Genomic DNA, 57,671 nt, shown 5'->3' on the forward strand with positions numbered 1-57,671 from the left:
ATACCGCGCAGAAGAGCTACCGCAGGAAGTAACGCGTTCCGCGTGGATAAATGAGAAGGGCCGGTGCGAACCGGCCCTTTTTCTATGGCTTGATCATATAGCCGAAGATGCGCTTCCAGCCGTGATCTTTTTTCTCGATGTAGACCCCCTGCAGCTCCGGCGAGAAGCCCGGCAGGCGGTTGATGCCCTCTTCCAGCGCCAGGAAGTAGCGCTGCACCGCGCCGCCCCACACTTCGCCCGGCACCACGCACAGCACGCCCGGCGGGTACGGCAAGGCGCCTTCCGCCGCGATGCGCCCTTCCGCCTGGCCGATCGGCACCAGCTCGACGTTATCGCGGATAAACTCCACGTTGGCGTCCTGCGGGTTCATCACCACCGGCGGGAAATGATCCTGGCGGAACATCTCCTTTTGCAGCTGTTTGACGTCGAAGCTGACGTACAGATCGTGCATCTCCTGGCACAGCCGGCGAATGCTGTAACCGCGGTAGCGCTGCTCGTTCTTGCGGTACACCGTCGGCAGCACCACGCTCAGCGGCGCGTCCTCTGCAACATAGCGTTCGAACTGTGCCAGCATCTCCACCAGCTGTTCCATCTTGGCCGGGTTCTCCGCCGGGGTCAGCAGGAACAGGATCGAGTTGAGATCGCACTTCTCCGGCACGATGCCGTTCTCGCGCAGGAAGTTGGCCAGAATGGTGGCCGGCACGCCGAACTCGGTGTATTGGCCGGTCGCGGCGTCGATGCCCGGCGTGGTCAGCAGCAGCTTGCACGGATCGACCAAATACTGATCCTGGGCATAGCCTTCGAAGCCGTGCCACGTCTCCCCCGGCACGAAGGTGAAGAAGCGCGCGTCGTTGGCGATAAGGTCAGTATCGTGATCCTGCCAGTCTTTGCCCGCCACCTGCTGCGGAATAAACGGCTTCAGCTGCGAGCAGCGCTTGAGCAGCTGTTTGCGCGTCTCGATGCCCAGCTTGACGCAGTCCATCCACATGCGGCGCCCGGCGGGGCCGGCGTGCATCTTGGCGTTGACGTCCAGCGCGGCGAACAGCGGATAGAACGGGCTGGTCGACGCATGCAGCATGAACGCGTTGTTCAGGTGCTTGTGGTTGCAGTGGCGCTTTTGCCCTTTGATATGATCGTCTTTCTTGTGGATCTGCGAGGTCTGCGAGAACCCCGCCTGCTGTTTATGCACCGACTGGGTGACGAAAATGCCCGGGTCGTGTTCGTCCAGCTCCAGCAGCAGCGGCGAGCACTCTTTCAGCATCGGAATAAAGCCTTCGTAACCCACCCAGGCGGAGTCGAACAGGATGTAGTCGCACAGATGGCCGATGGTGTCGATCACCTGGCGAGCGTTGTAAATCGTGCCGTCGTAGGTGCCGAGCTGAATGATCGCCAGCCGGAACGGCCGCGCCGCCGCCGCCTTCTCCGGCGCCACTTCGCGGATCTGCTCACGCAGGTAGCGTTCGTCGAAGCAGCGCGCGTCGATGCCGCCGATAAAGCCGAACGGGTTGCGGGCGGTTTCCAGATAGACCGGCGTGGCGCCGGCCTGGATCAGCGCGCCGTGGTGGTTGGATTTGTGGTTGTTGCGATCGAACAGCACCAGATCGCCACGGGTTAGCAGCGCGTTGGTCACCACCTTGTTGGCCGCCGAGGTGCCGTTGAGCACGAAGTAGGTTTTATCGGCGTTGAACACCCGCGCCGCGTGCTTTTGCGCATCCTTAGCCGACCCCTCGTGGATCAGCAGATCGCCCAGCTTGACGTCGGCGTTGCACATATCGGAACGGAACAGGGTTTCACCGTAGAAATCGAAGAACTGCCGGCCGGCCGGGTGCTTGCGGAAGAACTCGCCGCCCTGATGCCCCGGGCAGGCGAAGGTCGAGTTTTCCATCTCGACGTAGGTCTTCAGCGTTTTGAAGAACGGCGGCAGCAGCGCCTGCTCATAGGCGTCGGCGGCGGCCTCCAGCTGTGCCATGTAGAACGGCTTGCTGGCGCCGGCCAGCAGCGCGAAAACCCCACTGACGAACGGCAGATAGTCCGGCGAGAGATGCTCGTCCCCTTCCACCGCCACGAAGGTCGGGATGTTGAACCCCGTCGCCTGCAAGCGCGCCAGAATGCCGGCGTTCACGTCGGCGACCGACACCACCACCGCCGCCACGTCGGTGTAGTCCGTCTGCTCTACGCGCACGATCTGACGCAGCGTCTCAATGGTAGCGACCAGGCTGGCGCTGGTCGCGATTTTCAATTCTTTCATCATGCTGACTCTCAAACGGTGAAGGATGAGGGTGTGCCACCGGCACGGTAATGAGATAACGCGGTTATCCCGGTAAAAGCGATACCCGGGCACGGCAGCATAAGCGGCGTGCGTGACCGGCTCATGATCGGCGATCATCAGGCGGCTATCGGGAAAACTGGTCTTGGCAGCGTCCGACAGGCATCAGTAAAATCAGGGCCGCAGCGCTGGCTTTACGCATGCCTAACAGCGAGCATCAGGCGGCCTTACCGCATGGCCGGCAGGCGTATTCGGGCGGATGGCGTACGGAGGAAACAACGGCGGAACGGTGGCGGCGTAAGATGTCTGGTGCGCAGCAGCGCTTGAGCAACAAAACCAGTCATGCCAATAACCCTCTGGCTTATAAGAAGCGGGAACACCGTCAGGGAACGGAGAGTGCTAAAATTTGCGCAATGATTGCATGATTCGTTGCGGGGTTCAAGCAAGAATCACCTTGATTGAACGCTCGTTGATTAAATCATAATGCATTGTTATTTAATTAAAAAATAAGAATCCGCGCTCGTGTTAGCGGTATAAATACACGTTTTATATGCATATTTATTGAAAGGCGATATCCCCCCGCCCCCCATCCCGCCGGGTTCGCTGCCTGAAAATAGAGCAACCGATCGGCTTTGTGACAGAAAGCGATTGACGCCATCCGGCCAATACGGTTTAATGCGCCCCGTTGCCCGGATAGCTCAGTCGGTAGAGCAGGGGATTGAAAATCCCCGTGTCCTTGGTTCGATTCCGAGTCCGGGCACCATATTCAGAAGAACCCGCCTATGGCGGGTTTTTCGCTTTCTGGGGTACGGACTCTCCATCGAACTGCGTTCGATTATTCGGCCTGAAGGCCTCACCCTGCGGGCCAGCGCTAAAGCGCTGTTCAACGCGGCGCCAGCGCCGGTTGTCCGAGTCCGGTCGCCCTATTCAGAAGAACCCGCCTATGGCGGGTTCTTCGCTTTCTGGGGTACGGACTCTCCATCGAACTGCGTTCGATTATTCGGCCAAAGGCCTCACCCTGCGGGCCAGCGCTAAAGCGCTGTTCAACGCGGCGCCAGCGCCGGTTGTCCGAGTCCGGTCGCCCTATTCAGAAGAACCCGCCTATGGCGGGTTTTTCGCTTTCTGGGGTACGGACTCTCCATCGAACTGCGTTCGATTATTTGTCAGGTACGCCATGCGTTAAGCGATAGTGATCGGGGTCGGTTACAGCCAGGCAATCATCAATGGCAGAAAGGTTGTTGTGCAGCATACCAGCCTGGGCTCGTATCAGGCGGAAAACACTCTGGTTAGCCTATTCTGTTGGTTAATCAGCAAGTGGCCGCCGGCGAGGAAATGCCTTTCCAGGTGTGAATGAGCAATACCCCGGCGCTTCTTACCGGTGCCCAAGATGAATAAGCCGGCTTCGCCGTTTATTAAAATTTAACGCGTTGTCTCCTACCATGGAATTTTATGACGGCTAATAATCAGCCGTTTTTTCCTGACTAATTTAATATGCATATAAAAAGACAACAGGCTAAATAAAAAGAGTATTGCTGCAGAAAGCAAAAAAAACACTTAAGTTCCTTTTGTTAGAAAAAGAAAGCTCTAAAACTGCTAAAATAGTAAGCCATCATTTTCAAAAAAAGATTAGTCATCTTGCGATATTAACCAATACATAAATTCTCGATGGCGATTCAGCATCAGTTTTTTCATCACCGACCGTTTATGGCTATGTACCGTTTTTACGTTTATCCCTAGGAGTTTGGCTGTTTGTGATTGATCAAAACCTCTTTTTAGAAAACCGATTACCTGTTTTTCCCTACTCGTCAGAACATAACCGAGAAGCTGTTTTTCAGCAGAGTTTTTAACCAAGCTTTTCGCCAACAACTCAAATAGTCTGCTCCGGTTATCGGTTCGATAAAGGACACTCTCACTCTCATTAACGCGCCCTACTCTTTTTTCTTTAATGGTCATGATAGCCGATACAGCTTCGCAAGGATTCATTTTACGCCATCGTTGTGCGCGCCACATCGATGCTGCAATCACCATATCAGCCTGTACGCCATCATCAGGCGACAAAAAACTTACCGTCTTATGATTTTTTTCCGCATATTCCGTAATGCTGAAACGTAATCCCGCCACGAAATAAGCATTGTCATCATCAATAACGATATTGATTCGTTCCATTATTCACCTCTTAAACAATGCGGATAGACTGGCGGCAACCGAATTTATTGGCCCAGGCAGAGGAAAAGCATAAGGAATGGATTACACCGTAAAATAACCGCGATGGCAGAATACAACTCCTTAACCTAACCTCCCATACCTATCTATTCATATTCCAGGTTAAAGGTGACAGCAGCACTAAAATCCCCACGAACAATGGTTCTGCTTTGTAGAGCAAGCGGCTCACCTCGAATATAGGCCTGAAGACGGATCTGATTATTACCGCTTACCAGTGAGATCTTTTCGCCCCGTTTATTCAGCGGCAGCGATTTACCTTCCATACTCTCTAAGCCGATTGCAACGCCTCTGGCCTGGCTGCCGGTATCCAACGCTAAATAGCCTGGTAAGCTACCGTTTTCGCTACCGACAAAAGTTACCGTCAGGGATTGCCCCAGACTCAGATCGCACTCCGCCAGCTGAATGGCCAATGGAACGGCTAACGTACGTTGATAGCTATAAAGGTATTTATCTATCACGGTACCAAAATCGAGCGGGATAATTTCACTGCCAGGCGGGATCACGCAGGGTTCCGCCACCAGCTCGCCATGAAAATACAGGTTATACTCTGCCCGGGCGTGTGGAGTGAAAACAATCAATAACGCCATTGCTGCAGAAAAAAACGGAAAAACTTTCATATCAAGCTCCTAGAAAAATTCAGCCAGCAAAGTCGCGGTCGCGAAAAAAGCGCCTTCCGTCAACGTGGCCCCCGGTCTGCTCACCGGCACCGCCTCCAGCCGCGGCGGGCTACTGGGATCGATAGAAATGGAGCTGTAGATCACAAAAGGCTCGTCATTTTGATAAACGCGAATCCCCAGATCTGCTTTATTGCTCTGTAGCGCGGCCCCATCAAACGCGGTGCCATTCCCCTTCAGGGTTAACCTTAGCTCCCAAGGGCGCGCCCCCGGTTCACAATCAAGGTGGTAATCGATCGCCTGGCGGTAGTTAACGCCATCCACTTTTTTGATCCCAACGCGCGAGCCAAAATCGACATCTATTTTCGCCCCGGCGTTAATCGTGCAAGGAGGCGGGGCAATCAAGCCGCCACGAAATTGCATCGCAACCTCCTCTGCAGCCAGCGCAGCCCCCTGGAAACATAGAGCCAAACACACTACAGGAAAGACAAAACACGGCTTCATGCATTCACTCCAGGGGTTATTGATAGTCGACTCGCAACGTTGCGGATGCGGTGAATTCTCCCGTCGCCAGATTGACGCCGCTCCGCTTTACCGGCACGGCATCCAATTTAACCGGATTGGGATAGGAAAAATTGTGCCAGGAATTCAGCGGCAGTTGATCCCCACCTTGCCTTTGCAAGATGAGGATAGCCAAACCATCCCGACTGGTGCCGAGCAGCCCCTGGCCGAAATTGGCGGTGCCGCCCTGCACCTGCAACCGCATGGCGTTTTTATAGGGATTATTACAGGTGAACGAAAAATCTATCGGCATACGGTAAAAGTTACCGTTAATGCGTGTTGTCATCACCTCATCGCCAAAATCCACCTCAATCGGCCGTCCGCCGTTGATGGTGCAGGGCAAAGGCTGCATCACCGTCACACTGACTTTCACTGTCGCCGCCTGTGCGAAGGCCATTACGCTACTGCCGCACAGAAGCAACGCCGCAGCGGTTTGTCGTACTCTGGTTATCATTTTCACCCGTTACCCCTCAGTCATAGCTCAGATGAAAATCCACCACGGCACGATAGCTGCCCGCCACCAGAGGCTGCGCGGTACGCTCAGCCATAATCCAGTAAGCCAGCGCATTGCTCCCCGGCGTCAGCCACAGCGGCTCACCTCGGCTGCCCAAGCGCACGTTGCGGCCGTGCTCATCCAGCATTCGCAATCCCATGCCGCTCACCCCCTGCGCTTTTATCAGCTGCGGGTTATCCCGATCGGCCCGCGCGCTGAAGCTCACTCTGACCGCCGGTTGATCCGGTGCCCAGCTTAAAGCACCCGTACGCTCATCCCGGCTGGCCGACCGAATACGCAAGCAATCGCGCAGGCGCAACTCAACCGCCACCGGCGTACCGCGAGCCCCCACCTGTTCAAGCCTTCCGGTCGCCATTTCTCCCAGCCAAATATCCTGGCGAGCAGAAGCCATCTCCAACCGGCAAGCACTCTCGGCCAGCGCCCCCTTGATATGCAGCACGCCATTGGAACCCTCCACCTGCCAGTTATCCGCCGCCCGTGTTGCAGGCAGCAGCCACAGCATCATCGCCACGCTGAGCGGCGCCATCAGCGCCAGCCCCGCCAACGTCAATCCGTAACGCCATCCGTTCACCCCATAGCGCCAGATTTCCGGTATTGCATGCCTACGTGCCATTCGTTTTCTCCTTTAACTGCGGCCGCCGGTTATCTCACGAGCTTTTCTTCTCCGGTACTACGCTGCATTTACCCGCCTGACAATTGAACGCCAGCTGCGGCCGGCCGCCATAGTCATTGATATAGGTCAGCACTGGATTACCGCCCAAGGTCGCGGCGCTCACCGACAATGGCGCGCTGCCCTTCGGCGGCACCATAAACGGTTCGAAGTTTTGCGCGCCCGCAGCGCCTTTACGGCTGGCCGCATCGATAAGGGTGACGTAATACGGCGTCGGGTTATTGACTATGTATTTATCGCCTTGCCTGGTCAGCGTTAATTGCTCCTGCCACGGCGCAGCGTTGCGTTCCGGCGCTATCGCCGCCGGGCGATAAAACAGCTTGATACGCGTCTGCAGCGCGATCTGCAGCGAGTTCGGCTTGTTGCTCTTCGGCGGGATCTCACGCAGGTTAAAGTAGTACAGCGTTTCCCTGTCCTGCGGCAGCTGTTTGGCCGCCGGCAACGCCTGGATCTTCACCTGGCTTGGCTTGCCCGGCTCAATACGCTGCACCGGCGGCAGCACCGTCAACGGGCTTTGAATCTTGTTGCCCTGCTCGTCTTCCAGCCAGCCCTGCGCTAAATAAGGCAGCTGCTTATTCTGGTTGCTAACGCTCAGGCTCACCGACTGCAGGCCGCCATCGAAAATAACGCGGGTGCGATCCAAGGCAATGGCCGCCTGTGACGACATCGACAAAAAGACACTGCCAATTAATGCTATTGCCGGTACGGCTCGCGAGACATTATATTGCATAGATATATTCATAAATAACCTTCCTCCCGGCAGCTCAATAAATACCTCAGCCACCGAATTAAATAACGGCATAAAATTTAAAACTGCTAAATGACTTCAAACACAATCAGCGCATTGCCTGAAAAAGTGCCGCCGTCAATACCGCTCAGCTGCGCGCCGTCCAATTTGGCTACGAAGGCATAGGTCGCATTAAAACCTGGCGAGACGTCAATCACCTGCTCATTAGACGAATTTGGATCGCCAATCGACAGCTTCGCTTTTATTTGATCACTCGTGCCGCTCTTACGCAGCGTTACCGTATTTGCCCCCACCTGATTGACATCGGTAAATCTGAGGCGGGCTTTTCCCGAAGTCCCGCCCTGGCAGGCCAGTTTGGCGGCAATGCCCTTCACTTTGTTTTCACCCGGCGTCATCACGCCAAAATCAATCTCGCCGCTGCTTTGCCATGTCACCGCGCAAGAAAGCGGCTCCGGTGGGCGCGGCGTAATTGGCGGCAGAGGCGGCAATAAACCAGTGCAGTCGGAACCTAATAGGTAAGAGGTCCACCCCGTTGATAGTCGTAATTCTAAACAGTACGGATGACGCTCTTCCCTGCGTCTAAATTGAACTGTTTCCGCTAAGGGCAAAATATTTCTCATCACTGCATTTGCCTCGTCAACACTAAATTTGACGCTTCCATATGCAAAGGTAAGACCTTTAGACTGTACACTATTCCCAAATGCATCGATGGTGCGAAACTGCAGTTTACAAAAACCGAAACAGTCTAACTTACCTTCCTTATTAATATCACCAAATGCCTCGTCGCCAGCCTGAAAAACAACCGTAGTAAAATTAAAATCTAATTCACCTAACCTCGGATAGCTATTATTGCTAGGCGGATCAATCCAGCGCCAATCGGAGTACCACCCCTCTACGTACGTTGCCTGTACCATTGCACTATAAAAACAGATGGGCAAAGCAAATATAAGGGAAATTAGCTTTTTCAATTTACGCTCCACTTTTCAATTCATCCGCTCCCGCTAATACCCGGCAAGGAAGCAGTAAATTATTCACCAGCATTTCTGGCGGCAATAACATCGGCATTTGCACTTCGCACTGTGCTGTGCCCCCCCAGTGCACGGTCATATTTTCTCCGGCTTTGATACCGCTCAGATACACGCTGCCGCCGTCGTTGACGATGCCGGTTTCCTGTTTCCGCGCGTTCCGCACCGTGGCGCCGAACGGCGGCTCGCTGCCATCCGCCAACTTGATCACCGCCATCGCTTTCTCCCCGGCAATCACTTCAAACTTGCGGTAGCCGATGGCGCCTTCGGTCAGCGTCGCCTGCACCACCGATTTGATCGCCTCGGCGCCATCGCCCAGCTCGTCCAGATCGATGCTGGCCTTGTTGCGGTAGTAGCTGTTGACATCCGCCACCACCGCTTTCCCCCAGCGGTTGGTCTCTGCAACGCTGCCATAGCCGCGCACCGGCACCCCGCCCACTCCTTCGGTATCCAGCAGCAAGCGGGTGCCGCCCGGCAGGTTGCTGCGGTGCAACGCTCCGCCTTCTGCGGTCAGCGTTATGCCCCCCTGTGCCGACAGGCCGAAAGCGCTGTATCTGTCCTGCTGATAGCCGGCGTTAGCGGTTACCCGCGCCATATCGCCGTCGCGGTTGAAATAACCGCTTAGGTTGGCGCCGCTGCGCGAAGCGCCGGCGCTGAGCTGATAGTTGCTGCGGCCGTCGAGGCGATCGTAATAGCTTGCCCGATGAGTGTTGTCATTGCGGCTGAGCGTCGCGTTGTAGCTTAACGTGGCGCCGTTGCCCCACGGCAGCGACAGCGACAGATACATGCCGTCGTCGTTGCGCTCGTTGTAACGGTTACGATACGCCGACAGCGACAGCGCCAGATTTTTGAAGCGGCCGACGTCGAAATAGCGCGACAGCGTCAAGTTATAACGATCGTTGGCCGGTTTATCCCAATAAGTCTGATGGCTGTAGTTGAGATAAGCGCTCACCCCCAGGTCCCGCAGTTGTTGGTTATAGGTAATGGTGTACATCTCCTTGCTGTTGCCGAAACGCCGGCCGTACTCGCGCGCATCCAGATATTCACTCATGCTCATAAAATTCTGTTCCGAGAAACGGTAGCCGGCAAAAGTCACCTGGCTGTCCAGCTCATCGAAACTCTTCGAATAGCTGAGGCGGTATGAACCGCCGCCCAGCGTTTCGTCGTTATACGGCAACTTGGCGCGCGACTGAGTGACGTCAAACGACAGCGCCCCCAGCATCATCAGATCGCGGCCGATGCCCAGCGCCGCAGCGTTATAATCTCCCCCCAACAGCCCGCCGCCGTACAACGACCAGCCGTTGCTCACCCCCCAGGAAAACTCACCGGTGCCGAACAGCGGCCCGCGATAGCGGTGATCGAGATCGGAGGGTTTACCCAAAGCCAGCTTGTAGCGCAGCGATCCCGGCCGCGTCAGATACGGAATGCTGGCGGTGCTCATCGTGAACGCCTGCACGCTGCCGTCTTGCTCTTCCACCCGTACGTCCAAATCGCCGGACACCGCATCATTCAGATCCTGGATGCGGAACGGCCCCGCCGCGACCATGGTCTCGTATAACACCCGCCCCTGTTGGCTGATAATCACTTTGGCATTGCTCTTCGCGACTCCCGTCACCTCCGGCGCATAACCACGCAGGTTAGGCGGCAACATGTTGTCGTCAGAGCGCAGGCTCAGGCCGCCGAAGCGGAAGCTGTCGAACAGCCCGGAATCAAGATACCCTTCACCAAGCGTCAGTTTTGATCGCAACGCCGGCACGGCCCGATAAGCATAGTAACGGCTCCAATCCAAACGCTTGTCAGTCGGTTGCCCCGACCCGGTCTGGTGATTTAGCTGCGCCTGCCAATCTGCCCGCAACCGCCAGGCCCCCAGGTTAGCCCCCGCCGTGCCGTTACCGCTCATGCTATAACCACGCGTACCCGCCTGTATCTGATGCTGAGTTTGCGCACTGAGGTTGTAATCAAGCAACAGCCCCGGAATGCCTTCATCCCAGCGCGACGGCGGATCCCAATCCTCCGAAACATAGTCCAGATAGGCCTGCGGAATGCTGAGATAAAGTGACGAAGTGGCCAGGTCACCGCGCACTTCCATGCCTTTCAAGCTGGCCTCATCCAGGCACTCCCCCTGATGCCACCAACTCAAGTCTCGGTACAGCGCCGTTTTCAGCCCCAACTGCTCCACTAAAGAACGCGAAACGCAGGCGCGGCTGCCGTTAGGATCATCATCCGGCGCATAGAAAGCGATTTGCTGTTCCGGCAAATCACTTTTATTGACGTGCACCGCCATACCGTAAGTGCCCGGCATAATGTAGCCGCTGCGAGCGAACTGGCTCAGATCGATGTTTTTGCGATCGTTCACGTCCAGTACATCAATATTGAACTGGATTTCTTCCTGAGCGCCGGCAGCAGAGGTGAAACCAAAGCAGCACAACGCCACCCAGGCACTCAGAATAGATAAACGAAATGACTTTCCGGCAGGCAAAAACATCATGTTCCAAACCTTCTATCTGTTAACTTCCCTGAAATAGTCGATCGACTCAGTAATAATCCATTTTGAATCTAACCGATGAAAAATAACTTCCCGCCGTTAATGGTTGACGATTCGCCATGAGGTTTATGACGTAATTCAACCGATAACTCCCCAGAGGAATATTCATTAACGGCAACGGCATGCCCGGCCTGGCGATATTGCCGTCATCATCGCTTATTTTTAACGCCACTCCGGAGGCTTCTCCGCGAATGCCAAACATTTCGCCATCGGCATGGCCATCAAAAGCCACCTGAAATTGCTTCCAACCCGGTAACTTTTTATCTGCTCTCTCCAAGATGCAATTCACTAACTTGATACTGAAAGAGACGTTTTTCCCCTGCCCATCGCGAGCAATATCGGAGACAGGAATAACCTCCATATCGATAATCTGTTCACGGCTTTCCATAGCGATCGCACAAGCTGCATCATTAATGGCTCCTTGCATATTGACGCGCCCCTCGCCCTGTGAAGCAGCAATAGCCTGCGACACAAAGAACAACGGCACCGACAATAGGCAAAACGCCCCTAACTTTGTTATCTGATGCTTCATTATCTCTTCCCGTGAAATAACGATTCCCTATAAATGGCATGCGGGTTGCCCCACATGCCAATAATCATGCGTATTTCGTTAGGCTAACGAATTACTGGTAAGCCAGGGTAAAGTCGGCAACAGACTGGAATTCACCCGGAACGATCGTCGCATTGGACGCGCTGCTGCCCTGCAGGTAAGCGGAGAAACTCAGGGTGTTGGCGCCGTTCTGCAGATCACGTGCTTTAGAAGCCTTGCCCAGTTCGATGTTAGTGCCGGCGCCGTCGGTGATGGCGATGCCAGCCCCTTTAGCGGTACCGGTGATGCCCAGCAGCTTGCTGTCCGCTTCCGACGCTGAACCTGAGAAAGTCAGCGAAACAGTGTTGTTTTTGCCTGGCTCGACGGTGGTCAGCTCGCAGTTTTCCAGCTTGATCTGGAAGTTACGCGGCGTGGATTTACCGCCGTTTTTCAGCGCCACGTTGGAGATGGCGCCCAGCTCAACGGTCTGATCGATTGACTCAGGCGCGATAGAGCAAGGCGCATCGATAATAGAGCCGCTGAAGGTCACTTTACCGTGCCCTTGATCTTTAACCGCAGCATGAGCCACAGAAGAAACACCAAACGCCATGACGGCAGCCAGCATGATTTTATTCAGTTTCATATAACCAATTATCCTTAATCGTATTAATACATAAGGTATTTTCTTAACAATGAGTAATGTGTATCAACGGCCTGGCCTGATGCTTTAAAAAACCAAGCCGCCTTTTCACGCGGCTATTACTGATGTAGTGGATAACCATGGTTAATAGGTCAGCCACATACTATTCAAGAAATAAACCAATTACCCATTCTGTTTTCCCAACCGATGAAATCCTCCATCGCCGGGGTGAAGCCACTTTAGCGCCCCTGCCGCAATCTTGAAATATTATTTCATCAAACACGATAAATACGAGATTAAAACCCAATAAATACCATTAAATTACACATATAGTCTAAAAATGACATCTTTTAGTTCAATAGTTAGATCTCCATAAAAAATTCATTATGGATAAATTATCACTTAGTGACAGATATCAATATTATTGGAAAACACAGAGAATCAGGGTTATTGAAAAATATAACCTCTCAGCGCAAAATCCCTTCCCGAAACAAAAAATGAGAGGATTCCTATGATTTTCATTATAAACGGAAGGGTTAAGTTCAATGAATACGAAGGAACCCTGGAGAGCGTCAATGCCCCGCACAATATGCAGCCGCTAGCGGCCGCGGCTTGCCGTTTGCTTTCTATTTTCGTCAGGAACAATGAAATGTTGATTAAGCGTCAACAATTACTTGAAGAGGTCTGGGAAGAACGAGGACTAAAAGGAACAAACAGCAACTTGAATAACTATATCTCACTATTGCGTCGCCATCTGGCGCAACTTGGCGAGACGGAGTTGATAATCACTTACCCTCGGCAAGGCTTTAAGTTCGTTGCAAAAAAAATTAGCCGACATGCCACTGCCGAACCTGAAAAAGAACAAAACATAATGGAGGAAACCGCTGTTCCCACGCAACCGCCGGGGCAAGCCGCCCCCAGAGGGCGTGGTAGCGGAAAACTATTATCGGCCTGGCGGCAGTTTCAGAGTTGGAATAAATGGGTTAATCTCATCCTATTCATCAGCATCGCTGCATTGATCATGGCCAGCCATCAGTACTCCGTGCGTAACAACCTATTCAGCGGCACTCAGTTCGCGGGTTGCCAAATATACAACATGGGGTGGGATTACTCAGAGAAGGAAACGGTAACCGACATGGTAAAGGCCTATGTCAATTGCCAGAAAAAGACTAAAGTTTATTACTATAACAAAATCACGCAGGATAACAGGCAGTTTGAAGAGAAAATGCTCGTATCCTGCCGAGAAAATGCAGGCCGCCAACCTTGCGAAGTGGTTTATATTCCATAATTGAGTAACGTTTTTCACTACCAGTGATACAAAAACAGCAAGATGTCCGTTCACGGACACGTTCAACCTGCCGTTATTTGCTATACACGCCATCACCAACCACATCCCATAATCGTCTCATTATGGGATGTTTCCATCATTTTCTGGTTACGGAACACAGCAACTCAGGCTGCCTGCCGTAGTACATAATAAAATTGTCATCATTCAATTTGGCAATTTTTAAAACATAGTAATGTTTTTCCTCACCCAACAGAAAGGTCTGCGCATCCGAGTAGGTGAAGTTATCCATGGATTGAAGGATTTTCTTTTCAATGGCGACATAGTAGTACCCACGATGATAGTGATACTTCGTTTCGAGCACGCGGGCTATCACCTGCTTCTTTCCATCCCGATAGGCTAAACCGTTAAGCGTAATGGTCGCGCGGCGCCATCCTGAACGCACGATGTTCACGTACAAACCGCTGGTTACCGTCCCATTCGGCGTCATGCGCGTCGTCGATAAAGACGCATTGCACTCAGGGAAATCTCGCGAGGCGGTCAATAAATAAATCAATATAACAATAACAAGGGCAATAGCAGCAGATAATGCCAGGTAGAAAGCACGGCGCGAGCTAACCTTCATTGATCACCTCAAACTCATCTTCACAGTGCGCATCCATATTCTTAACGCGGTGTTTCGGGCAATACGAGATGAAATCAATCAGCTTTTTGTAGTTCGTATAATGGTATGTCAATCGAGAGTAATAAACCGTTGCCGGTACATCACAATCAAAACCACGGCTTTTGAGCCTTTCCAGGGCGTCGGCAATATACCGCTCGTCGATCCGCTCGCTGGCGTTCAGCGTCTCCACGCGGCAAGATTTGTAGCTGGCGATCTGGGTCTGATAAGCGGTGTCGTAACGTTCGGTAAAAAAGTAAACGCCCGCCAATACCAACGCAATCCCGATAAACAGCAGCGTTACCTTAGGTAAAATGGCATCGCAACGGCGCCGGACGGGTAAAGGCGCGGCTGGAACAGTTTCGTCCTGCGTCATATTGTCCGCCACGGAATGAATGCTGGCGGCGGTAAACATAAATCCCTGCCTCGGCACGGTAACCAGAATTTCGCTCTCTCCCAAGCCGGCAAATGTACGGCGCAGGCTGGCGATATAGTTGTTCAGGTTACTGTTCGAGGCCGTTTTGCCATGATCGTCCCAGACGGTGGAAAAAATAAAGTCCCGGCTAATCAAGATGCCGTTATTTTTTACCAACAGCGCGAGCAGACGATTGGCTATCGTGGTGAGCGTCACCGGTTCGAGGTTCTCCTCCGCCAACGCCAGCGTCGAGTTATCCTCATCGAAGATAATTCGGTTATTGATTAAGAACCTCATAATCGCTCTCTTAGACCTACTCCTGGCGCGGATTATAGCTGAAACATAAGAATCTTCCTATCACACGAACAATTAACCGCCGCGCGGTTAGACAAGTCTTCCTCACAACGTAACCACGTCGAGCGTGACGGCCAGCCTCTCTGACCTTCCGCCGGCATTGAGCCGGTGTCCACTAAACGAACAGCGCATTTTGCATGCAGCATGAGCAATCTTTGCTCAGCCGATGAGTGCCCGCAGGGAGGGAATGCTTAGGATTCAGGAGGGATACAGCGAAGGAAGAGGCTCACTGCAGCAGGAAAAACCCCTGCTCACTGGCTCGCCACACCATTACAAGTAACACTTTAACACGTTGAATCATATGACAAAAAACAAATCACAACAGGCTAATTTCATAATTTCACTTTTAATTTCATATTTTCAAAACGCCCTCTGCTTCTAATATCATGTTATTTCACCTTCCCAGGACGCATTTTAGGGCTATTCTAAGCAACGAATACTTGATCCCAGAGACATAAGACGAACGCAGACCAGCGTCGACACGAGAACAACTGATGAAAACCCAACGGCTTTTCTTTTCCCTGGGTTGGCGTTTTTATGGAATGATAAATAAGACTTTATCGGATTTATACCTAAACGAGTTAATTATAACACACGCAAGCTTTCATTGGGACTTTCATGGAAAGAAATACGCCCGTAGCCTTTACCTGATGAGCTACCGAATTCTAAACGGGCATTTAAATAATGCGGTATTTTTGGCCCGCACACCTTTAATTACATTTAATTCGTGAAGCTTACTTATAAGAAAAAGGCAGCCTGGTTGCTATAAGCCGCCCTTCTGCAGCCGTATTTCTGGGTATTATTCTCATTATACTGGAGCTTATTAATGAATCAGCGTTTGGATATCATCGGTATTGGCCTTGGCCCGTCGAATCTTAGCCTGGCGGCCTTAGGGAGTGAAATAGAGGGATTTACGGGGCAATTCCTGGAACGCAAACCCCATTTCTCCTGGCACCCAGGGATGATCCTGGCGGATTGCAGCATGCAGACCAACTTTTTAAAAGACCTGGTGAGCGCGGTTGCCCCAACCAACCGGTACAGCTTTCTCAACTATCTGGTAAAAAACAGGAAGTTCTACCGTTTCCTGACCACGGAACAGCGCACCGCATCGCGTGAAGAGTTTGCCGATTACCTCTCCTGGGCCGCCGGCGGCATGCGCTCATTAGCATTTAATCAAGACGTTCAACGGGTCGAGTTTGACGATCGGCAGCGTCAGTTCGTGGTGACCACCTCGAATAAGGTCTTCCACGCCAGGCACGTCAGCATTGGGATTGGCAAGAAAATAAAGTTGCCTGATTGCGTGACGGCGCAAAGCGATCGCTGTTTCCATGCCAGCGAAATGATGCTGCGCAACCCCGATCTGACAGGCAAACGCGTGGCGATCGTCGGCGGCGGCCAGAGCGGCGCCGACCTGTTCCTGAATATTTTTAAAGGGGAATGGGGGCAACCGGAACAGCTCGACTGGATATCGCGCCGCAACAATTACAACGCGCTCGATGAAGCGGCCTTTGCCAACGAATATTTCACGCCCGATTACGTCGAGAGCTTTTACTCGCTGGATAGCGCGGCCAAGCGGCATATGCTGGCCGAACAGAAGATGACCTCAGACGGCATCACCAGTGAGTCGCTGCTGGCGATTTATCGCGCCATGTACCACCGCTTCGACGTCCTGCGCGAGAAATTATGGGTGCGCCTGCTGCCCAGCCGTTCGCTGACGGCCGTGAAACACACGCTGGATAACGCCTACCAACTCGAAACGCGCCATCATCTCGATCACGGCGAAGAAGCCTTCAAGGCGGACGTGGTGATCTTTGCCACCGGTTACCAATCGGCAACGCCAGAGTTCCTTGAGCCTTTGGCCCACCGTTTGCTGACCACTGCGGATGGCGAATACCGCATCGCCCCCGACTTTACCTTTGAGTGGGAAGGCCCTGCGGAGAACTGCTTATTCGCCATGAACGCCAGTATGCATAATCACGGCATTGCCGATCCGCAGTTGAGCCTGATGGCGTGGCGATCGGCCCGTATTCTTAATCGCGCTTTAGAACAACAGCCGTTTGATCTGAGTACAACGCCGAGTGCACTTCAATGGCGAAGTGAAGGTGTCTCTCCCACGTTTTAATCACGAGCACGCCTTAATCATTATCACAGCGCTATGATGGAATGACGTATATGAAAAGACAAATTATTAAATTTATTATAAAGCAGCTGGCCGTATTGGCCCCCGAATTCAAGGCCAGATTGCTCTACAAAAAAGCGTTTGGCAAACCGTTAAACTTGCAGACGCCGTCCACCTGGAATGAAAAGATCAATCACCTGAAGTTGAATGGCTATAGTCACAATGCGTTGGTAAAGCAATGCGCAGATAAATATGCGGTGAGAGAGTACATCAAAGAAAAGGGGTGCGAAGAGATCCTGAATGAATTGTACTTTGCCTGCGATTCAGTAAACGATATTCCGTGGGACACGTTGCCGGACAAATTTGTGATCAAAGGGAATCACGGTTCCGGGTATAACCTGATTTGCCAGAATAAAAAATTGCTGAATATCACGAGCGCCAAAAAATTGATCGACGGCTGGATGAAAGACGATTATTGGAAAACCTATGTAGAACTCAACTACAAAGGGATACAAAAAAAGATCATTGGCGAGAAGTATATCGAATCGGCCAATGGTCACGGGCCTGAAGACTATAAGATCTATTGCTTCCGCGGCGTGCCTTACTGCACCTTACTGTGTGTCGGCAGGGATACCGGGTCGCCGAAGTATTACTTCTTTGATAAAGATTTCAAGTTTCTGTGCTACAGCGATGACTGTCTGGCCTTGAGCCAGGAAGAAATAGATGCCTTCGTGAAGCCAGAGGGCTACGATGAGCTGTTTGAGTACGCCTCACGCTTGTCCGCGCCCTTCGAGTTTGTTCGCGTTGATTTCTACATCTCGCAAGGCCGAATCATTTTTGGCGAGCTGACCTTTACCCCTTCCGCCGGGCTGGATACGGATATTCTGCCGCCGACCGATGTTTTGCTTGGCGAGATGCTGACGCTGCAACAGCACTGATTTTCACCTGGCCCCACGGTGAAGATCGGCAATACCGGCCGGCATGTTCGCGGCCTGCCGGCCGGTATTGCCCTGAGGGAGTATCGGGCCGCCGACCTCGCCGGTTCATGCCACCGTTACAGCAAAACCCCTGCCGGCAATCCCTGGCAGCCCACGCCCGGCCCAAGAACAATACCTCAGCCAGACCACATAACCATTTGAAAAATAATGGCATTAAACGATTAATAAGAATCACTTACATATTTATAATAAAATGTTCTATATGTATAGGAAGCTATAATATAAGATACCGGAAAGTTTCCCTGGTGTTGTTGTGTGTCTTTGCCCTATTTTATAGGGCTTTTTTTGCTCAAAATCGTTGATAACCGTGTGTTTTCATCCGCCCTCGCCGTTTCTCCCCGCATAAAAATCATAACCATTTCTAATTAATGATAATCCTTCTTATTCCTGACTTACCAATAATAACAATGAGTTGCTATTAACCCGGCAAAGCAACTGGCGGCGCGCTTCCGGGTTCCGCGGTCGGAATGTCCACCCTAAAGGTAGGTTTTTGCCTGACGCGAACGGATGCTACTATCGGCCTTTTTCGAGGATGTTGATCCGCATGTTCTTGTCCAACCGGCATTTTATCTCCGCGCTTCTGGCGCTCGCCATCGGCCTTTGGCTGCCGGGCTCCGTGCTGGCCAGGCCCGATTTGGAACGCAAGATCGGCACTACCGTAGCCGATAGCGATTCTGCGGATTATCGTTTCAGCGATCTGCGCTTCACCTCCGCCGATGGCCAACGGCATTACCGTGTGCGCATCGCCCAGCCGCGTCGGGCGCCTGCGCCTGACGGCTATCCAACGGTTTATTTCCTCGACGGCAATGCGGTGCTGATGGAGTTGAACGCCGCCTTACTGGCCAAATTGGCAGCGGCGAAGCGGCCGCCGGTGCTGGTGATGATCGGTTATGACAATGATCTGCGCATCGATGCCGCCGGCCGCGCCTACGACTATACGCTCCCTCTGCCGGCAGGCATGAAGAAAGCGCCGCGGGCCGGCGGGGGCGCGGATGCGTTCCTGCAATTGATTGAAACTCGGATCAAACCGGCGATCGCCGCCAAACTGGCGGTCGATCCGCAGCGGCAAACGCTGTGGGGCCACTCCTACGGCGGGCTCTTCGTTCTGCACACGCTGTTCACCCATCCCGCCGCCTTCCAGCGCTACATCGCCGTGGAACCCTCGCTGTGGTGGGGTAACGGCATGATCCTGCAAGAAGCGCAGCAGATGACGGAACGACGTGCGGTGCCGGCGACAAGGCTGCAACTGTGGGTTGGCCTGGCGGAACGCGATCGCGCGGCTCCGCCCGGCGTGAAGAGCCCCACTCTGCCGGCAGATGCAACGCATTTGCTGGCCGAACAGCTGGCGCAGCTCGGCGGTCTCACCGTCGGCTATCGGGAGTGGCCCGCCTTAGGGCACGGCGCCATGCTGGGCGCGGCCATCGAGCCGGCGCTGAGCAGCGTCATCGCAGAAGACTGAATCCGCGGATTGGAAGGTATCGTCCACATTTTCATCTGCGGCGCATATCTTCTGATGAGAAGAGTGTTTACTATCTGAGACGGTGAAGGGTGGTCGCGGATGGGGGCGTCAAAAAACAAAGTGGCTCCCCCGTCGGCAAGTGAGCTTGCTCTATCCGGTGGAGCCATACAGTACTGCAGTTTTCCCGGTGGGGCCCTGGTGAGGCGCAAGTAGGAATAGATGGTGTTGGCAGGGCATTTCAGCGTTTTAATACCGCCTGTTCACTATTTTCTTCTCCCTGTGACGCCTACTATAAGCGCCCGCTCACCGGGTGGAAAAGGGTGAAAACCACCCTTGAAATACATTAATTAAAGTGATATTAGAAGCGGTTGGAGCGAAAGCGCCTAGTTCGGTTTTGAATAATTAAATCAGGGAATTATATTAAAAATGAATATTAATATCACCGACAAACCCAACCCGCAGGATGAAGAGTTCGTTATCGACAGCCTTTGGGCGCACAATCACAAAACCCAGCCCGTAGACATTCACCCGCTGTTCCTGACCGTCACCGACGACAACCAGCAGATCGTCGGCGGCCTGGTCGCACGCACCTGGTGGGGCGGCCTGGAAGTGCAGTATCTGTGGGTCGGCGATCAATGCCGCAAAAGCGGATACGGCCGCCAATTGATGGAGCTGGCCGAAGAAGAAGCCCGCAAGCGCGGTTGCCATATGGCCTATGTCGATACCTTCGATTTCCAGGCCAGAGGCTTCTACGAAAAACTGGGCTACCGGGTCTACGGCGAGCTGGGCGACTATGCGCATCGCCACACCCGCCATTACCTGGCTAAAAGCCTGTAGCGCAGCCTGAGCGGCACAGAGGTGGGTATGGGTTCATCGCATAAAGATAATGAATCTTATTTTAAGGGCCTCATCACCATGATGGAGCACCTGAGCGAACCCTGGGGCATCAAAGATCAGCTGTCCCGCCACCTCTATATGAACCGCGCCGCTTATCTCTATACCAATACGCCGCTGAATTTCGACGTCGCCGGTAAATATGACCACGAGTTCCCCGCCGACTGGGCCGACTCCGCCGCCGACTTTATCGAGCATGACAAGATGACCGAAGCGGCGCGCGATCGGGTCACGGTCATAGAAACACACTACTGGTACGGCAAAGACAGCCTGACGCCGTTTATCAGCGAAAAGCTGCCGGTGTACAACGATGACAAACAGGTGATTGGCGTGATCTGGAACGCCAAGCCGATGAACAGCCTGTCGCCGCTGAAATACATCAATCAGCAAAAACCCAGCGTGTTGACCACCGAAGTCAATAACGAGCTGTTCACCCGTGCCGAACTCGATGTCATTTTCCTTATGCTGCAACGATTTACGGTGAAAGAGATCGCCAAAATCTATAACGTCAGCAATAAGACCATCGAAAACCGCATTTATAACATTTACCAGAAGGCCAACGTGCATACTCAGCAGCAATTTGAGGAATACTGCAAATACGCCAATCTGGATAACTACATTCCCGATCGCCTGATAACCAAAGGCATTCAGTTTATTTGAACCGCAAGGAAGATCTCACCGTGATAAAGATCGAAGATTATCCGCTCACCCGGGTGCCGCAGGATAAACGAGTTTCGTTTTTAAGCGTGGCCATCGTGCATATGGGCATGTTGACCGCGCTGGACCAGTTCATGCTCGGCGCCGTGCTCGGCAACTCCATGACGCTGATTGACGCCTTCACCGCCATTTTCGTCGGCAGCCTGATCTTCGGCGTGGTGACCTACGGCCTGGGGCTGGCGGGCATGCGCGAAGGCATTTCCGGCAGCCTGCTGGCGCGCTGGTGCGGCTTCGGCCGTCTGGGCTCGGTGCTGATCGGCGTGGTGGTGGCCGTCAGCCTGCTGGGTTGGTTCGGCATTCAGAACGCCATTTTCGCCAAGTCGCTCGACTTCGCGCTCGGCAATAAGCTGGGCTTCGGCCTGGCCGCCGGGCTCTCGGGCACGCTGCTGACCATCCTGGTGGCATTCGGCTTCAAGGCGCTGCGCATCGCCGCCCGTATCGCGGTGCCGATGTTCATCATGCTGGTGGCCTATATTTCGGTGACCGCGCTTTCCGGCCATAACCTGCAGGAGATCATCCAGCTGGCGCCGCCGGGTGAACCGCTGACCATCAGCGCCGGCATCACCATCGTCGTCGGCGGCGCCATCGTGGCCAGCCTGATGACCCCCGACCTGACTCGTTACTCCAAAAACGGCAAGCACGTGCTCGGCGTCACGCTCTTCACCATCATCGCCGGCGAGTTCGTGGTGAACGGCCTGGCGATCCTGATCGCCAAAACCCTGGGCACCGCCGATGTGGTCACCATCATGTCACAAGCGGCCGGCGGCGCCGGTTTGCTGGTGGTGGTGTTCTCCACCCTGCGCGTCAACGATCTCAACCTGTACTCTTCTTCGCTGGGCATCGTCAACGCGGTGGAAGGCATCACCGGCAAAAAGCTGAAGTACACCTACACCACGTTGGTGATCGGCATTCTTGGCACCACGCTGTCGGTGCTGGGCATTCTTGACCGCTTTGTCGACTTCCTGACGGTGCTTGGCGTGGTCTTCCCGCCGATTATCGGCATCATGCTGGTGGACTATTACCTGCTGCGCAGCCACCGCAAGATCCTGGACGAGAGCCGCCGTACCGGCCAGCTGCCGAGCGAAACGCCGACCATCGGCTGGGCGGCGATCGTCGCCAGCATCGTCGGCGGCGCCGTTGGCCTGGCGACCGAATGGGGCGTGCCGACCATCAACTCTCTGGTGGCCGCCAGCCTGCTGTATTGGGTGCTCAAACTGGCCTTCAGCCGGGCGCAAAAACCGCTGGCCTCACAGAAATCGCTCTGATTTTCGCGCACGCGTTAATGCACTCCTCCGGTAACGGGGGAGTGTTTGATGCTCGAAAAGGGAGATTCAGTGCAAAAGAATAGGCCGATCGCGTAGACAAACGGCCGTGGTAGTTAGGGTCCCTGGTGTCGGTAGCAAGCTATCCATTATGCTCAGAGTGTGGCAACGCCCCCTCTGGGCTTTTTATTATAAAAATTGTTGGCTTCCGTGTTTGATCATAAAGAAAAACTTCAGCTTGCATGAACAGTAGCCCATGAAATCGGTTTTGGTCAACATAAAAGTAAACATAAAACCGGCTTTTGTGTTCACTTTTCCATAAGCAAAACCTAATCAATTGATTTACACGGCTTTATCTTTCGCGCAGAGAAAGCAGGCCATCCCCGCTGACATCACTGCGCTAAACGGCTGACGAGAAACAATAATTACCGCCAATAATCAGCCTGTTACCCGCGCGTCCGCGCCTTTTTATCTGGACAACGCCAGTGCGTAGGATATAGTGAAGCCTGCGTAATGTTTGTAAGGACAGCCAATGAAAACCACCAACGCACAGCGCAAAATCAACATCATTAAAAATATTGAATATCTGATGCGTACCCGCGGTGAAACCAAGGCTTCCTTTTCCAATCGCAGCGGCCTGACGCGCACGACTCTCTACAAAATTCTTGACGGAAGAGTGAACAACGTTCAGCAATCCACCGTGAATCGGATCTCCGATTTCTTCGGTGTCTCCTGTGAAGAGATCGAAGACTACGATCTGGAAAAACTGGAGCTGCTCAACGAGACGCTGTCCACCGAGGGCAACAAGAACCCTTCCGCCATTCCGGTGATCCCGCAGTCGCGCTATCTGGCCGTCTCGCAGCGCAAGATCGGGCAACTGGTCACCGAGTTTCCTCTGACTTATTTCTTCGGCGATGAGTCGAACATGTTGGCAATGAAAATAGAGACCGAAATTAAAGGGTCATTTATTCCCGGCGAGATCATCATCATAAAACGTCCGCCGGTACTGATTTGCGATTCGCCTTTGCTGTATCACTCGGGAAAAAGCGGCTTCTTTGTGGTTGACGACAAAGACAGCGAAAGCATGGACAAACGCCCTCAGGACACCGTGCAATTCCTGGGTTACATCGTTGGAGAAAGGTTATAAATGGAACCGAATCAGAAGTTCAAGCTGTTGGGCTTCACCCGGCATGGCACCATCGCGGCCAATGTCATGGTATTGGCCACCGGCAAAACCATTACCATGGGGCTGAATGAGCTGGCCGACAGCGAAATATCGGAAGATCTGAGCCGGCACGAGCTGCAGGCGCTGTACCGCAAACTCTATGGCGACAACCAACAAAAAACCGCCTACGAGCTCAGCGATCGCCATGAACGATCCTGGTACGCCTACCTGATTATTACCGTGGCGCTCAGCGTGATTTATATTTTCTCAACGCTGTGCGGCGTCAAGCCGATCCAAATCCCGGTGCTGAATCTCATCACGCCGCCGGCGATCTTCATCTACCCGCTCACGTTCATTCTGGTGGACATTCTCAACGAATTCTACGGGTTGCGGCTGGCCAGGCGCACCATCATCATCTCGTTTATCGCCAACCTGACCTTTGTCTTGGGGGTCTGGGTGACGACGCTGGTACCGAGCATTCCGCAATGGGAGTACAGCGAGACCTACAACGGCATCGTACACAGCATCATGGCGGTGCTGGTGGCCTCGTCGGCGGCCTATCTGATCTCCGAGAACGTCAACTCCTACCTGCTCTGCAAAATCAAAGAGTTGACCAACTCCCGCTACCTGTTTGTGCGCGTGATCACCAGTACCGTAGTGGCTTCGGCCATCGACAGCGTGGTGTTCTGTACGCTGGCGTTCTACAACGTGCTGAGCTGGGATATCATCAAAACCATGATCCTGTCGCAGTTCCTGATCAAGGTGGTTTACGCCCTGCTGGGCGTCGGGCCGATCTACGCCACCCGCAGTCTGTTTAACCGCTACATCAATACCGAACAAGCAAAGGGCAATGAATATGCATATCCAAAAGCAAGATAAGATCACCCATCTTGGCGCCAACTCCGATTATCCGGATCAATATGCTCCCGCATTGCTCGAAGCCTTGCCGCGCGCGCGCGGCCGCGATCTGATCGGCGTGGACGAGCGGCAGCTGCCGTTCAGCGGCTTTGATCTGTGGACCGCCTTCGAGCTGTCCTGGCTCAACGCCAAGGGTAAGCCGGTGGTAGGCATCGGCGAATTTACCTTCCCGCACTCCTCGTCGAACCTGATCGAATCCAAGTCGTTCAAGCTATATCTCAACAGCTTCAACCAAACGCGCTTCGACAGCGTGGAACAGGTGAGCGCCGCCATGCAGCAAGATCTGTCGCAGGCGGCCAACGGCCAGGTCACCGTCAAGCTCTATCCGGGGCTGGAAGGTTACCCGGCGCAGATCGAGCGCCTGCCGGGCATCAACATCGACGATCTGGATATCGCGGTCGACGACTTCGCCTTCAAACCGGAATACCTGAGCGGCGCGGCCGAGAGAGGGGAACCGGTGTCGGAGACGCTGTCTTCCAATCTGCTGAAATCCAACTGCCTGGTCACCAACCAGCCGGACTGGGGCAGCGTGGTGATCCGCTATGAAGGCCGCAAAATCGATCGCGAAAGCCTGCTGCGCTACCTGATCTCCTTCCGCCAGCACAACGAATTCCACGAGCAGTGCGTCGAGCGCATTTTCAACGACATCAAGCAGAGCTGCCGCCCGGAAAAACTCAGCGTGTTCGCGCGCTACACCCGCCGCGGCGGCCTGGACATCAACCCCTTCCGCAGCGATTTCGAAACGGCGCCGGCGCTCGGCCGCCTGATCAGACAGTAAGCTTTATCCCCCAATGCTCCCGCCGGGGAGCATTGTTTCCCTCGCATTCATCTCCCTGTTATTTTTCGCCATTATCGTCGTCAGCGGCTATCTTCAAAGCACACTGACGGAGATTAACGACGCATGCCTGACCTTTCACGCAGAGACATCCTGCGGGCTGCCGCCATCGGATCGGCTTTCTCACTGTTGCCGGCCTCGATTCGCAAAGCGCTGGCCATTCCCGCCAATAACCGCACCGGCACCCTGCGCGACGTCGAACACGTGGTGATCCTGATGCAGGAGAATCGCTCTTTCGACCACTACTTCGGCACCCTGCCTGGCGTGCGCGGCTTCAGCGATCGTTTCACCATTCCACTGCCCGGCGATCGCCACGTCTGGCAGCAGCAGGGCGCCGAGCGGCTGGTGCTGCCCTACCACCTGGACAGCCAACGCGGCAACGCCCAGCGCGTCACCGGCACGCCGCACTCGTGGGTGGATGAGCAAGCCGCCTGGGATCACGGCCGCATGAGCGCCTGGCCCACCTACAAAACGCCGGCCTCGATGGGCTACTACCGCCAGCAGGAGCTGCCGTTCCAGTTCGCGCTGGCCAACGCCTTTACCCTGTGCGACGCCTATCACTGCTCCATTCACGCCGGTACCAACACCAACCGGCTGTTCCATTGGACCGGCACCAACGGCCCGTCCGCCGCCGACGTGGCGGTGGTGGTCAACGAGTGGGACAGCCCCGGCCCGGCGGAGATTGGCTACCAGTGGACAACCTATCCGGAACGGCTGGAGGCAAGCGGCGTCAGCTGGAAGGTGTATCAATTCCTGCCGGACAACTTTACCGACAACCCGCTGGCGGGTTTTCGCCAATACCGCGCCGCCAGCATTCAGGTGGGCAATCCGGCGCGGCCGCCGAAAGACTTCAACGCCTTCGTGACCTACAGCGATGCGCTCAACGAGGCCGCGCCGCTGTACAAGGGCAACGGCAACACCCTGCCGGCCGCCGACGGCAACGATCTGGACGCCATGCTGGCCGGATTCCGCGCCGACGTGCAGCAGGGCAAACTGCCGCAGGTCAGCTGGATCATCGCGCCGGCGGCCTATTCGGAACACCCCGATCCCTCCAGCCCGGTGCAGGGCGGCTGGTTCACCCAAGAGATCCTCAACGCGCTGACCGACAACCCGGAGGTGTGGAGTAAAACCGTCCTGCTGGTCAACTACGACGAAAACGACGGCTTTTTTGACCATATGCCTTCGCCTTCCGCGCCGTCGCTGCGCGAAGACGGCAGCTTCGCCGGTAAATCGACCGTGCCGTTCGACACCGAGATCTTCCAGCACGTGGCCCCGCCCGGTTCGCAGGATCAACCGCCGCCGGACGGCCGCATCTACGGCCCCGGCCCACGGGTGCCGATGCTGGTGCTGTCGCCCTGGAGCCGCGGCGGCTGGGTCAACTCGCAGGTCTTCGATCACACCTCGGTGCTGCAATTTTTGGAAAAGCGCTTTCAGGTGCATGAACCCAACATCAGCGCCTGGCGCCGCGCGGTGTGCGGCGATCTCACCTCGGCGTTCAACTTTGTCGATCCTAACGGCGAAGCGCTGCCGAGCCTGCCCGCCACCAGCCGCCACGCCGCCGACGGCCTGCGCCTGCGCCAGGAACAGCTGCCGCAGGTGCCGCTGCCATCCCCCTCCCACCAGCGTTTGCCCCATCAACGCCGCCTGGCACGCCCTTCCCGCGCGTTGCCCTACCAGCTGCACGTTGAAGCCACCGTCGCGGCCGAGCAGCGCCGCGTGACGCTGAACCTGTTCAATACCGGCGAGCAGGGAGCGGTGTTTCACGTCTACGATCGGCGGGATCTGACGCAGATCCCGCGCCGTTTTACCGTCGAGGCGGGTAAGGCGGTCAGCGACGACTGGCTGGCGGAGAATGAGTACCATCTGTGGTTGCTCGGCCCCAACGGCTTTCATCGCGAGCTGCGCGGCACCCTGAGCCGGCCACAGCCGGAGGTGCGTTTACGCCCGACGGGCCGCAGCCTGCTGCTGCAGCTGAACAATCCGGGCACCGAAGCGATAGCGGTCACCCTCGAACGCTGCCCCTACACGCAGCAAGGGCCGTGGCCTATCACGCTGCCGGCGGGCGGCAGCCACCAGCAAGCGTTTGACGCCCGCGCCAGCGGCGGTTGGTATGACCTTACGCTGCAAGGCACCGACGGCTGGCTGCGCCGCCTGGCGGGGCGGCTGGAGGATGGCGAACACAGCGTCAGCGACCCGCTGATGGGCCAGGGGTAATCGATCGGCATCAAGGGAGTTCAAAAAGCGAAAGGATATCGCTTATCATTGCGTTCTCGTTCCCAGCCGATTACCCAAGGATCTTCATGCCCGCTGTTCTTATCGCCAAAGCCGGCCGCTGGTTGGCCGCCTGCGTTTTGCTGTTGGCCGGCGCCGCTCAAGCCGCGCCTATCGTCGTCACCGATGTCGCCGGCCGTCAGGTCACCCTGCCGCAACCGGCCAAACGCGTTATTCTGGCCGATGCCCGCGCGCTGCTGGCGCTGAATATTCTGCACCCGCAGCAGCCGCTGAAAAACATCATCGCCTGGGACAACTCTCTGAAGGTCAAAGCACCGGATCTGGTTGAAGCCTATGCGAAAAAATTTCCGCAGGTCATGCAAATCCCTACCTTCGACAACCCCTACACCAGTGATTTCAGCGTGGAAAGCGCGGTGGTGCGCCAACCGGACCTGATCATTTTCGACATCGGTCTGCTGAGCAAATTGAAAGACAGCGGCGTACTGACCCAGCTGGAAAAAGTCGGCATCCCGGTGCTGATCATCGATTTTCGCCAGCAGCCGCTGACCAACACCGTCGCCAGCATGGCGCTGTTGGGTAAAGTGTTTGACGAGCAGCCCAACGCCGACGCCTTTATTCGCCTCTATCAGCAGCGCCTCGAGCTGGTGCGCCAGCTCGTCGCCACGCTGAAACCGGAGCAGCGCCCCAGCGTCTTCATCGAGCGCAGCGCCGGCATCAAAGGCGATCAGTGCTGCAACACCTTCGGCAAAGGCAGCTTCGGGCAGTTCATCGATACCGCCGGCGGCAACAATATCGGCAGCAAGCTGTTTTCAGACATGGGCGGTGAAGTGAACGTCGAGCAGGTGATCAGCAGCAACCCGGATTTCTATCTGCTGACCGGCGCCGACTGGAGCCGCGGGCATCGCGGCACGCTGGCGGTGCCGTTGGGTTACGCTACCGATATGGCCACCAGCCAAAAGAAACTGGCGCATCTGCTGGATCGCACCGGCATTAACGTGCTGAAAGCGGTGAAAGAAAAACGCGTGATGGCGATTTACCATCAATTTTACGACACGCCGCTCAACTTTATCGCCGTTGAGGCGATCGCCAAATTCCTGCACCCGGCGCTGTTTAAAGATATTGATCCGCAAGCGGATATCGAAATGGTGCATCAGAAATTCACCGCGCTGGATTACAGCGGCGTCTTCTGGCTTACGCCGCAATAACCCCCGCCAGGGCCCGCCAGCCGGGCCCTGTTTCCCGCATTCATTATTTAGTTACCCACTTAACTATCCCGTAACAATTCTATTTACTTGCCAATAATTATCATTAAGATTGTCTTTTCTAAAAAAACACATCCGGGTCTGAAACTCTTAAGGCATTATTATGTCACCTCTTTTTCGGCTTTCCCTGCTGACGGCTGCCATCGCCGTCGCGTTCCCTGTCCTTGCTACTGATAATTCATCTCAGAACGATACCGACACTGTGACCGTCGTCGGCAACTGGCTGGACAACCCTGATACCAGTTCGGTGCTGCTCAACCATCCGGGCGCGCGTTCCATCGTCACCCAGCAGCAGATGCACGAACAGGGCGACCAAACCATCGCCGACAGCCTGCGCGGCGTACCCGGCGTGCAGGTGCGCGACAGCAACGGCACCGGCGGCAGCGACATCTCGCTCAACGTCGGCGTGCGCGGCCTGACTTCGCGTCTTTCTCCGCGCTCCACCATTTTGATGGACGGCGTCCCGCTGGCAGTCGCGCCTTACGGCCAGCCGCAGCTGTCGATGGCCCCGCTGTCTATCGGTAATCTGCAATCGGTGGACGTGGTGCGCGGCGGCGGCGCGGTGCGCTACGGGCCGCAGAACGTCGGCGGCGTGATCAACTTCGTTACCCGAGACATTCCCAAAACGTTTGGCGGCACCGCCAGCGTACAAACCCAGGGTGCCAGCCACGGCGGCCTGAAGACCCTGACCAGCGCCTCCGTGGGCGGCACCGCAGACAACGGCCTCGGCGCCGAGCTGCTCTACTCCGGCCTGCACGGCCAGGGCTACCGCGACAACAACGACAACACCGACATCGACGATTTCATGCTGAAAACGCGTTATGCGTTCAGCGATCGCGACGAGCTGCTGGCCAATTTCCACTACTACGACGCCAAAGCCGGCATGCCGGGCGGGCTGAGTGCCGCGCAATACTCGCAAAACCCGTTCCAATCCACGCGGCCGTGGGACCAGTTCGAAGGCCGCCGCAAGGATATGTCGTTCAAGTACAAACATCAGGAAGACGACAAACAGTTCGAAGTGTTGACCTACTTCACCGACAGCTACCGCGGCAGCAACATCGAATCGGAAGGCACCGGCAAAAACGCGGGCCAGCGGCGCATGGTCTCCTATCCGCGTCACTATTCAACCTGGGCTATCGAACCAAGCTATTCGCAGGTCTTCCGCTTCTGGGATATGGCGCACGAAATCACCCTCGGTTACCGTTACCTGAATGAAACCATGGACGAAAAGGCGTCGCGTTCGGCCTGGTATAATCCGGCGGATATCGGCTCGACGCCGGAGACCCCGGACTATTACCAGCACACCTCCGGCGGCACCGCGGCCAACGCGTTCTATATCGACGACACCATCAACGTCGGCAACTGGACGGTCACGCCGGGCCTTCGTTATGAAAGCATCCGCACCCACGTGGACGATGCCTTCAACAACATCAGCCGCGAGAAAAGCTACAGCGAACCGCTGCCGTCCTTGAACGTGATGTACCACCTGTCCGACGCCTGGAAGCTGTTCGCCAACGCCAACACCTCGTTCGGCAGCATGCAGTATTTCCAGCTGACCAAAGGCGGCAACGGCAACCAACCTGCGCCGGGGCTGACGGCGGAGAAAGCGCATACCTATGAATTCGGCACCCGCTACGACGACACCGTGGTCAAAGCCGAAGCCACGCTGTTCTACATCGACTTCGATAACCAGCTGCAATACATCAGCAACGACGTGGGCTGGACCAATATGGGCGCCACCAAGCACAAAGGTATCGAGCTGGCGCTCAGCTACGATCTCAGCGAGCTGAACCGGGCGCTCGACGGCGCCAGCGTCTATACCAGCTATACCTACACCAAGGCCAGCACCGATAAGGGCGACTTCGCCGGTAAAGACCTGCCGTTCTACTCGCGCCAGGTCTATACCGTCGGCACGCGCTACGCCACCGGCAGCTGGGTATGGAATCTGGACGGCTACGCGCAGTCCAAACAGCATTCGCCGGGCACCGGGCCGGAGTACGTCACGCAGGAAAGCGCCGATGGTCAGTTCGGCGATATCGCCGGTTACATGGTGTGGAATGTGCGCGGGGAATATAACTTCGGGCCGCAGTTGTCGAACCTGACGCTGGGCGCCGGGGTGAAAAACCTGTTCGATCAGCGTTACTTCACCCGCTCCAACGACAATAACTTCGGCAAGTACGTCGGCGAACCGCGCACCTTCTTCGTGCAGGGGGCGATCGCCTTCTGACGCTCTAGTGCCCACCACAGGCGCTTCGCTCATCAAACCGCCCGACCGAATCGCGGGCGGTTTTCCCACATCTTGCCCATCCTGTTTTTGATCTTCCTCACTGACCAAACGCCCCAGCGCATTATTTCATTGCCTTGCTAAACCGGTTCTTCTATTTTAGCAACCCATCTGACAAGGACAAAAACAGGGATTAAGCATGATGAATCGCGTATGGGTACTGGGCGACGCCGTGATCGACCTGGTGCCGGAAAATGCCAACGGTTATCTCAAATGCCCCGGCGGCGCGCCGGCTAACGTGGCGGTGGGCATCGCCCGGCTCGGTGGCGACAGCGCCTTTATCGGGCGGGTGGGGCAAGACGGCTTCGGTGCCTTTTTGCAGCAGGTGCTGAGCGATGAAGGGGTGGATATCGGCCATATGCGGCCGGATCCCGAACACCACACCTCCACGGTCGTGGTGGATCTCGATCTGCAGGGTGAGCGCTCATTCACGTTTATGGTGCAGCCCAGCGCCGATCTGTTTTTGCAGCCCGACGATCTGCCGGTTTTCCAACGGGGCGAATGGCTGCACCTCTGCTCCATCGCGCTCTCGCAGGAGCCCAGCCGCAGCGCGGCCTTTACGGCGATGGAACGCATTCGGGCGGCCGGCGGCCGGGTCAGTTTCGATCCCAACATCCGCGAAGAGGTCTGGCGCCAGCCGGAAGCGCTGCGCCCCTGCCTGCAAAAGGCGCTGCTGCTGGCGGACGTGGTGAAGCTGTCGCGCGAAGAGCTGGCTTTCATCAGCCATCTTGACGATCTGGAGAACGCCATTCGCTGGATGATGCAAACCTATCCGCTGCGCCTGCTGCTGGTGACGCTGGGCGGCGACGGCGTCTGCATACACGATGGGCAGCGTCTACGCCATTTCCACGCGCCATCGATCGTGCCGGTCGATACCACCGGCGCCGGCGACGCCTTCGTCGCCGGGCTGTTAGCGGCGCTGGCGCGCCTTCACGAATTGCCGCAGGAAGCGCAATGGCCGGCGGTTATCGCCCAGGCCCAGGCCTGCGGCGCGCTGGCCACCACCGCCAAAGGCGCCATGACCGCCCTGCCCCGCGCCGACGAGCTGGCCGCTTTCCTGCGTTGATCCACAGCATTCACGGCGATCCGCAGGTTCGCCGTGCTTTTACCCACGATTTGCGCGCTCGATCACAATAGCTGAATCGGGTTAGCTAACTGAGTTGCCAGCTCGCTTCGCTCTCGTTATCTTTCGCCATGAAAAACCGGTTTAGCAATTTAGCAAACAATAATAACAACCCTTACCCGGATGATAGACGATGATAAAAAAACTCAGCTATTTGGCGATAACAACAGGGCTTTTCCTCTCCGCTTCCAGCGCAGCGGCCTCGGGCAGCGGCAGTATCGAGGCACGTCTCAACGCGCTGGAACAACGTCTGGCGCAGGCGGAACGGCGCGCCGCACAGGCTGAAACCCGCGCGACGGCGGCGGAACGTCGGGCGCAACAGCTGGAACAACGCACCGCCAACACCGAACGGCAAACCGCACAGATTGCGCAGCAGGCCGCCACGCCGGAAACGCCGGTTGCCCCGGCCAGCGCGCTGCAGCTGAGCGGATTCAATGACCTGAAGCTGTACGGGGATGTGGAGTTCAATCTGGACGGCGCCAGCCGCAGCGGCCAACTGACGTCGCTGAAAGGCAGCGACCACAAGGACTGGAAGCCCGGCAACAAAGAACGTTGGGATATCAACGGCCGCATTCTGGTCGGGCTGGACGGCTACCGCCGCAATCCGGACGGCAACTTCTCCGGCTTCAGCGTGCAGCCGCTGGCGGACATGACCGGCAAAATGAACCTGGACGACGCCGCCTTCTTCTTCGGCAATGAAAAGAACTGGCAAACCAAAATCGGCCGCTTTGAAGCCTACGACATGTTCCCGCTGAATCAGGACACCTTCATTCAATACTCCGGCAATACCGCCAACGATCTGTACGCCGACGGCTTCGGCTATATCTACATGATGAAAGAGGGCCGCGGCCGCAGCAGCAGCGGCGGCAACCTGATGCTGAGCAAATACGCCGGTGATGTCTATTTCGAACTGAACACGCTGGTGGAGGACGGCACTTCGCTGTTCCAGGACAACAGCTACCACGGCAACGCCCTGGACAATAAGAAAAACGTCGCCTATTTACGGCCGGTGATCGCCTGGAAAAAAGACGCCTTCAGCATCGCGGCGGCGATGGAAAGCAACGTGGTGAATAACGCCTACGGCTATCGGGACGGCCAGGGCCGTTTCGTCGATCAGTCCAAGCGCAACGGCTACGGCATGACGATGAGCTGGAACAACAGCGCCGCCGATCCGGACAGCGGCGTGGTGGCCAACCTGAGCACCGCCTATCTGGATGCCTCAGGCGAGCAAGACTTCACCGCCGGCGTCAACGTGCTGTGGCGGCGCTTCGAACTGGGTTATATCTATGCTCATAACAATATCAAAGAGTTCAATACCGCCGGGATCGCCGCCGATATCCACAACCCGCTCAGCGAACCGGGCAACTACGACATCCACACCGTTCACGCGTCGTATCAGATACCTAACATTATGAATATGAAGAATTTCAATTTGTATTTGGGCGCCTATGTGTCGCTGCTGGAAGCCAACGCCGACAACAAGATAGCCAACGGCGACAGCGATCAACGTTACGGCATGCGCGCCAGATTCAAGTATTTCTTCTGACATCGATTCACGTCGCTGCGCCGCAAACGGCGCGGCGGCATTTTTATTTAGCAAGGGGACAACATGGACATTACCGCAACCGCCAACGCGCTGTTGCCGCTGCTTGGCGGTAAAGAGAATATCGCCAGCGCCGCCCACTGCGCCACGCGCCTGCGTCTGGTGCTGGTGGACGACGGCAAAGTGGACAAAGAGGCCATCGGCAAACTGGACGGCGTCAAAGGCTGCTTCAGCAACGCCGGTCAAATCCAGGTGATCTTCGGCACCGGGCTGGTGAACAAGGTGCATGCGGAATTCATCAAGGCGGCGGGCGTCAGCGAATCCAGCAAGGCCGAAGCCGCCGATATCGCGGCGAAAAAGCTCAACCCGCTGCAGCGCATCGCCCGCCTGCTGTCGAACATCTTCGTGCCGATCATTCCGGCGATCGTCGCTTCCGGCCTGCTGATGGGGCTGCTCGGCATGGTGAAAACCTACGGCTGGGCCGATGCCAACAGCGCGCTGTTCATCATGCTGGATATGTTCAGCTCGGCGGCGTTCATTATCCTGCCGATTCTGATCGGCTTCACCGCCGCACGCGAATTCGGCGGCAACCCCTATCTGGGCGCCACGCTCGGCGGCATTTTGACGCATCCGGCGCTGACCAACGCCTGGGGCGTCGCCGAGGGGTTCCATACCATGAACTTCTTCGGTCTGGAGATCGCCATGATCGGCTATCAGGGCACCGTGTTCCCGGTGCTGCTGACGGTGTGGTTCATGAGCGTGCTGGAAAAGCGGCTGCGCAAGGTGATCCCCAACGCGCTCGATCTGATCCTGACGCCGTTCCTGACGGTGGTCATCTCGGGCTTTGTCGCCCTGCTGTTTATCGGCCCCGCCGGCCGGGCGCTGGGCGACGGCATCTCCTTCGTGCTCAGCACGCTGATTGCCCATGCAGGCTGGTTCGCCGGGCTGCTGTTCGGCGGCCTCTATTCCGCTATCGTCATCACCGGCATTCACCACAGTTTCCATGCGGTAGAGGCCGGGCTGCTCGGCAACCCCAATATCGGCGTCAACTTCCTGCTGCCGATCTGGTCGATGGCCAACATCGCGCAGGGCGGCGCCTGCCTGGCGGTGTATTTCAAAACCCGCGACGCCAAAATCAAAGCCATCGCGGTGCCGTCGGCCTTTTCCGCCATGCTCGGCATCACCGAGGCGGCGCTGTTCGGCATCAACCTGCGCTTCGTGAAGCCTTTCCTGGCGGCGCTGGCGGGCGGCGCGCTCGGCGGCGCCTGGGTGGTGGCCAACCACGTCGGCATGAACGCGGTCGGGCTGACGGCGATCCCCGGCATGGCGATCGTGCAGGCCAGTTCGCTGGTCAGCTATATCATCGGCCTGGCGATCGCTTTTGGCAGCGCCTTCGTGCTCTCCCTGCTGCTGAAATATAAAACGGACGCGCAATGATGGAAGAACTCAGCTTAATCAAACAAGCGCTGCGGGCGGTAATGAACGGCCAGCCACGCGCACTGCGCGATCCGCACCGCCCGGCCTGGCATCTGGCGCCCAGCGTTGGCTTGCTGAACGATCCCAACGGCTTTATCCAGCACAACGGCGTTTATCACCTGTTCTATCAGTGGAATCCGCTGGGCTGCGATCATCGCAACAAGTGCTGGGGACACTGGCAATCGACCGATTTATTGCGTTGGGAACATCAGCCGATCGCCCTGGCGCCGGGCGCCTGTTACGACAGCCACGGCTGTTACTCCGGCTCGGCGGTGGTGGCGGAAGACAAAATCACGCTGATCTACACCGGCAACGTGAAATTCCCCGACGGCTCGCGCACCGCTTACCAATGCCTGGCTCAGGAAAGCGATCGGGGCGAATACCGCAAACTCGGGCCGGTGCTGCCGCTGCCGGAGGGCTACAGCGGCCACGTACGCGATCCGAAAGTGTGGCGTCATCAGGATGCCTGGTACATGGTGCTCGGCGCGCGTGACTTGCAGGATCGCGGCAAGGTGCTGCTGCTGCGTTCCTGCGATCTGCGCGACTGGCAAGCGCTGGGGGAGATCGCCGGTTCCGGCCTGAACGACCTGGGTGAATTCGGCTACATGTGGGAGTGCCCGGATCTGTTCTCGCTGGACGGCGACGACGTGTTGATCTGCTGCCCGCAGGGGCTGGCGCCGCAGCCGGAACGCTATCTCAACCGTTATCAGGCCGGCTATCTGCTCGGTAAGCTGGATTACCGGCAGGCGGCCTTCAGCCACGGCGAATTTCGCGAGCTGGACGCCGGCTTCGAGTTCTACGCGCCCCAGACGACGCAGGCGGAAGATGGCCGCCGCCTGCTGTTCGGCTGGATGGGCGTGCCCGAGCAAGATGAAGAAGCCCACCCGACGCGCCGTTACGGCTGGATCCACACCATGACCTGCCCGCGCGAGCTGTCGCTGCAGCATGGCCGCCTCTACCAGCGCCCGGCGCGCGAGCTGCAACAGCTGCGCGGCGAGCGGGCTGGCTGGCAAGGCCACGCCGATGACGCCCCCGCCTATGCGCTGGGCGCCGCGGAGCTGCAGCTGACGCCGCAGGGCGCGTTCAGCGCCGCCTTTGGCGACGCCATGACGCTGAGCTGGGACGGCGAACGGCTGCAGCTGACGCGTGCTTCCCTGGCCGACGGTAGGCCGGAGCACCGTTACTGGCACGGCCCGGTCACGCATCTGCAGCTGCTGTTCGATCGTTCCAGCGTGGAGATTTTCATCAACCACGGCGAGGCGGTGATGAGCGCGCGCTACTTCCCGGCAGCTGAACCGCAACTGCGGCTGAACGGGAGCGCGCCGCTGGCGTTGGAATACTGGCCGCTGACGCCATGCATGCTAGAATGACGCATCCTCCGATGACTTCAGACGGCGTCAGTGAAAAAAAATAAACGCATTACCATCAGTGACATCGCCACGCTGGCCGGGGTGTCGAAATCGACCGCCAGCCTGGTGCTGAACGGCCGCAGCAAGGAATACCGGGTGTCCGACGACACCCGCGATCGCATTCTGGCGCTGGCGCACGAACACCATTATCAGCCCAGCATCCACGCCCGCTCTTTGCGCTCCAACCGCAGCCACACGCTGGGGCTGGTGGTGCCGGAGATGACCAACTACGGCTTTGCGGTGATCTCGCGCGAGCTGGAAACGCTGTGCCGCGAGGCCGGTCTGCAGCTGTTGATCGCCTGTACCGATGAAAACCCGGCGCAGGAGATGATGGCGGTGAACAGTCTGGTGCAGCGGCAGGTCGACGGCCTGATCGTCGCCTCCAGCCAGCTGAACGACGCGGAATACCAGAAGATCAACGCCGGGCTGCCGGTGGTGCAGATGGATCGCCTGATCGCCGGTTCCGAACTGCCGCTGGTGATCACCGACTCGGTTAATGCGACCGCCGACCTGGTGGAAAAGGTCGCGCGTCAGCATCCGGATGAGATCTATTTTCTCGGCGGGCAACCGCGCATTTCACCGACCCGCGATCGGCTGGCAGGCTTCCAGCTTGGCCTGGAGCGCGCCGGCGTATCGTGCAAACCGGAATGGATCATCAACGGCAGCTATCACCCCAGCTCGGGTTACGAGATGTTCGCTCAGCTGTGCGCACAGCTGGGGCGTCCGCCCAAAGCGCTGTTCACCGCCGCCTGCGGCCTGTTGGAAGGGGTATTGCGTTATCTGACTCAGCATCAGCTAATGGAAAGCGACATCCACCTATGCAGCTTCGACGATCACTACCTGTTCGACTGCATGACGTTGAAGATAGACACGGTGGCGCAGGACTGCCGGGCGCTGGCGCAACATAGCTTCAGCCAGGTCACCGCGCTCATCGACGAGCGGCCGCTGGAACAGAACGCGCTTTACCTGCCGGGCCGTATCCACTGGCGCCATGCCGGTTCGCGGGCGTTGTTGGCCGAGGAGTGATATTTCTGAATCTATAAAAAAGGGCGCCTGAGCGCCCTTTATCGTTTTGCTGCCGCTACTTGGCGGCGCCTTCCATGCCCACCAGCCCCACTTTCAGGTAGCCGGCTTTACGCAGAGTGTCCATCACGCTCATCAGCGTTTCATAGTCCACGCTCTTGTCCGCCTGGAAGAAGATGGTGGTTTCTTTGTTGGCCTGAGTGCGTTGATCCAGCACCGAAGTCAGCTGATCGGCATTCACCGGCTGATCGCCAACGTAGAGCTGCTTGTCGGCCTTCACCGACAGGAACACCGGTTTTTCCGGCCGCGGCTGCGGTTTGGCGGAAGAAGCCGGCAGATCGACGCGGATATCTACCGTTGCCAGCGGCGCGGCCACCATAAAGATGATCAACAGCACCAACATGACGTCGATAAACGGCGTCACGTTGATTTCATGCAATTCGCCGCTGTCGTCCAGATCTTCATTTAAGCGCATCGCCATGACTCACCCCGCCCGCAGTTGGTGTGCGTGCTGTGAGCGCTTGGCTTCCGCCGTTGCGGCCAGATCCAGATCGCGACCCTGCAGCAGCAAGACCTGCGCCGCCACGTCGCCTACCTGGGCACGATGGCCGCTGATGACGCGGGCAAAGATGTTGTAGATAACGACGGCAGGGATCGCCGCGACCAGGCCCAGCGCGGTCGCCAGCAGCGCTTCCGCGATGCCCGGCGCCACGACCGCCAGGTTGGTGGTCTGCGAATGGGCGATGCCGATGAAGCTGTTCATGATGCCCCACACGGTGCCGAACAGGCCGACGAACGGCGAGATGGCGCCGATGGTGGCCAGGAAACCGTTGCCGCGGCCCATGTTGCGGCTGTAGGCCGCCACGCGGCGCTCGAGGCGGAAGCCGGTACGCTCTTTGATGCCGTTGTTGTCGCTGGACTCTGCGGACAGCTCCAGCTCATTTTGCGCGTCGTTCAGCAAGACAGCGCTGACGCTCTGCGAGCCGAAGTTTTGCGCCAGCTCGGAAGCTTCATCCAGCGAGCGCGCGTCGGCCAGCGCCAGCTGTTCGCGGCGCAGGCGACGTTTGGCGCGCAGCAATTCACTGCCTTTGGAGAACAGAATGGTCCAGGTCACGATCGAGGCCAGCACCAGGCCGATCATTACCGCTTTCACCACCGCGTCGGCGTGCTGATACATGCCCCAAACGGACAGATCCATGCCGCGGGTTTCCGGTGGCTGGATCGTTGGCGCCGGGTTCACCGGCGTGATGCTCTCCGGCGCGGCGGCTGCAGGTGCAGGCGCGGTGGTCGGCGCAACGCTTTCGGTAACGGCCGGATTGGCCGCCGGCGCCGCCTGCGCGCTGCCGGCCAGCCCCACGACCAGCACCATTGAAGCCATCAGGCTGCGGCCAAAGGCCTTGCCCCACTGCGCCCGGCCCTGGCCGAACGATCCTTGATTTAAATTCTTGCCAGCCGTTTTCACGCTGTGCCTCCACCCATTACCGATCAAAATTAAGGAATAATTCAGCGTGCGATCATATCAAACCAACCGGGGATTGATAGTAGTTCTCATTATTATTTACCAAATAAACGAGAAAATTTTAGCCAACCCCGCGGCAAAGCGCCAATCCGCGTCCGTTCACCGCCAAACGCCCCTTTTATGGGGTTATTTCGTTACTTTTCCCCCACAACGGCGCAACAAGGCCACGCTGCCGAACGGCATCTCGACCGATGAATGGGCTTCTCTCTCGCCGCTCGGCAGAAGGATGAGGCGAGAAATGCGCGGTCGGCAGCCAATTATAGCCGTTTCTGTATCTGGAAGTTAAAACGTCTGGATGGCTATATTAACTCATGATAACGTAAGGGCTATCGCAAACCGGCACGTGCAGAGCAACCAGAGGTGAGCCAGGTACCATGACGTCAAAACATATCGAAACCACGCTGATCGGCGCCGGCCGCGGCAAGCGCTACACCCAGGGCTCCGTCAATCCCGTCACGCAACGCGCCTCTTCTTTGGTCTTCGACTCCGTCGCCGCCAAAAAACACGCCACCGCGCAACGCGCCCACGGAGAACTGTTTTACGGCCGACGCGGCACCCTGACCCACTTCGCGCTGCAGGATGCGATGGTGGAGCTGGAGGGCGGCGCCGGCTGCGTGCTGTACCCCTGCGGCGCGGCGGCGGTAGCCAATGCGATCCTGTCGTTCGTCGGCGCCGGCGATCACCTGCTGGTCACCGGCTCGGCGTACGAACCGACCCAGGATTTCTGCACCCATATCCTCGGCCGCATGAACGTCAGCACCACCTATTTCGATCCATTAATTGGCGCCGATATCGCCACGCTGATCCAGCCCAATACCCGCGTGGTGTTCCTGGAATCCCCCGGCTCCATCACCCTGGAAGTGCAGGATATCCCGGCGATGGTGCAGGCCATCCGCGCCGTGGCGCCGGAGGTGGTGATCATGATCGACAACACCTGGGCGGCGGGCGTGCTGTTCAAGGCGCTGGATTTCGACATCGACATTTCGATTCAGGCCGGCACCAAATACCTGATCGGCCATTCCGATTACATGCTCGGCACCGCCGTCGCCAACGCGCGCTGTTGGGATCGGCTGCGCGAGTACTCCTACCTGATGGGGCAGATGGTGGATGCCGACACCGCCTACATGGCGAGCCGCGGCCTGCGCACCCTGAGCGTGCGCCTGAAGCAGCACGAGCGCAGCAGCATCGAAGTCGCCCACTGGCTGGCGGCACGGCCGGAGGTGGCGACGGTCAATCACCCGGCCCTGCCCAGCTGCAAGGGCCACGAGTTCTACCGCCGCGACTTCAGCGGCTGCAACGGGCTGTTCTCCTTCGTGCTGAAAGAGCGGCTGGATGATGCGCAGCTGGCCGCCTACCTGGACAACTTCAGCCATTTCAGCATGGCCTACTCCTGGGGCGGCTTCGAGTCGCTGATCCTGGCCAACCAGCCGGAAGAGCTGGAAGCGATCCGTCCGGCGGGCGGCGTCGATTTCTCCGGCACGCTGGTGCGCCTGCACATCGGCCTGGAGAACGTCGAAGACCTGATCGCCGATCTGGCGGCCGGCTTCGATCGCCTCAGCGGCGTGCGCCAAGACGGATTCCGGTAATTTTCTTCGCCTTGTTTAATGTCGGCTTAAGCTATTAGCGGTACACTAATCGGGTAACTGTCAGATACGGTAACCGCCGCATCCTGGAGAACGTGACCCCGGGCGCAACCGGCATGCAACAGGACATAAAATGGATGTATTACGAGAGATTATTCATGCGCTTTGGCAGCAGGACTTTATCGCCCTCGCCGATCCAAGCGTAATTTGGGTGGTTTACGCCGTACTTTTCACCACCCTGTTTTTGGAAAACGGACTGCTGCCCGCCTCCTTCCTCCCCGGCGACAGCCTGCTGCTGCTGTCGGGCGCGCTGATCGCCAAAGGCGTGATGGGCTTTGCCCCCACCCTGCTGATTCTGACCGCCGCCGCCGGCCTCGGCTGCTGGCTGAGCTATATCCAGGGCCGCTGGCTGGGCCACACCGGCCTGGTGAAGAGCTGGCTGCTGCAGCTGCCGGCGCAGTACCACCAGCGCGCGCACAACCTGTTCAATCGCCACGGGCTGACGGCGCTGCTGATCGGCCGCTTCCTCGGCTTCGTGCGCACGCTGCTGCCGACCATGGCCGGCATTTCCGGGCTCAACAGCTCGCGCTTCCAGGTGTTCAACTGGCTGAGCGCGGCGATCTGGGTCTGTGCGCTGGTGGGCCTCGGCTACGCTTTCAGTCAAATCCCTCTGGTAAAACGCTACGAAAGCCAGGTGATGACCGGCCTGATGCTGCTGCCGCTGCTGCTGCTGTTCGTCGGCCTGCTGGGCGCCATGCTGGTGATCTGGCGCAAAAAGCGCGCTTCCTCTTCCTAAATCCGGCGCGCTACAGCGCCTTCTCGACCAGCGCCCCGCAAGATCGTCCTGCCCCCGTAAACGCGGCTCAGCCCTCCAGCAGCAGCGGGTTGGCCTCGCGCAGCCGGGCGACTTCATCGCTCGGCGTCATGCCGAACAGCCGCTTGAATTCACGGCTGAACTGCGACGCGCTCTCGTAGCCGACGCGGATCGCCGCGGTGCTGGCCTTCAGGCCGTCATGCACCATCAGCAGGCGCGCCTTATGCAGCCGGTACGACTTCACGTACTGCAGCGGCGAGGTGTTGGTCACCGCTTTGAAATTGTGGTGGAACGCCGAGACGCTCATGTTGACCTCGCCGGCCAACTGCTCGACGTTGAGGTTGTCGGCATACTGATGTTCGATGCGCCGCAGCGCCTTGGCGATCTGGCTGAAGTGGGTATGGCGATTGACCAACTCCTGCAGCGACGCGCCGCAGGTGCCGCGCAGCACGTAGTAAAGGATCTCGCGCACGATCTGCGGCCCCAGCACCCGGGCGTCGAGCGGCTTGGCCATCACGTCCAGCAGGCGTTCGGTGGCGCACAGCAGCGCTTCCGTCAGCTCGGCCAGGTTCACCCCGTTGCTCTCCGCCCGCGGTTGCATCAGGTAGTCGTCGTCGCCGATGTCGATCAGCAAATCCTGCAGCATTTGGGTATCGATATTGACCGCCAATCCAACCAGCGGCAGTTCCGGGCTGGCGAAGGTTTCGCATTCGAACGGCAGCGGCACCGTCATCAGCAGGTAGTTGCGCGGATCGTACTGGAACACCTTACTGCCGCAATAGCCGACCTTGTGCCCCTGAAAGATGATGACGATCCCCGGTTCGTACATCACCGGTTGGCGCGGGCAGTGGCGATCGACATACAGGATCTTCACCCGCGGCACCGGCGACGGCGTGTAGCCGTTGCCGGTGGCGATAGCCATCGCCTGGCGCGCCATGCGGCTGCGCTGCGCATCGATTTCAATCACGGAAACACCCTCTTACAGTCAGAACGATTCGGCATAAATCATAATTTAAAATTCGCTATTCCTACAGAGGATTGTAGAAATAGGCAAGAACCAAACAGGAATGTGCATTGTGCGTTGCCGCCAGGTTCCTGACAATACGGGCCAGAAACCTTTGCGCCACGTTGGCGCCCGCCTGACAGAAAGAGAGAAATCATCCATGCAAAACTTCATTCTGCATACCCCAACCAAAATCCTGTTCGGCAAGGACCAAATTGCCGAAGTGGCCGGCCAGATCCCGGCGGACGCACGCATTCTGATCACCTACGGTGGCGGCAGCGTGAAGAAAAACGGCGTGCTGGATCAGGTGTACAGCGCGCTGGCCGGCCGCGACGTGCGGGAGTTCTCCGGCATCGAGCCGAACCCGACCTACGAAACGCTGATGAAAGCGGTCGAAGTGGTGAAGGCGGAAAACATCGATTTCCTGCTGGCGGTCGGCGGCGGTTCGGTGGTTGACGGCACCAAGTTCATCGCCGCCGCCGCGCGTTACACCGCCGACGGCGACGCCTGGCATATCCTGCAGACCGTCGGCAGCCACATCGCCGACGCAGTGCCGATGGGCTGCGTGCTGACACTGCCGGCCACCGGTTCCGAATCCAACAGCGGCGCGGTGATCACCCGTAAAAGCAGCGGCGACAAGCAGCACTTCTTCTCGCCGCTGGTGCAGCCGCGCTTCGCCGTACTGGATCCGGTGGTGACCTATTCGCTGCCGCCGCGCCAAATCGCCAATGGCGTGGTCGACGCCTTCGTGCACACCCTGGAGCAGTATCTGACCTACCCGGTCGACGCCAAGGTGCAGGATCGCTTCGCCGAAGGCCTGCTGCTGACCCTGCTGGAAGACGGCCCGCGCGCGCTGGCCGAACCGGAAAACTATGCGGTGCGCGCCAACGTGATGTGGAGCGCCACCATGGCGCTGAACGGCCTGATCGGCGCCGGGGTGCCGCAGGACTGGGCAACCCACATGCTGGGCCACGAGCTGACCGCCATGCACGATCTCGACCACGCGCAAACGCTGGCCATCGTGCTGCCGGCGCTGCTGCACGAGAAGAAAGCGCAGAAGCGCGCAAAACTGCTGCAGTACGCTGACCGCGTTTGGGGCCTGCGCGAAGGCAGCGAAGACAGCCGCATCGACGGCGCCATCGCCGCCACTCGCGCCTTCTTCGAGCAGATGGGCGTACCGACCCGCATGGCGGATTACCAGCTCGACGGCAGCAGCATTCCGGCGCTGCTCGACAAGCTGCATCAGCACGGCATGACCGCCCTGGGCGAGCATCAGGACATCACCCTGGACGTCAGCCGCCGCATTTATGAAGCGGCGCGTTAATCGCAAAACGGCGATTTTTTGCTAGGCTTTAGTCTCCGTCAGCCATTTTTCGCCGCATCCGGCGCCCGGCCGATCACCGGGCGCCGTCAGGCGCCTCAGCGCGCCGCCGATCGTTTCGCACCACCCGTCTTACCGCTCATTCGCAGGGAGAGCGGCGAGAAAATCGCCCTCCCGCCACCGCTGAAATTAGGCTGGCAAACCCGGCAACCGCCCACTTTGCCAACTAGAATTTATCTATAGCCGTTTCGGTGCCGCAGGCGCCGCAATCCGTACACAAGGAGATGCGCATGACAACGCAACAACCCATCATCAAACTCCACGATGGTAATCTGATGCCGCAGTTGGGTCTCGGCGTTTGGCAGGCGAGTATTGAAGAGACCACCCGCGCGGTGAGCAAAGCGCTGGAGATCGGTTACCGCTCCATCGACACCGCCGCGATCTACAAGAACGAGGAAGGCGTCGGCGCCGCGCTGCAGTCCAGCTCGCTGCCGCGCAGCGAGCTGTTCATCACCACCAAGCTGTGGAACGACGATCAGGGCGATCCGCTGGCGGCGCTGGAAACCAGCCTGGAGAAGCTAAAACTGGACTATGTGGATCTGTACCTGATCCACTGGCCGCGCCCGCAGCAGGATCAATACATCTCCGCCTGGCGCGAACTGATCAACCTGCGCGAACAAGGCCTGGTGAAAAGCATCGGCGTATGCAACTTCCATACGCCGCACCTGCAGCGCCTGCTGGATGAAACCAACGTGGCGCCGGTCGTCAATCAGATAGAGCTGCATCCGCTGCTGCAACAGCGCCAGCTGCGTGCCTGGAACGCCACGCACCACATCGCCACCGAATCCTGGAGCCCGCTGGCGCAGGGCGGTGAAGGGGTGTTCGACCAGCCGCTGATCAAGGCGCTGGCCGAAAAATACGAGAAAACCCCGGCGCAGATCGTGGTGCGCTGGCACCTGGACAGCGGCCTTATCGTGATCCCGAAATCGGTCACGCCGTCGCGCATCCGCGAAAACTTCGAGGTGTTTGATTTCAAACTCGATAAGGACGAACTGGGCGAGATCGCCAAGCTGGACGTCGGTAACCGCCTTGGGCCGGATCCGGATACCCTGTAACCCCTCCCCAAGCCCTCTCCCGTCGGAGGGGGCTTTTCCTTCCCGCGCATTGCCCCCTTACGCCGCCTGACGTTATGATGACGAGCCGGAGGCTCCGCCCGCCGGTTAATACCGTTAAAAAACAGACAAGCACGGAGCACCATGAAATTCTCTTTCTCACACGGGTCACGGCTGGGCATGCTTTGCATCATGCTGGTGCTGGCGGGTTGCGCCGGCAAGAAACAGCGCGTCAGCTACGATCGCCACGCCTTCGATAGCGCCATTAAAGACGCCGCCAGCGAATACGGCGTAGACGCCAAGCTGATCACCGCCATGATCCAGGTGGAGTCCGGTTTCAACCCCGCCGCAGTGAGCAGATCCAATGCGATCGGCCTGATGCAGCTGAAAGCCGATACCGCCGGCTGCGACGCCTATCGCTACAAAGGCAAACGCGGTTGCCCGGACGATGACGATCTGCTGGATCCCGACACCAATATCGATCTCGGCGCCGCCTATCTGGCCACCTTGCAAAAACAACAGCTTAAAGGGATCGCCAATCCAGTTACGCTGCGCTACGCCACCATCATCGCCTACGTCAACGGCACCGGCGCGCTGCTGCGCACCTTCTCCAGCAACCGTCAGCAGGCCATCGCGATGATCAACAACCTGTCGCCGGAAGCCTTTAACTGGCACGTGCGCAAATACCACCCTGCTCCACAGGCGCCGCGCCATTTGATGAAAGTGGAAGCCGCCTACGATCGGCTGTGATGAGTAAAAGTAAAGAGGAGAACCCGAGGGTTCTCCTTTTTGTTTGCGCCCGCGGCGTGGCCGTTACGGCTTGGCTTTGCGAATCGGTTTGCGCGGCGGCCGGTTGGACGGCGTGCGCTGCCGATTGATATCGGTATGTTTGGTCAGCGCCGGCCGGGTATGGCGCTGCAGGCGTTTCGCTTCGCGCTGCTCGTCGATGCTCGGCGCCGGCACCAGACACTCGCGGCGGCTGCCGATCAGGTGCTTCAGCCCCATCTCTTCCAGCGCGGCGCGGATCAGCGCCCAGTTGGCCGGATCGTGGTAACGCAGCAGCGCCTTGTGCAGGCGGCGCTGGCGATCGCCGCGCGGCACCACCACGTCTTCGCTCTTGTACCCCACCTTGCTCAGCGGGTTTTTGCCGCTGTAATACATGGTGGTGGAGTTGGCCATCGGCGAAGGATAGAAGTTCTGCACCTGATCGAGGCGGAAACGGTTCTTCTTCAGCCACAGCGCCAGGTTCACCATGTCTTCATCGCGGGTGCCCGGGTGCGACGAGATGAAGTACGGGATCAGGTACTGCTCTTTGCCCGCCTGCTTCGAATAGTGATCAAACAGCTGCTTGAAGCGATCGTAGCTGCCCATGCCCGGCTTCATCATCTTCGACAGCGGCCCTTCTTCGGTGTGCTCCGGCGCGATCTTCAGGTAGCCGCCGACGTGGTGGGTCGCCAGTTCCTTGATATAACGCGGATCTTCCACCGCCAGATCGTAACGAACCCCGGAAGCGATCAGGATCTTCTTAATGCCCTCCAGCGAACGCGCGCGGCGATACAGCTTGATGGTCGGCTCGTGGTTGGTGTCCATATAGGTGCAGATCTCCGGATACACGCACGAGGCGCGGCGGCAGGTCTGCTCGGCGCGCGGGTTGGTGCAGCGCAGCATATACATGTTGGCGGTCGGGCCGCCGAGATCGGAGATCACGCCGGTGAAGCCCGGCACCTTGTCGCGGATCTCTTCGATTTCGCGAACGATCGAATCTTCCGAACGGCTCTGGATGATGCGCCCTTCATGCTCGGTGATCGAACAGAACGAGCAGCCGCCGTAGCAGCCGCGCATGATATTCACCGAGAAACGGATCATGTCATAGGCCGGAATGCGATCCTGGCCGTAGGACGGGTGCGGCACGCGCTGATAAGGCAGCGCGAAGACGCTGTCCATCTCCGGCGTGGTCAGCGGGATCGCCGGCGGGTTGATCCACACGTAGCGGTCGCCGTGTTTCTGCATCAGCGCACGGGCGCAGCCCGGGTTGGTTTCATGGTGCAGAATGCGCGAGGTGTGCGCATACAGCACCTTGTCGCCCTTCACTTTCTCGAAGGACGGCAGCAGCACATAGGTCTTCTCCCACGGCTTCGGCTTGGCGGCGCGCACGGTGACAGGCTTGGCTTCCGGCTCTTTCGGCTTGGCGCCGTCGGCGCACGGCAGATCGTCGCCGTACGGGTTCGGGATAGGTTCGATGCGGCCCGGCTTGTCGAGGCGGGTGGAATCCACGCCGCTCCAGCCCGGCAGCGCTTCTTTGCGCATTACGGCGGTATTGCGAATATCGTGGATGTCGCCAATCTTCTCACCGGCGGCCAGGCGATGCGCCACTTCCACCAGCGGGCGTTCACCGTTGCCGTAGATCAGCATGTCGGCCTTGGAATCCACCAGCACCGAGCGGCGCACGGTATCCGACCAGTAATCGTAGTGGGCGATGCGGCGCAGGCTGGCTTCGATGCCACCCAGCACGATCGGCACGTCTTTGTAGGCTTCTTTACAGCGCTGGCTGTAGACCAGGGTGGCGCGATCCGGGCGCTTGCCGCCGACGTTGCCGGCGGTGTAGGCATCGTCGTGGCGCAGTTTGCGATCGGCGGTATAACGGTTGATCATCGAGTCCATGTTGCCGGCGGTGATGCCGAAGAACAGGTTCGGTTTCCCCAATCGCATGAAGTCTTCTTTGTTGCTCCAGTCCGGCTGCGCGATGATGCCGACGCGGAAGCCCTGCGCTTCCAGCATGCGGCCGATGATCGCCATGCCGAAGCTCGGGTGATCGACATAGGCGTCGCCGCTGATGATGATCACATCGCAGCTGTCCCAGCCCAGTTGATCCATCTCTGCTCGCGACATCGGTAAAAACGGCGCGGTGCCAAAACATTCCGCCCAATAAGGCTTATAGGAAAACAGTTCACGATCGGGTTGGATCAGGCTGGTGGTGCTCATTCTGCTGCTCTTTTTACAGGTTAATTAATCGCCGGGCGGCGATTATACGCACTAGCTGCAAAAAGAGCATGGTTATTTCGCTAACCGTTCACTTCGAATTCATAAACGTCGCTGCGGCACAAGATATCGCTGAACTCCAGCGCCTCACCCTGGGCATTGCGGCTGGTCTGGGTGATGTGCAACAACGGCGCGCCGCACGGCACGTTGAGCAGCTCGGCAACCTCGTCGCTGCAGGATACCGCCTTCAGCAGAAAGTGTTTATCTTCAGGCACGATGCCGCGCGATTGCCATAACGCATACAGCGAATGTTCCAGCTGCCCCGGTTCGGGCAGGAAGCGCGGCGGAATATAGGTGGTTTCCAGCGAGACCGGGCTGCCGTTCAGCAAGCGCAAACGCCGCAGTTTGACCACCTCATCCCCTTCCGCCAGCCCCAGCGCCGCTGCGGCCTTGGCCGGCGCGCCGACCCGGGTGCGCAGCAGCCATCGATTGCTGACGCTGCTGCCGTGGCGCAGCGCCTGAGCGGTGAAACCGCTGTCCTTATCGAGGGAATAGCCAATGTGCATCGCCACGCGGGTGCCAACGCCCTGCTGTCGCAAAATCAGCCCCTTCTCCTCCAGCAGTTTCATCGCCTTGCTGACGGTGACGCGCGACAGCGCCAGGCCTTCCGCCATCTGCCGTTCGGGCGGCAAAAACGCCTCTGCTGCCAGCACCTGCTGCCTGATCGCGGTTTCTATCGCCGATGCCAACTGAATATAACGCGGCGCTACCGCCCCCTGCGCCAGATGGCCACGCAGCCAGGCCATAAAATCCGTCATTCGCCCGCCCTCTTACCTATGCCATTTGTCTGGATTTCGTTTTTTATCCTATCGCCGATCCGGCGATAAGCCCCTCACCTTAACTAAAATATCGCTAATGTTTTCAGAGTGGCATCACAATTTTTGCCTAATGGACTTTCATTGGATCTAGATCGCGCGTAATCTGTGCTTATTGATGTTGATACATCAATCGCACCAACACCAGGGACCCACTTTAAAAACAATAAAAAACCCGCTGCCGGCCCTAAAGGATACCCTTGATGGCCGGTAGCGGGGATATACTGTCAGCACAAACGGCCGAGAATAAGCAACGTAGCTAATGGATAGCTTGCTCACTGCTCATAGCCACATCACAGGATCCCCTCGCGGTGGGCGCAACGGATCGATGTCGGCAAATAGAAACGTTCCCGCTTCGCCAAACCCCGCTGCAGACCCACTCTTTGACTACACTCATTGGCGCCGTGCGGCCGACGTGCCTCACCCGATAAGGCGGATACCGCCCTCACTTTGACAGACCCGGCGGTCTCAGCCGCTACACACTGCGCGGAATCGGCGTCTTCACCGACAACGGAATAGCCGGCGTCAACCGCGCCAACGGAATCGATTTTCAGTCAACTGCGGCGGCCCTCGCGGCCCTGCGCTACAGGGATCATTTGCTATGACCGATATCAATCGCAATGAAGCATGGAAGGTAGAAAGCACCGGTATCGATCGGGTGCCGGACGCGGAACAGACCGGCAAGCCCATCGAGCTGTTTTGGATCTGGTCGGCGGCCAATATCGGCATTCTCGGCGTGGTGTACGGCGCCATTATCGTCGGCTTCGGCTTATCCTTCCTGCAATCGGTACTCGCCGCGCTGGTCGGCGTCGCCAGCTTCGTGCTGGTCGGTCTCACCAGCTTCGCCGGCAAGCGCGGGCGCACCTCTACGCTGACGCTCTCGCGGGTGATTTTCGGCCTGAAGGGCAACGTGGCGCCCACCCTGTTCAGTTGGATCAACCTGATGGGCTGGGAAGCGGTCAACGTGATCACCGGCACCCTGACGCTGGCGGCGCTGTTCGAGGCCTTCGGGTTGGGTAGCAGCCACCTGCTGACCGCGCTCAGCCTGCTGCTGTTCGGCGGGCTCACTGTCATCGTCAGCCTGCTGGGGCAAAATACCGTGGTCTGGATGCAAAGCTGGTTCAGCCGCATCTTCGGCACCATGACGCTGATCGTGGTGCTCTATATCCTGTTCAACACCGAGTGGAGCCAGGTGCTGGCGCTGCCTTCCGGCAGCTGGTTGACCGGCTTCCTGCCGGCGGTATCGGTGATTGCCGCCGGTACCGGCATCAGTTGGGCGATCGCCGGCGCCGATTACAGCCGCTATCAAAGCCCGAGCTCGTCGAGCAAAAGCATTTTCGCCGCGGTAATGGGCGGCGCCTGTTTGCCGCTGATGCTGCTGATGCTGGCCGGCATCCTGCTTTCCGTGCAGCTGCCCGATCTGGCCAGCGCCGCCAACCCCATCGCACTGATAGGCTCGGTGCTGCCCGCCTGGATGGCCATTCCTTATCTGCTGGCCGCCACCGCCGGCATCGTCACCATCGCGGTGCTCAGCCTGTATTCCGCCAGCCTTAACCTGCTGACTATCGGCGTGCAGGTCAAGCAGTGGCTGGCGGTGTCGATCGACGCGGTGGTGGTGTTGGGCATCGCCCTGTATGTGCTGTTCATCTCCGGTGATTTCATGGGGCCGTTCATCTCCTTCCTGGTGTTCTGCGGCGTCTTCCTGGCGGCCTGGGAGGCGATTTTCCTGCTCGATTACCTGTGCCTGCGCCGCCGCCACGGGTATGATGGCAACGCTTTGTACGGCCTGCATGGCCAGAACCGCGGCGTGCGCAAAGCCCCGCTGTTCTGCTGGTTCCTCGGCGCCCTGTGCGGCCTGCTGGTCACCAAAACCGGTTTTATCGACGGCCCGCTGGCCAAAGGCCTGTTCGCCGATTCCAGCCTGGGGCTGTTTGTGTCGTTCGCGGTGAGTCTGATCGCTTACGGTCTGTACCTGACCCAACGCAGAGAACATCAATGAGTGAGTGGGAAGCTGTAACACCTGTCCTGGTGATTGGGGGCGCGGTCGGCGATCTGGTGATGACGCTGCCGCGCCTGCCGACCAGCGGCGAAGATATCGAAGCCCAGCCGCAGGCGCGGCAAATCGGCGGCTGCGCGTTCAACGTGGCGCGCGCGCTGGTGCGCCTGGAAACGCCGGTGATTAACGGCATGCCGGTTGGCAACGGCGAATGGGGCGCGGCTGCCGAAGCCGCCATGGGCGAGCTGGGGCTGGAGGTGCTGCTGCGCCACGGCCAGATGGACAACGGCTGGTGCCTGGCGCTGGTGGAGCCAAACGGTGAACGCACCTTCATCACGGTTTCCGGCTGCGAAAGCCAATGGAATAAAGCGCAGCTGGCGACGCTGCCGCTGACGGAGCACACCCTGATCTACGCCAGCGGCTACGAGCTGGCGGGCGAAAGCGGCGAGGCGCTGCGCGAGTGGCTGACGCGCATGCCGTTCGACCAACCGCGCCTGATCGATCCCGGCCCGCGCATCGCTCAGCTCAGCGAAGATTTCTTCGCCATGCTCAGCGACAGCCACACCCTATTGACGCTCAACCGCGACGAAGTGGCCGCGCTGTGCGGCGGCGGCGACGCCGTGGAGGGCGCGCAGCGCTATGCCGCCGCTCGTAACCTGACGCTGGTTTGCCGCCTGGATCGCGACGGCGCGTGGATCTGCGACGGCCGCACGCCGCCGCTGCACGTGCCCGCCTATCCGGTAGACGTCGTCGACACCATCGGCGCGGGCGATGCCCACTGCGCCGGTTTGCTGGCGGGCCTGTCCGCCGGCTGGCCGCTGCCGCAGGCGGTCGATCTGGCCAACCGGGTCGCCGCTTGCGTGGTGGCCAGCCTCGGCGCCGCCAATCCGCCGGACCGGCAGCAGTTGCAACAGCGCTTCCCGCAGGCCTGACGTTTCATGGCGCCGTCACGCGGCGCCTTCTGCCTTACTGCGCCGCCGCCGCGCTCTCCTGCGGCGGGTGGCGATAGTTGAAGCTCAACGCGAACACGATCCCCAACACCAGCGTATACAGCGCAAACACCAGCCAGATGCTCTGCCAGTCTTTCACGCCGTCATGGCTGAAGAAGTCCACCACCTCGCCGCTGGCAAGCGCCCCCAGATAGGCGCCCAAACCGTTCACCATGGTCATGAACAGCCCCTGCGCGCTGGCGCGGATGCGGCGATCGGCCTCTTTCTCGACGAAGATGGCGCCGGAGATATTGAAGAAGTCGAACGCACAGCCGTAGACGATCATCGACAGCAGCAGCAGAACGAAACCAAAGCCGACCGGCGTGCCATAGGCCAGGAACAGGAAGCGCAGCGTCCAGGCCGCCATGCTGATCAGCATCACCTGCTTGATGCCGTAACGGCGCAGGAAGAAGGGAATGGTGAGGATAAAGAATACTTCGGAGATCTGCGACAGCGACAGCAGCACCGCCGGATACCGGACGCTGAGGCTGTCCTGATACAGCGGGTTGAGCGACAGATCGTGCAGGAACGGGTTGCCGAAGGTATTGGTTATCTGCAGCGCCGCGCCAAGCAACATGGCGAACAGGAAAAACAGCGCCATGCGCCGCTGGCGGAACAGCACCAGCGCATCCAGCCCCAGCACGCTCACCCAGCTCTTCGACTCGGCCGCGCGGTTGGTCGGGCAGCGCGGCAGCGTCAGTGAATAAGCGGACAGCAGCAGCGACGCCGCAGAAGCCAGATACAGCTGCAGATTGCTGAGCTCGATTCGGCTGAAGCCGACCAGCCACATCGCCAGAATGAACCCCACCGTGCCGTACACCCGCACCGGCGGAAAGTCCTTCACCGTGTCAAAGCCGTGCTTTTCGAGACAAAAATAGGAAATGGCGTTAGAGAGCGCGATGGTCGGCATATAGACCATGGCGTTGAACAGCATCACCCAGAACATCAGCATCGGTTGCTCGACCTGCGCCGCGCAGTACAGCGCCAGCGCCCCGAGCAGGTGACAAAGCGCATACAGGTAGTTGGCCTTCATCCACCGATCGGCGATGATGCCCGCCAGCCCCGGCATGATCAGCGCGGCGATGCCTTTGGCGCTGTAAACCATCCCCACCTGCATGCCGCTGAAATGCAGCGTGTTGATCATGTAGGAGCCCAGCGTCACCAACCAGGCACCCCAGATAAAGAACTGCAGGAAAATCATGACCTTCAATCGTGCTTTTATCGCCATCGCCATCACCTTGTTATTATGCTTTCAACGATGATTGGTGCGGCGGGCCCCCTGCAGCCCGCCGCCGGTTTGCCTGCGGTGTTACAGCGTTTTGAACAGCTCGCGGATCAGGCGCATGAAATCGTCCGCCGCCAGCGCCGCGCAGCTGAGCGTTTGTTCATGAGAGAGTGGCGTATCCGACAGCCCTTCGGCGTAGTTGGTCATCGCGGACACCACCAGCACCTTGAGGCCGCAGTGGCGCGCCGTCAGGACTTCCGGCACGATCGACATGCCCACCACGTCGCAGCCCAGGGTCTGCATCATGCGGATCTCCGCCGGCGTTTCGAAATTCGGCCCGGTGTAGGCGGCGAACACCCCTTCCGCCAGCGGAATGCCCGCACTTTCGGCCACCGCCGCCAGCCGGGCGCGCAGATCGCGATCGTAGGCGTTCGCCAGGCTGAAGAAGCGCGGCCCGAAGCGCTCGTCGTTGGCGCCGACCAGCGGCGATTCCGGCATGAAGTTGATGTGATCGGTGATGGCCACCAGGCTGCCCGGCGCCACCGAGCGGCGCAGCGAACCGGCGGCGTTGGTCGCCAGCAGGAATTCGCAGCCCAGCAGTTTGAAGGTGCGCACCGCGGTGGTCATCACCTGCATGCCGCGCCCTTCATAGAAATGACCGCGCCCTTTCATGCACAATACCGGCACGCCTTCCAGCTTGCCGGCGACCAGCTGCCCGGCATGGCCGGCGACGCCGCTCACCGGGAAGCCCGGCAGCTCCCCGTAGTCGATGGTGACGGTTTCGGTCATCACCTCCGCCAGGGCGCCGAGTCCGGAGCCGAGAATCAAGGCCGCTTTCGGCTGGAAACCCGGCAGGCGTGCGCGGACGACATCGGCGCAGGTAAAAGCATCTTCTTGATTAAACATCGTATTCTCTCTTTCAGCGGGGGATAATAATCCCCATAGTAGAGAGCGAGGCGCGGCCGAGACCAATACATTCTTGGCGGCCGATTTATTCCATTTACCTATAAGTTGAGCTGCGTCACAAGGAGGCGATACCCCGGATGAATCAGCCCCATGCCCTGCCCGATCCCGGCCGGATTAACTTCCGCCTGCTACACTATTTCCGCGTGGTGGCGGAAGAGATGAACTTCACCCAGGCGGCGCGGCGGCTGAATATGTCACAGCCGCCGCTCAGCAAGCACATCAAGGAGCTGGAAAGCCAGCTCGGCGTGGTGCTGTTCAAACGCACCACCCGCTCCATGACGCTGACGCCGGCCGGCCGCACGCTGCTGCGCAACGTCGAGCGGCTGCTGGATCAGGCCGACAGCGCGCTGCATCAGGTGCAACAGATGGGGCGCGGCGAAGGCGGCCACATGGTGGTCGGCATGGTCGGTACCTCGGCCTGGGGCGGGCTGATCGCGGCGCTGCGGCGGTTCAGCGAGCAAAACGCCGGCGTCACCTGGTCGTTGAACGAGCTGACGCCCAGCCAGCAAATCGCCGCGCTGCAAAAGCGGCATATCGATATCGGGGTCTGGCGAGAGGCGCAGCAACAGACGCTGCCGGGGTTGACCTGCCAACGCTTGGCGAGCGAGAGCATCGCCGTGGTGCTGCCGCTCGATCATCCGCTGGCGCAGCAGGAAAGCATCCCGCTGGCGGCGCTGCAGAACGACAGTTTCATCGTGCTGCCGCCGCACGAGGCCAGCCTGGGGCTGTATCTGCACAATCTGTGCCTGCAGCAGGGATTTTTGCCGGACGTCGCTTATCAGGTCAACGAACCGCAAACCCTGCTGGCGCTGGTGGCGGAGGGCTGCGGCATTACGCTGCTGCCGGACAGCTACGGCCGCATCCCGTGGCCCGGCGTCCGCTTTTGCTCGCTGCAGCAGGCGCCGCCGGCGGATCTGTACGCGGTTTACCGCGCCGACAGCGTCACGCCGGTCGTAGAGGCCTTTCTGGAGATGCTGCGGGCGCCGTAAGCGGCCCGCAGCGCAGATTACATCGTCGGCTGCACCATCAGCTGGCCGGCGGTGCCGCGATCGGCCATCTCCAACGTCTGGCTGTAATACAGGAACGGGAAGTGTTCGGAGGTAGGTTGGTTGAAATACACCAGCAGCTCGACGTCGCCATCGACCCAGACGGTGTCCTTCCAGCCGCGATCTTCCGCCATCGGCTGCGCGCCGTTGACGCGTTTGATCAGGAACTGCACGCCCTGAATATGGAACGACTGCGGCGTATCCGCATGAATGTTCCAGCGTTCCCAGGTGCCTTGCTGCGCCTGCACGTCGATGCGGTTCATGTCCCAAATCGCGCCGTTGATGCCGACGCCGCCGTCGCCCAGGCGGAAATCGCGGGTGCGGCTGGCGCTGCCGTCCAACAGCTGATCCGCCAGCAGGCGCATCGGCAGGTTGTCGGTCACCAGCGGCAGCAGGCCGGTCGGGCGCAGCGTCAGCACCTGGGTGGACACCAGAATGCTCGACGGCTCGAACAGGCCGCGCAGGCGATCCATGATGCCCGCCGCTTCACCGGCGGTGATGGTCACCTCCTCGCCCTTCGACATGTCGATCAGCACTTCCCGGCGTTCGCCCGGCGCCAGCGACAGCTGCTGCACCGCGACCGGCGCGGGCAGGAAGCCCTGATCGCTGGCGATCACGTTGAACGGCCGCCCGTCGCTGAGCTGCAGGGTATAGCGGCGCGCGTTGGAGGCGTTGAGCAGGCGCAAACGCACCCAGCCGCGCGACACCTCGACATACGGATTTTGCACGCCGTTGACCAACAGCGTATCGCCGACGAAACCGCCCTGCGACGGCGCATCGTATTGCGGCGTGCCGAAGTTATCGAAGCGCTTGTCCTGAATGATCAGTGGGAAATCGTCGACGCCGTAGTGGTTGGGCAGCGGCAGCGCTTTGCTGACGGCATCCTCCACCAGCCACAGCCCGGCCAGCCCGTTGTAAACGTGCGGCGCCATGCGGTTCGGCGTATTGGCGTGGTACCAACAGGTGGCCGCCGCCTGGCGAATAGGCAGCACCGGCGACCAGTCGACGTTGGGCGACATCATGCGCGGCGCGCCGCCCATCAGCGTGCCCGGCACCTGCAGACCGCTGACGGTCATCGCCACCGGCTCCTGCAGGCGGTTGCTGTAGATCAGTTTGACGTCGTCACCGCTGTAAACCCGCACCGTCGGCCCCAAATACATGCCGTTGATGCCCCACACCGCCGCCTTGCGGTTATCCATAAACGCCCAGTGGGCGCGCTGCAGGGTCAGGAACAGCGGCTGACCGCGGCGAGACTCCAGCAGCGGGGGGATGGGTAATGGGGTCTGCGTTCCGCTCGCCTCTGCCCTCAGCGGCACGGCGCTCGCGCACAGCGCCAGGCCCGATGCCTGTATAAACTGACGTCGACTGAGTGACATATTTTCTCCATGAAAAGCAATAACTAAACCGTGTGCAAAACCCAAACGCCCGCCAATCAAGATTAGCAGGCGCTCAGGCGTTAACGGCGCTGAACGCCAATTAAAAACGTATTCTTTGAAGCCGGTAGACTCTTATTTTTTGGCGGCGTTGCGCTGGGCGACTTCGGCGTCCAATTGGGCGATTTTCGCCTCCATCAGCTCGCGGCAATGCGCCGCCAGCTCGCGCACGTTTTCTTTGCCGTATTTGCTGGTATCCACCGGCGCCAACATCTCGACGATCACGTGACCGTTATTCCAGCGATTAAGATTTATATTACCGCTGGTGGTCGATACGCAGATCGGCACAATCGGCACGCCGGCGGCGATGGCCGCGTGGAACGCGCCGGTTTTAAACGGCATCAGCCCGCGACCGCGGCTGCGGGTCCCTTCCGGGAACATCCAGATCGAAATGTCTTTCTTTTTGAACTGCTCCGCCACCTGGGCGATGGTGCCGTGCGCCTTAGCGCGATTATCACGATCTATCAGCAGATTACCGGTCAGCCAATACAGCGGGCCGAAAAACGGGATCCACACCAGACTTTTTTTACCGACGGTCACGGTGCGCGGCTGCACGATATTGGCGGCCGTCACCATGTCGTAGTTATTTTGGTGGTTGGCGATATAGATGCAGTTGCCGTTGTTGGCCGCATCGGCCGGCACGCGGGTTTCAACCTTGATGCCGAACAGCGTCGACAGGCGGCCGAAAAGGTGGCCGAAGGTCGCCACGTGGCGGGGATTGCGCGGGCTGAACAAGCAATAAACAGAACCGAAAATACACACCAGAATACAGAAAAGAGTGGCGAGAACGGCACGCAAAATCAATAACATAACAACCTCATTAGCACACTGCCAACGCAGTTTACTTCGCTGCGCAGATTCCTTTACTCATTATTTGCCGGCCAGGCGATAAGCACGCCGATGTCGCCTGCCTTTCTCGCTATTTTCCCGCCAGCCGGCAATACGCACAATAATTTTATGCGCAGAAATGTTAACTATTTGGAAAATAAACGCCAGTAAAAATAAATAAGGCGGCCACAGCATGCTGCGACCGCCCGTTAA

At 58.2% G+C, this 57,671-nt stretch carries 49 protein-coding genes and 1 tRNA gene (1 of these 50 running past the window's edge); 28 read left to right on the forward strand and 22 right to left on the reverse strand.

What is annotated here, in order from left to right:
* Nucleotides 1–32: the 3' end of a membrane-bound lytic murein transglycosylase MltC gene (gene mltC, locus SSARUM_RS20190; protein ID WP_033649581.1), read on the forward strand. The gene continues 1,045 nt to the left of window position 1, outside the view; only the last 32 of its 1,077 coding nucleotides appear in the window; the start codon falls outside the window, past its left edge; it ends in the stop codon at nt 30–32.
* A 50-nt stretch (nt 33–82) separates the two neighbouring features.
* On the opposite strand, the gene speF is transcribed toward mltC, so the two are convergent.
* A complete protein-coding gene (speF, locus tag SSARUM_RS20195; protein ID WP_033649629.1) occupies nt 83–2,248 on the reverse strand; it encodes an ornithine decarboxylase SpeF in 2,166 nt (721 codons plus the stop codon).
* Nucleotides 2,249–2,953: 705 nt separating this feature from the next.
* On the opposite strand from speF, the gene SSARUM_RS20200 reads away from it, so the two are divergent.
* Nucleotides 2,954–3,029: transfer RNA gene (locus tag SSARUM_RS20200), tRNA-Phe, on the forward strand.
* 863 nt (nt 3,030–3,892) lie between these two features.
* Here SSARUM_RS20200 and SSARUM_RS20205 read toward each other — a convergent pair.
* The 10 genes from SSARUM_RS20205 to SSARUM_RS20250 all read right to left on the reverse strand — a co-directional run bounded on the left by SSARUM_RS20205 (nt 3,893) and on the right by SSARUM_RS20250 (nt 12,338).
* Nucleotides 3,893–4,432, reverse strand: coding sequence for a LuxR C-terminal-related transcriptional regulator (locus tag SSARUM_RS20205; protein WP_033649102.1), 540 nt, complete (start codon nt 4,430–4,432; stop codon nt 3,893–3,895).
* A 143-nt stretch (nt 4,433–4,575) separates the two neighbouring features.
* Nucleotides 4,576–5,106 carry a fimbrial protein gene (locus SSARUM_RS20210; RefSeq protein WP_140926942.1) on the reverse strand — a complete coding sequence of 177 codons (531 nt, stop codon included), beginning with the start codon at nt 5,104–5,106 and terminating at the stop codon, nt 4,576–4,578.
* Between the two features lie 9 nt (nt 5,107–5,115).
* Nucleotides 5,116–5,526, reverse strand: a complete 411-nt coding sequence (locus SSARUM_RS20215) for a fimbrial protein (protein WP_223182023.1) — start codon at nt 5,524–5,526, stop codon at nt 5,116–5,118.
* Nucleotides 5,527–5,623: 97 nt separating this feature from the next.
* Nucleotides 5,624–6,118 carry a fimbrial protein gene (locus SSARUM_RS20220; RefSeq protein WP_071883847.1) on the reverse strand — a complete coding sequence of 165 codons (495 nt, stop codon included), beginning with the start codon at nt 6,116–6,118 and terminating at the stop codon, nt 5,624–5,626.
* 16 nt (nt 6,119–6,134) lie between these two features.
* Entirely contained in the window at nt 6,135–6,791 is a 657-nt protein-coding gene (locus SSARUM_RS20225; RefSeq protein ID WP_048321943.1) for a fimbrial protein, read from the reverse strand.
* 34 nt (nt 6,792–6,825) lie between these two features.
* The gene (locus tag SSARUM_RS20230; protein WP_060430990.1) at nt 6,826–7,578 is read right to left on the reverse strand and encodes a fimbria/pilus periplasmic chaperone; all 753 of its coding nucleotides are present in this window, start codon (nt 7,576–7,578) and stop codon (nt 6,826–6,828) included.
* An 86-nt stretch (nt 7,579–7,664) separates the two neighbouring features.
* Nucleotides 7,665–8,564, reverse strand: a complete 900-nt coding sequence (locus tag SSARUM_RS20235; protein ID WP_130042396.1) for a hypothetical protein — start codon at nt 8,562–8,564, stop codon at nt 7,665–7,667.
* Between the two features lies 1 nt (nt 8,565).
* A complete protein-coding gene (locus SSARUM_RS20240) occupies nt 8,566–11,109 on the reverse strand; it encodes an outer membrane usher protein (RefSeq protein ID WP_060426984.1) in 2,544 nt (847 codons plus the stop codon).
* A 46-nt stretch (nt 11,110–11,155) separates the two neighbouring features.
* Nucleotides 11,156–11,698 (reverse strand): fimbrial protein, encoded by a 543-nt coding sequence (locus SSARUM_RS20245; protein ID WP_033649097.1) that lies wholly within the window; start codon nt 11,696–11,698, stop codon nt 11,156–11,158.
* Nucleotides 11,699–11,789: 91 nt separating this feature from the next.
* Nucleotides 11,790–12,338: a fimbrial protein gene (locus tag SSARUM_RS20250; protein ID WP_033649096.1), complete on the reverse strand. Its 549-nt coding sequence runs from the start codon at nt 12,336–12,338 to the stop codon at nt 11,790–11,792.
* A gap of 508 nt (nt 12,339–12,846) precedes the next feature.
* On the opposite strand from SSARUM_RS20250, the gene SSARUM_RS20255 reads away from it, so the two are divergent.
* Nucleotides 12,847–13,623: a transcriptional regulator gene (locus tag SSARUM_RS20255; protein WP_050438976.1), complete on the forward strand. Its 777-nt coding sequence runs from the start codon at nt 12,847–12,849 to the stop codon at nt 13,621–13,623.
* Nucleotides 13,624–13,759: 136 nt separating this feature from the next.
* On the opposite strand, the gene SSARUM_RS20260 is transcribed toward SSARUM_RS20255, so the two are convergent.
* Together SSARUM_RS20260 and SSARUM_RS20265 are read right to left on the reverse strand one after the other, a co-directional pair.
* Complete coding sequence (locus SSARUM_RS20260) at nt 13,760–14,245, reverse strand: hypothetical protein (RefSeq protein ID WP_033636027.1); 486 nt, start codon at nt 14,243–14,245, stop codon at nt 13,760–13,762.
* Nucleotides 14,235–14,993 (reverse strand): winged helix-turn-helix domain-containing protein, encoded by a 759-nt coding sequence (locus tag SSARUM_RS20265; protein ID WP_033649095.1) that lies wholly within the window; start codon nt 14,991–14,993, stop codon nt 14,235–14,237. The genes SSARUM_RS20260 and SSARUM_RS20265 overlap by 11 nt, the downstream gene beginning before the upstream one ends.
* A gap of 883 nt (nt 14,994–15,876) precedes the next feature.
* Between SSARUM_RS20265 and SSARUM_RS20270 the strand changes: the two genes are divergently transcribed.
* The 17 genes from SSARUM_RS20270 (at nt 15,877) to SSARUM_RS20350 (ending at nt 37,772) form a co-directional block, all read left to right on the forward strand.
* Nucleotides 15,877–17,172: a lysine N(6)-hydroxylase/L-ornithine N(5)-oxygenase family protein gene (locus SSARUM_RS20270; protein WP_033649094.1), complete on the forward strand. Its 1,296-nt coding sequence runs from the start codon at nt 15,877–15,879 to the stop codon at nt 17,170–17,172.
* Between the two features lie 50 nt (nt 17,173–17,222).
* Entirely contained in the window at nt 17,223–18,107 is an 885-nt protein-coding gene (locus SSARUM_RS20275) for an ATP-grasp fold amidoligase family protein (RefSeq protein ID WP_060426977.1), read from the forward strand.
* A 604-nt stretch (nt 18,108–18,711) separates the two neighbouring features.
* Nucleotides 18,712–19,626, forward strand: a complete 915-nt coding sequence (locus SSARUM_RS20280) for an alpha/beta hydrolase (protein ID WP_049213299.1) — start codon at nt 18,712–18,714, stop codon at nt 19,624–19,626.
* Between the two features lie 426 nt (nt 19,627–20,052).
* Nucleotides 20,053–20,463: a GNAT family N-acetyltransferase gene (locus tag SSARUM_RS20285; protein WP_004937348.1), complete on the forward strand. Its 411-nt coding sequence runs from the start codon at nt 20,053–20,055 to the stop codon at nt 20,461–20,463.
* Between the two features lie 27 nt (nt 20,464–20,490).
* Nucleotides 20,491–21,180: a helix-turn-helix transcriptional regulator gene (locus SSARUM_RS20290; protein ID WP_060422946.1), complete on the forward strand. Its 690-nt coding sequence runs from the start codon at nt 20,491–20,493 to the stop codon at nt 21,178–21,180.
* Nucleotides 21,181–21,200: 20 nt separating this feature from the next.
* Nucleotides 21,201–22,502 (forward strand): cytosine permease, encoded by a 1,302-nt coding sequence (locus SSARUM_RS20295; protein WP_033649111.1) that lies wholly within the window; start codon nt 21,201–21,203, stop codon nt 22,500–22,502.
* Nucleotides 22,503–23,031: 529 nt separating this feature from the next.
* Entirely contained in the window at nt 23,032–23,646 is a 615-nt protein-coding gene (locus tag SSARUM_RS20300) for a helix-turn-helix domain-containing protein (RefSeq protein WP_033636033.1), read from the forward strand.
* Nucleotides 23,647–24,543, forward strand: coding sequence for a queuosine precursor transporter (locus SSARUM_RS20305; protein ID WP_004937338.1), 897 nt, complete (start codon nt 23,647–23,649; stop codon nt 24,541–24,543).
* Nucleotides 24,521–25,360, forward strand: coding sequence for an NADPH-dependent 7-cyano-7-deazaguanine reductase QueF (gene queF / locus SSARUM_RS20310; RefSeq protein WP_039567184.1), 840 nt, complete (start codon nt 24,521–24,523; stop codon nt 25,358–25,360). Before SSARUM_RS20305 ends, queF begins: the two co-directional genes overlap by 23 nt.
* Nucleotides 25,361–25,483: 123 nt before the next feature.
* The gene (locus SSARUM_RS20315; protein WP_039567182.1) at nt 25,484–27,631 is read left to right on the forward strand and encodes a phosphocholine-specific phospholipase C; all 2,148 of its coding nucleotides are present in this window, start codon (nt 25,484–25,486) and stop codon (nt 27,629–27,631) included.
* 86 nt (nt 27,632–27,717) lie between these two features.
* Nucleotides 27,718–28,854, forward strand: coding sequence for an ABC transporter substrate-binding protein (locus SSARUM_RS20320; RefSeq protein WP_039567180.1), 1,137 nt, complete (start codon nt 27,718–27,720; stop codon nt 28,852–28,854).
* A 160-nt stretch (nt 28,855–29,014) separates the two neighbouring features.
* Nucleotides 29,015–31,138 (forward strand): TonB-dependent receptor family protein, encoded by a 2,124-nt coding sequence (locus SSARUM_RS20325; RefSeq protein ID WP_060430988.1) that lies wholly within the window; start codon nt 29,015–29,017, stop codon nt 31,136–31,138.
* Between the two features lie 196 nt (nt 31,139–31,334).
* The gene (locus tag SSARUM_RS20330; protein ID WP_060430987.1) at nt 31,335–32,261 is read left to right on the forward strand and encodes an aminoimidazole riboside kinase; all 927 of its coding nucleotides are present in this window, start codon (nt 31,335–31,337) and stop codon (nt 32,259–32,261) included.
* A 193-nt stretch (nt 32,262–32,454) separates the two neighbouring features.
* Nucleotides 32,455–33,864, forward strand: coding sequence for a carbohydrate porin (locus SSARUM_RS20335; protein ID WP_060431003.1), 1,410 nt, complete (start codon nt 32,455–32,457; stop codon nt 33,862–33,864).
* 63 nt (nt 33,865–33,927) lie between these two features.
* On the forward strand, nt 33,928–35,298 hold the full coding sequence (locus tag SSARUM_RS20340; RefSeq protein WP_060430984.1) for a sucrose-specific PTS transporter subunit IIBC: 1,371 nt from the start codon (nt 33,928–33,930) through the stop codon (nt 35,296–35,298).
* On the forward strand, nt 35,298–36,707 hold the full coding sequence (locus SSARUM_RS20345) for a sucrose-6-phosphate hydrolase (protein WP_060388263.1): 1,410 nt from the start codon (nt 35,298–35,300) through the stop codon (nt 36,705–36,707). The genes SSARUM_RS20340 and SSARUM_RS20345 overlap by 1 nt, the downstream gene beginning before the upstream one ends.
* A gap of 30 nt (nt 36,708–36,737) precedes the next feature.
* Nucleotides 36,738–37,772, forward strand: coding sequence for a LacI family DNA-binding transcriptional regulator (locus tag SSARUM_RS20350; protein ID WP_033636042.1), 1,035 nt, complete (start codon nt 36,738–36,740; stop codon nt 37,770–37,772).
* A 55-nt stretch (nt 37,773–37,827) separates the two neighbouring features.
* On the opposite strand, the gene exbD is transcribed toward SSARUM_RS20350, so the two are convergent.
* Together exbD and exbB are read right to left on the reverse strand one after the other, a co-directional pair.
* Nucleotides 37,828–38,250 carry a TonB system transport protein ExbD gene (gene exbD, locus SSARUM_RS20355; protein ID WP_004937307.1) on the reverse strand — a complete coding sequence of 141 codons (423 nt, stop codon included), beginning with the start codon at nt 38,248–38,250 and terminating at the stop codon, nt 37,828–37,830.
* A gap of 3 nt (nt 38,251–38,253) precedes the next feature.
* Nucleotides 38,254–39,231, reverse strand: a complete 978-nt coding sequence (gene exbB / locus SSARUM_RS20360) for a tol-pal system-associated acyl-CoA thioesterase (RefSeq protein WP_072264955.1) — start codon at nt 39,229–39,231, stop codon at nt 38,254–38,256.
* A 431-nt stretch (nt 39,232–39,662) separates the two neighbouring features.
* On the opposite strand from exbB, the gene metC reads away from it, so the two are divergent.
* Both metC and SSARUM_RS20370 read left to right on the forward strand, forming a co-directional pair.
* Nucleotides 39,663–40,874 (forward strand): cystathionine beta-lyase, encoded by a 1,212-nt coding sequence (gene metC, locus SSARUM_RS20365; RefSeq protein WP_039569286.1) that lies wholly within the window; start codon nt 39,663–39,665, stop codon nt 40,872–40,874.
* A 130-nt stretch (nt 40,875–41,004) separates the two neighbouring features.
* Nucleotides 41,005–41,667, forward strand: coding sequence for a DedA family protein (locus SSARUM_RS20370; RefSeq protein ID WP_033636044.1), 663 nt, complete (start codon nt 41,005–41,007; stop codon nt 41,665–41,667).
* A gap of 67 nt (nt 41,668–41,734) precedes the next feature.
* On the opposite strand, the gene SSARUM_RS20375 is transcribed toward SSARUM_RS20370, so the two are convergent.
* Nucleotides 41,735–42,622, reverse strand: coding sequence for an AraC family transcriptional regulator (locus tag SSARUM_RS20375; RefSeq protein WP_194243347.1), 888 nt, complete (start codon nt 42,620–42,622; stop codon nt 41,735–41,737).
* Nucleotides 42,623–42,848: 226 nt separating this feature from the next.
* On the opposite strand from SSARUM_RS20375, the gene yqhD reads away from it, so the two are divergent.
* From yqhD to SSARUM_RS20390, 3 genes are all read left to right on the forward strand, one after another.
* Nucleotides 42,849–44,012, forward strand: a complete 1,164-nt coding sequence (yqhD, locus tag SSARUM_RS20380; RefSeq protein WP_060388240.1) for an alcohol dehydrogenase — start codon at nt 42,849–42,851, stop codon at nt 44,010–44,012.
* Nucleotides 44,013–44,299: 287 nt separating this feature from the next.
* On the forward strand, nt 44,300–45,124 hold the full coding sequence (gene dkgA / locus SSARUM_RS20385; protein ID WP_039569291.1) for a 2,5-didehydrogluconate reductase DkgA: 825 nt from the start codon (nt 44,300–44,302) through the stop codon (nt 45,122–45,124).
* 141 nt (nt 45,125–45,265) lie between these two features.
* Entirely contained in the window at nt 45,266–45,871 is a 606-nt protein-coding gene (locus SSARUM_RS20390) for a transglycosylase SLT domain-containing protein (protein WP_033649078.1), read from the forward strand.
* A 63-nt stretch (nt 45,872–45,934) separates the two neighbouring features.
* Here the strand turns inward: SSARUM_RS20390 and SSARUM_RS20395 are convergent, their stop codons facing one another.
* Complete coding sequence (locus tag SSARUM_RS20395; protein ID WP_033649077.1) at nt 45,935–48,103, reverse strand: YgiQ family radical SAM protein; 2,169 nt, start codon at nt 48,101–48,103, stop codon at nt 45,935–45,937.
* 80 nt (nt 48,104–48,183) lie between these two features.
* Entirely contained in the window at nt 48,184–48,918 is a 735-nt protein-coding gene (locus SSARUM_RS20400) for a GntR family transcriptional regulator (protein WP_033649076.1), read from the reverse strand.
* Between the two features lie 658 nt (nt 48,919–49,576).
* Here SSARUM_RS20400 and SSARUM_RS20405 point away from each other — a divergent pair.
* Together SSARUM_RS20405 and SSARUM_RS20410 are read left to right on the forward strand one after the other, a co-directional pair.
* Nucleotides 49,577–50,974, forward strand: coding sequence for a purine-cytosine permease family protein (locus SSARUM_RS20405; RefSeq protein ID WP_033649075.1), 1,398 nt, complete (start codon nt 49,577–49,579; stop codon nt 50,972–50,974).
* Nucleotides 50,971–51,903, forward strand: a complete 933-nt coding sequence (locus SSARUM_RS20410; RefSeq protein ID WP_033649074.1) for a PfkB family carbohydrate kinase — start codon at nt 50,971–50,973, stop codon at nt 51,901–51,903. Before SSARUM_RS20405 ends, SSARUM_RS20410 begins: the two co-directional genes overlap by 4 nt.
* 34 nt (nt 51,904–51,937) lie before the next feature.
* Here SSARUM_RS20410 and SSARUM_RS20415 read toward each other — a convergent pair whose 3' ends face one another.
* Nucleotides 51,938–53,188, reverse strand: coding sequence for a nucleoside permease (locus SSARUM_RS20415; protein ID WP_033649108.1), 1,251 nt, complete (start codon nt 53,186–53,188; stop codon nt 51,938–51,940).
* An 81-nt stretch (nt 53,189–53,269) separates the two neighbouring features.
* A complete protein-coding gene (gene xapA / locus SSARUM_RS20420) occupies nt 53,270–54,091 on the reverse strand; it encodes a xanthosine phosphorylase (protein WP_039569302.1) in 822 nt (273 codons plus the stop codon).
* A gap of 137 nt (nt 54,092–54,228) precedes the next feature.
* Between xapA and SSARUM_RS20425 the strand changes: the two genes are divergently transcribed.
* Nucleotides 54,229–55,140, forward strand: a complete 912-nt coding sequence (locus tag SSARUM_RS20425) for a LysR family transcriptional regulator (RefSeq protein WP_033654828.1) — start codon at nt 54,229–54,231, stop codon at nt 55,138–55,140.
* A 17-nt stretch (nt 55,141–55,157) separates the two neighbouring features.
* On the opposite strand, the gene ftsP is transcribed toward SSARUM_RS20425, so the two are convergent.
* Nucleotides 55,158–56,573 (reverse strand): cell division protein FtsP, encoded by a 1,416-nt coding sequence (gene ftsP, locus SSARUM_RS20430; protein WP_039569305.1) that lies wholly within the window; start codon nt 56,571–56,573, stop codon nt 55,158–55,160.
* A gap of 132 nt (nt 56,574–56,705) precedes the next feature.
* Nucleotides 56,706–57,440 (reverse strand): 1-acylglycerol-3-phosphate O-acyltransferase, encoded by a 735-nt coding sequence (locus SSARUM_RS20435; RefSeq protein ID WP_033636057.1) that lies wholly within the window; start codon nt 57,438–57,440, stop codon nt 56,706–56,708.
* Nucleotides 57,441–57,671 lie beyond the last annotated feature (231 nt).

The sequence above is a fragment of the Serratia sarumanii genome (assembly GCF_029962605.1).
In the GTDB taxonomy this organism is placed as follows: Bacteria; Pseudomonadota; Gammaproteobacteria; order Enterobacterales; family Enterobacteriaceae; genus Serratia; species Serratia sarumanii.

Excerpts from the sequence above, each read along its gene's own strand:
- SSARUM_RS20260 (WP_033636027.1), bottom strand. The coding sequence starts at position 14,245 with ATGAAGGTTAGCTCGCGCCGTGCTTTCTACCTGGCATTATCTGCTGCT.
- SSARUM_RS20225 (WP_048321943.1), bottom strand. The coding sequence starts at position 6,791 with ATGGCACGTAGGCATGCAATACCGGAAATCTGGCGCTATGGGGTGAAC.
- SSARUM_RS20345 (WP_060388263.1), top strand. The coding sequence starts at position 35,298 with ATGGAAGAACTCAGCTTAATCAAACAAGCGCTGCGGGCGGTAATGAAC.
- SSARUM_RS20340 (WP_060430984.1), top strand. The coding sequence starts at position 33,928 with ATGGACATTACCGCAACCGCCAACGCGCTGTTGCCGCTGCTTGGCGGT.
- SSARUM_RS20375 (WP_194243347.1), bottom strand. The coding sequence starts at position 42,622 with ATGGCGCGCCAGGCGATGGCTATCGCCACCGGCAACGGCTACACGCCG.
- metC (WP_039569286.1), top strand. The coding sequence starts at position 39,663 with ATGACGTCAAAACATATCGAAACCACGCTGATCGGCGCCGGCCGCGGC.
- SSARUM_RS20405 (WP_033649075.1), top strand. The coding sequence starts at position 49,577 with ATGACCGATATCAATCGCAATGAAGCATGGAAGGTAGAAAGCACCGGT.
- SSARUM_RS20230 (WP_060430990.1), bottom strand. The coding sequence starts at position 7,578 with ATGCAATATAATGTCTCGCGAGCCGTACCGGCAATAGCATTAATTGGC.
- SSARUM_RS20415 (WP_033649108.1), bottom strand. The coding sequence starts at position 53,188 with ATGGCGATAAAAGCACGATTGAAGGTCATGATTTTCCTGCAGTTCTTT.
- SSARUM_RS20325 (WP_060430988.1), top strand. The coding sequence starts at position 29,015 with ATGTCACCTCTTTTTCGGCTTTCCCTGCTGACGGCTGCCATCGCCGTC.
- SSARUM_RS20265 (WP_033649095.1), bottom strand. The coding sequence starts at position 14,993 with ATGAGGTTCTTAATCAATAACCGAATTATCTTCGATGAGGATAACTCG.
- SSARUM_RS20290 (WP_060422946.1), top strand. The coding sequence starts at position 20,491 with ATGGGTTCATCGCATAAAGATAATGAATCTTATTTTAAGGGCCTCATC.
- SSARUM_RS20205 (WP_033649102.1), bottom strand. The coding sequence starts at position 4,432 with ATGGAACGAATCAATATCGTTATTGATGATGACAATGCTTATTTCGTG.
- SSARUM_RS20215 (WP_223182023.1), bottom strand. The coding sequence starts at position 5,526 with ATGCAATTTCGTGGCGGCTTGATTGCCCCGCCTCCTTGCACGATTAAC.
- SSARUM_RS20255 (WP_050438976.1), top strand. The coding sequence starts at position 12,847 with ATGATTTTCATTATAAACGGAAGGGTTAAGTTCAATGAATACGAAGGA.
- xapA (WP_039569302.1), bottom strand. The coding sequence starts at position 54,091 with ATGTTTAATCAAGAAGATGCTTTTACCTGCGCCGATGTCGTCCGCGCA.
- SSARUM_RS20410 (WP_033649074.1), top strand. The coding sequence starts at position 50,971 with ATGAGTGAGTGGGAAGCTGTAACACCTGTCCTGGTGATTGGGGGCGCG.
- SSARUM_RS20305 (WP_004937338.1), top strand. The coding sequence starts at position 23,647 with ATGGAACCGAATCAGAAGTTCAAGCTGTTGGGCTTCACCCGGCATGGC.
- SSARUM_RS20280 (WP_049213299.1), top strand. The coding sequence starts at position 18,712 with ATGTTCTTGTCCAACCGGCATTTTATCTCCGCGCTTCTGGCGCTCGCC.
- SSARUM_RS20250 (WP_033649096.1), bottom strand. The coding sequence starts at position 12,338 with ATGAAACTGAATAAAATCATGCTGGCTGCCGTCATGGCGTTTGGTGTT.
- SSARUM_RS20315 (WP_039567182.1), top strand. The coding sequence starts at position 25,484 with ATGCCTGACCTTTCACGCAGAGACATCCTGCGGGCTGCCGCCATCGGA.
- SSARUM_RS20270 (WP_033649094.1), top strand. The coding sequence starts at position 15,877 with ATGAATCAGCGTTTGGATATCATCGGTATTGGCCTTGGCCCGTCGAAT.
- SSARUM_RS20275 (WP_060426977.1), top strand. The coding sequence starts at position 17,223 with ATGAAAAGACAAATTATTAAATTTATTATAAAGCAGCTGGCCGTATTG.
- SSARUM_RS20220 (WP_071883847.1), bottom strand. The coding sequence starts at position 6,118 with ATGATAACCAGAGTACGACAAACCGCTGCGGCGTTGCTTCTGTGCGGC.
- SSARUM_RS20435 (WP_033636057.1), bottom strand. The coding sequence starts at position 57,440 with ATGTTATTGATTTTGCGTGCCGTTCTCGCCACTCTTTTCTGTATTCTG.
- SSARUM_RS20330 (WP_060430987.1), top strand. The coding sequence starts at position 31,335 with ATGATGAATCGCGTATGGGTACTGGGCGACGCCGTGATCGACCTGGTG.
- ftsP (WP_039569305.1), bottom strand. The coding sequence starts at position 56,573 with ATGTCACTCAGTCGACGTCAGTTTATACAGGCATCGGGCCTGGCGCTG.
- yqhD (WP_060388240.1), top strand. The coding sequence starts at position 42,849 with ATGCAAAACTTCATTCTGCATACCCCAACCAAAATCCTGTTCGGCAAG.
- SSARUM_RS20425 (WP_033654828.1), top strand. The coding sequence starts at position 54,229 with ATGAATCAGCCCCATGCCCTGCCCGATCCCGGCCGGATTAACTTCCGC.
- speF (WP_033649629.1), bottom strand. The coding sequence starts at position 2,248 with ATGAAAGAATTGAAAATCGCGACCAGCGCCAGCCTGGTCGCTACCATT.
- queF (WP_039567184.1), top strand. The coding sequence starts at position 24,521 with ATGCATATCCAAAAGCAAGATAAGATCACCCATCTTGGCGCCAACTCC.
- SSARUM_RS20370 (WP_033636044.1), top strand. The coding sequence starts at position 41,005 with ATGGATGTATTACGAGAGATTATTCATGCGCTTTGGCAGCAGGACTTT.
- SSARUM_RS20390 (WP_033649078.1), top strand. The coding sequence starts at position 45,266 with ATGAAATTCTCTTTCTCACACGGGTCACGGCTGGGCATGCTTTGCATC.
- SSARUM_RS20400 (WP_033649076.1), bottom strand. The coding sequence starts at position 48,918 with ATGACGGATTTTATGGCCTGGCTGCGTGGCCATCTGGCGCAGGGGGCG.
- exbD (WP_004937307.1), bottom strand. The coding sequence starts at position 38,250 with ATGGCGATGCGCTTAAATGAAGATCTGGACGACAGCGGCGAATTGCAT.
- SSARUM_RS20395 (WP_033649077.1), bottom strand. The coding sequence starts at position 48,103 with ATGAGCACCACCAGCCTGATCCAACCCGATCGTGAACTGTTTTCCTAT.
- SSARUM_RS20240 (WP_060426984.1), bottom strand. The coding sequence starts at position 11,109 with ATGATGTTTTTGCCTGCCGGAAAGTCATTTCGTTTATCTATTCTGAGT.
- dkgA (WP_039569291.1), top strand. The coding sequence starts at position 44,300 with ATGACAACGCAACAACCCATCATCAAACTCCACGATGGTAATCTGATG.
- SSARUM_RS20245 (WP_033649097.1), bottom strand. The coding sequence starts at position 11,698 with ATGAAGCATCAGATAACAAAGTTAGGGGCGTTTTGCCTATTGTCGGTG.
- SSARUM_RS20210 (WP_140926942.1), bottom strand. The coding sequence starts at position 5,106 with ATGAAAGTTTTTCCGTTTTTTTCTGCAGCAATGGCGTTATTGATTGTT.
- SSARUM_RS20300 (WP_033636033.1), top strand. The coding sequence starts at position 23,032 with ATGAAAACCACCAACGCACAGCGCAAAATCAACATCATTAAAAATATT.
- SSARUM_RS20285 (WP_004937348.1), top strand. The coding sequence starts at position 20,053 with ATGAATATTAATATCACCGACAAACCCAACCCGCAGGATGAAGAGTTC.
- SSARUM_RS20320 (WP_039567180.1), top strand. The coding sequence starts at position 27,718 with ATGCCCGCTGTTCTTATCGCCAAAGCCGGCCGCTGGTTGGCCGCCTGC.